Origin of the sequence: Aliidiomarina quisquiliarum, assembly GCF_023922585.1 — a bacterium.
Classification (GTDB): Bacteria; Pseudomonadota; Gammaproteobacteria; order Enterobacterales; family Alteromonadaceae; genus Aliidiomarina; species Aliidiomarina quisquiliarum.
In genome coordinates this window covers 55,948-113,618 of record NZ_JAMFTN010000024.1, presented here as the reverse complement: position 1 = coordinate 113,618, position 57,671 = coordinate 55,948, and the positions used below count along the sequence as shown (strand labels likewise).

Sequence of the window (57,671 nt, the reverse complement as noted above, 5' to 3'; positions counted from 1 at the left end):
TAGGCACATCGCCAACTTGCCAGGCGTTGGCGCTCACGGTTGCAATAACCCGAATGTCGCTACTAGCTTTTGCTGTATATTCCACATTCATAGCTTTGGGAATCCAGCGTAAGTGCGCGGGTATTGAGGCTTCAGCCACGGCGCCCATGGCCATTTCTAAGCCATTACATAAAGCAATAGCGTGCACGGTGCCAATATGGTTTTGCACTGCTTTACGTTTTTTAAACGTAAGTTCGCAACGACTCGCTTCAAGTAAGGTTATGCGCGGCTTAATGGTTCTAAAGTAAGGTGCCTTACGTGCAAAAAACAAAGAGAACAATTGCTCACCAAAAGGCAGTTTGAGCATTTTATGATAAATCTTCAATAGGTAGTTTTCTGTTTGCTGCACGGGCATAGGGTGTCTCTATGTGGTTAGAAGGGCTTTTTAACTATTCGGCTTAGGATACTGGTATAATTGTAAAAATCCTAGAGTTAAGCCTAGGTATACAGCAACAGGCGTTTAGCCTGCAATTTAACCTTAAGGAATGATGATGAGTGGATTGCCAGCTTGCCCTTCTTGCGGCTCTGAATATACTTATGAAGACGGCCTAATGTTGGTTTGTCCAGAGTGTGCCAACGAATGGAACCCTGCTGCCGATGCGGAAGCCGCTGCGGCAAATGAAAAGGTTGTTACAGACGCGCATGGTCAACCCTTGGCCGACGGCGATACAGTAACCGTGATCAAAGACCTGAAAGTGAAGGGCTCTTCACTTGTGGTAAAAGTAGGAACCAAAGCGAAAGACATTCGGCTAGTCGATGGCGACCATGACATTGACTGCAAAGTTGACGGTATTGGCCCCATGAAGCTTAAGTCTGAGTTTGTGAAAAAAGCTTAATGGCTACCAAGCCGGCTACTATTAACTTCCGTGCCGGCTGTTTTCGTTTTCTAACGACTTTAGAAATCCAGAACTTCTTATCAGCGTAGGTTGAGCTTCAAGCTTGCCAGCTAAATTACGAGCTCGCGCTGCTTTTGAATGTTTTTCTTGTCGTTCCAAAGTATTCGCAAGCTGGGCTAATAATAAGCCGGTTCGGCGGCTATCATTTAACCACACTCGAATATACAACGCGCGCCGTATGGCGTCTTCGGCTTCAGCAAAGTCATCTTGTAGCGTGTATGTGTGTGCTAACTCCGCTAGCGCCGCGGCAGTGCCAGGTCGGTATGCGGCTTGTTGATAAATAGATAAGGCTTGCTCTTGTTTGGCTTTGGCTTCAGCTAACTGAGTGGCTAGTAAATATGCAGCTTCAACCCTTAATGTTCGAGCTTGATACAAAGGGTGATTTAGCTTGAGCTGGCGTAGCGCTGCTAACCACTGCTGGCTTGTAGGCTCAGTTTCCAATTCTAGCTCTGCGCGTAAAACCAAAGCATTAAATGTTAGTGCTGTTTGGGTTGGCGGAATGTCGGCTATCAGTTCATTCGCATATTTAAGCGCGTGGGGTACATTACCTCGTTCATACTGAATGCGTGCAAGTAACAGCTTAGCGCGTAAATATTGGTTAGGTTGTGCAGTGGCATTTGCTAAATCTTTAGCCGTATGGGCTGTGGTATAAGCCAGATCTTGTTGGCCAATCAGGTCTGCTGTTTCAGCTAGGTTAAGCAGTGCAAGCAATAGTTTGGTTTGATTATCTATACTGCGGAAGTGGTTTGCGGCTTCTTTAAACAAAAACAAGGCTTCAGGATAACGGCCCTGCTGATGCGATTCGACCCCTTGCTCAAGTAACATAAAACTTTGTTCCGCAGCATAAGGTTGTGCTGGCGGGGCGCTGCGACAAGCAGTTAGCGTTAATAGCAGTAGGAAAACATATACACCTTGGCGCAGTAGGTTAGTCATGGGGCACTAACTCCACTTGTTGCTCAGCGGTGTTTTTACCACTAGACAAAATCCAACTCTGGCTCATTCGGTTTAGCAACCTATTTGCTTGTTCCGTGAGTATATTTACCCGCGTCATTAGTTCGGGTAGTTGTTGTACATCGGGCTCTAGTGACGTCAGAGTACTATTTACCTTACTAAGCATAATAACTGTTTCGTGAAACAGCTCAGATATATGCGGCGCAGCATTGCCTAGTTCTGTAACCGTGGGTTGTAAGCCAGTAATCACAGGGCCAAGATCTTGCATACGTAGCTCAGCAGTAGCAATTGCCGATTCTAAATTAGTTAAGGTTTGGTGCATATTAAGGGCGAATGCTTGATCATGAATGAGCATGCCTAAGGTGCCTTCGCCGTTATTTATGGCAGAGGTTAAATTGTGTAAGTCGTGGGTAATACCATTCACATTGGTAACAAGCTGAGATATTTCATTTGGGTTTATTGCCGCTACAATGGCTGAAAAGTCTGCAATAGACTGTTCAATATTTGCTAATACGGGTGTTAGCTGAGCCATTAAGTCATCTATTGAAAGTGGCTCGTCGACAATAAGTACGGTACCACTTTCAAGTTCGGGGTAATCGGGGTTGCCAGCGGTAAACTCTATACTGCTGCGGCCTAATAACGACAAGCGAATATTCGGCTTTGAGTCGGTCCGTAGCATGCTGGCATAAGAGCTAAAAACCTTAACCCGAATGCTCACCATGTGCTTGGGGGTAATTTCGATTCGATCAACGCGGCCCACTTGAATGCCTGAAATACGTACTGGGGTATCAAGGGCAATATCTTCCGCATTCTTTACGTGTAACTCCACATGAATATAGTCTTCAAACAGGTGAAGGTTACTGGCATTAATGGTAAATAAACTAAATAAAATAGCCAAAGCTGCAATTACAAATACGCCAACTAGCTTTTCCTGTGCAGAATAGCTCATGCGATGAATATAATGTGGCTTTTTAGTGTGTTTATCTGTCATGAGTTCCTTTACGACGATTCTGAGTATTGACGTAAATAGTGTCGAACTTCCTCTACCTCACTATGGCACATGGTTGGCCAAGAGGAAAATTCAAATATTTCTTGGTGGCCAATAAAATATATTTTTGTTGCGTACTTCCGCACAAAACTAATATTACTGGTGGTCATAATTATAGTGCCATTTTTCACCCACTGATAAAAAAAATCATTTAACTTGGAATAGTCATGGGGGTCGAGTGAATACCAAGGGTCATCGAGCAGCAGCACAGTTGGGTCGAGCATAATAGCGCGAGCAATGGCGAGCTGAACCTTATCAATAGGTTCCATAAAGGCTGGTAAGTCAAGGTTGTTCCCCGAATATTCAAGCTCGGTGAAAATAGCCAGGGCTTTTTTAATGGCTGCATGGCGTTCCAGAGTGCCGTGATAAAGCGCAGGAAAAATCACATTGTTTAGGCCGTTAAGTACCGACAATAAGGGTGCGTCACGTGAAATGTAAGCCAGCTTAGTTCGAATCGAGCTCCATGCCTTAGCCGGTATTTCTTCAACAGGCTGTTGAAATATTTCAAGGGTTCCGCTTTCAATAGGGTGAATGCCAGCCAAAGTACGAATGTATTGGTCTAATACTTTTCTGTCGATACCCATAAAACAAATGATTTCGCCTTTAGCTGTTTGTAACGACAAACCAGATTGAATGTTATTATTGCTTTGCACAGGAACAAGTTGCTTTGCAACTATAGCAGCAGGGCTGTGAGTATTAGGTGCTAAATTCATATTCATAATAATGACGGCTGCATAAATACAATAAACAAAGCGTTCAATACAAATACAATAGTGAGGCTATTTACAATAGCTTGCTGAGTTTGTTGTGGTAATTCGGTGCGCGACTGACTAACCCGTAGTGCGTGAAAGCATGCGGTAGAGCCAATAATTACGCCAAACAATAGGTTTTTAACTAAAAATAATAGTAAGTCGTATGGATGTAGCGAGAAAGCTACTTCAGGCAAGTAGCTTAAATACCCAGCATTTTGCGTATAAGCCAAAACCACAATACCACTTGCTAAGGCTACAACGGCAAAGAAAATTGCAAGCACTGCTTGGGCTAAGCCAGTACCTAAAACCCGTGGTGTAATCAGGAAATGGTTGAGGTTAATACCTAGCATCTCTAACCCTTCTAACTCGCGGTTTAATTTCATATTGCCAATATCAACGGTTATCGCAGAGCCACTACGGCCAATAAGAAGAATAGCCGTTAGTAAAGTACTAAGCTCAAAAATAACCACCCGTATCAGAATGTCGATAACTTCAGCGCGGTCGCCAATAAGCTGAATGGTCAATATTATTTGTGTGGTAATAGCCAAGCCGGAAGCCAAAGCCAATAAAAAAATAACGGGTAAGGCGTCGACTCCGGAAAATATAAGTTGGCCAAGCAAGGTGCGGTAAGAAGCTTGGTTTAATCGTATTTGACCCTGCTGCCTTGGGTTTAAAGCCCGCAAAGTGAAGAGTAGCAGCTCGAATAAATATTTCGGCGGCCGTAGTGTTTGTCGCCCAATCAGTCCTGGAGCGTTTAAAATACGTTGTAGCATAGGCGCAGTCAGCTAATATCCATTACATGAAATTGTTATAATTATGCTATGAATCTAGCAAGGCTAACCTGTAAATACAATTTGAATAAGCCGACCAGGGGGTGGTCGGCTTTATGCGCGAGTGAGGCTTTAAAGTTTAGGCAAGGCGGCTTTTCTAATACAGCATGCTATATAATTTACGGCGGTACTGTGCAACTAAGGGGTCGCCACTGGGTAAGTTATTTAACATATCCAGTGTTTGCTTGCGTGCATCGCCGTAATTTAAGTCTGCCTGTAAAATCTTAAACATTAGCTCTAAGGCTTCCTGATGGCGTTTCACCACATGATATTGCACAGCTAATTGTTGCATTAAAGCAAAGTCGTTGGGTGCTTTGGCTAAAGCTTCTTCTAATGCTCTCACTTCGGGGCTGTCGGCTGCGCTTTCAGCTAATTGAATGGTGGCTAATATTTGCTGGTAGTAAGGGCTACCCTGTTCAGCCATAGTTAGAGGTTGCAGTAATTCTTTCGCTTGTTCTGTATGGCCAATACGTGCTGCCGCGTCGGCTAGAACCATGCGTGCTTCATTGTTTTCTGGCGCAAGATCAAGTGCGGTTTTAGCGGCCGTATAGGCTGCCTCATAGTCTTCAGCTGTTAATGCGTGCTGGGCAGCTTGCAACGCTTCATCACCGGGCTGTGGCAAATGTTTACTTAACATGTCGCGAATAGCTTGTTCTGTTTGTGCACCGGCCATGCCGTCCACGGGTTGGCCGTCTTTAAACACCATCAGTGTAGGTACGCTACGAATTTGAAATTGGGCAGCTAGTTCTTGTTCGGTTTCACAGTCTACTTTGGCTAAAACTAATGTGTCTGGGTAATCGGCAGCAATGCGCTCTAAAATAGGTAATAGTTGTTTGCATGGCTCGCACCATTCGGCCCAGAAATCAATCAGAATGGTTTTTGTAGTAGATTGCTCGAGTAGTACCTCACGAACATTTGCAGCAGTTAGATCAACAATATTGGTGGCGTACACAGAAACCTCTCTTGGCTAATATTTTAACTATCAATACTGTAAGAATGGGGGCAAAGCGCTATTTTTCAAGCGCTAAGTTAGGTTTCAGGGTTAAATTAGCCCAGCAACTTTTTTAGTAACTTGGTTTTAAAGTTAGTAAAGGGTGGGTAACGAACGTCGAGGTCGAGCTTAAACGAACGGGTTACCACTGGCTTTAAATGGCTAAAGGTGTCAAAGCCCCACTTGCCGTGGTAGCGGCCCATACCACTTGGCCCTACGCCGCCAAAGGGCAAAGCAGGGTTAAGCATAAATACAATGGTGTCGTTAATGCATAAGGAACCACATTGAATAAATTGTTCGGCTTGTTGTTGCTCGGTTATATCTTGGCTAAATAAATAGCAGGCTAAAGGGTGAGGCCGACTGCGTACAAAAGCAAAAGCTGATGGCAAATCGGGCGCTACTACAATAGGTAAAATAGGGCCGAAAATTTCCTCGGTCATTAGTTTGCTGTCGGGCGGGCAGTGGCTAACAATAGTAGGTGCAAAGTAACGGGTTTCACGATCATAGTCACCACCGTAAATGGTCGCACCCGTCAACGACTCGGGCTCTATTAACTGTGCCAACCGCTCAACATGGCGGGTGGCAACTATGCGGCCATAGTCGTTACTATTTTCCGGGTCGTCGCCATAAAACTGCCGAATCGCTTCTTGCAATGCGGCAACTAAAGGCTCGTGAACCTGCTCTTCAACCAATATGTAGTCGGGAGCAATACAGGTTTGCCCAGCATTAATAAACTTCCCCCACACAATACGGCGAGCAGTAGCTTTCAGGTCCGTATAGCGGCTTACAATAACAGGGCTTTTACCACCAAGCTCTAGGCTAACAGGGGTTAAATGCTCAGCGGCTGCGCGCATTACTATTTTACCAACTTTGCCACCACCCGTATAAAAAATATGGTTAAAAGGCAGTGCAAGCAGTTCGCTGGCGACACTGGCGTCGCCTTCAATAAGTTGAATACAGTCGTTGTCTACATATTGGGGTAGTAATTTGGCTAAAACGGCTGCTGTTGCAGGTGACACTTCGGAAGGCTTCAGGTATACACAGTTTCCCGCCGCAATAGCCGCTATGGCTGGTCCTAGGGTAAGTTGTAGTGGGTAGTTCCAAGCCCCCATAACCAGCACTACACCTAACGGGCTTGGCGTTAATTTAGACCGGGCGGGCTGCATGGCTAGCGGGCTTCTTACTCGCCGCGGCTTCGCCCATTTGGTTAGGTTTTTAATGTTGTGATGAATATCGTTGAGCAGAAAACCAATTTCAGTTACCCAAGCTTCCGTTGCCGACTTACCTAAGTCGTCTGCTAAGGCGGCAGCAAATTTACCTTCGTGCTCACGTAACATAAGCGCGAGTTGCTCAAGCTGATGTCGTCGCCATTGTAGTGGCATAGTTTTATGGCTTAAAAAGCTAAGGAAAAGTCGCTCATGGGTTTGCTGAACTTGCGTTGCTGGGGTATTCATATTTTCCTCACCGCGATACGGAACATTGCCAAACCGATTATTTGTCTATGTAATCTATACGAGAATAGCCTTAAGGGCTAGAACCCCATGTGGCTTCAATAGTAATAATTGCCAGTTGCTTACTTGCCCTGCTAGTAGCAAAACTATACAGTGCTAATAACAGGTTAGACCAGATTTAGCATGACCTATGCTAGCAAGCTAATCGACCGTTCAAACGAAAAGAGACCAGCTATGACAACGCATTATAATAAAATGTTAGAGCCACTAGACTTAGGCTTTACCACACTAAAAAACAGGGTGCTGATGGGTTCTATGCATACGGGCCTAGAAGAAGCGAAAGGTGGCTTCGACAAACTAGCCGAGTTTTACGCTCAGCGCGCTCGGGGCGGTGTTGGCCTTATTGTAACCGGTGGCATAAGCCCTAATTTTCGCGGGCGGCTGGCGCCTTTTGCTAGTCAGCTAAGTAATCGCTTGCAAGTGGGGAAGCATAAAAAAGTAACGCGGGCGGTGCACGCTGCTGGCGGCAAAATATGCATGCAAATATTACATTCAGGGCGCTATGGTTATCACCCTTTTAGTTTAGCGCCTAGCGCCATTAAAGCACCGATCACACCTTTTAAACCCAGCGCTATGAGTGTTGGGCAAATTCAAAAAACCATTCAACATTATGCCCGAGCAGCCAAGTTAGCACAGCAAGCAGGGTACGACGGCGTTGAAATTATGGGTTCGGAAGGTTACCTCATTAACCAATTTATTTGCCGCCGCACCAACAAGCGCGACGACGACTGGGGCGGCAGTTTTGAAAACCGTAGCCGTTTACCTAAAGAAATAATGCAGGCGGTACGGGCAGCGGTTGGCAAAGAGTTTATTATTATTTATCGGCTGTCGATGCTTGATTTGGTAGAAGACGGTAATACTTTGGAAGAAGTTATAGAGCTGGGTAAGGCCGTTGAACAACTAGGTGCCAACATTATTAACACCGGTATTGGTTGGCATGAAGCGCGGGTGCCTACCATCGTAACTTCAGTTCCCCGTGGTGCTTTTCGTTGGATTACGGCACGTTTGAAGCAAGAGCTTAACGTACCCATTGTAGCCACTAACCGTATTAACACCCCCGAAGTTGCGGAAGAAATATTAGCTAAAGGCGAAGCCGATATGGTGTCTATGGCGCGGCCGTTTCTTGCTGATCCCGACTTTGTGGTAAAGGCAGCAGCCGGTCAAGCCGACCGTATTAACACCTGCATTGCTTGTAACCAAGCTTGCCTAGACCATGTGTTTGAGAACAAGCGAGCAACCTGTTTAGTAAACCCATTAGCAGCTTATGAAACAGAAATAGTAATGACCCCAACAACACAGGTGAAGAAAGTAGCTGTGGTTGGTGCGGGCCCAGCCGGCTTGTCGGCGGCTTGCTTTGCTGCTGAACGTGGCCATGAAGTGCATTTGTTCGACAAAGCTAGCGAAATTGGTGGGCAATTTAACTACGCCAAACAAGTGCCAGGTAAAGAAGAGTTTTATGAAACCATTCGTTATTACCAAAACCGCATTATTGACACCGGCGTACACTTGCATTTAAACACCAAGCAAAGTGTTGAATCGTTACAAGCCGGAAAATTCGATGAAGTAATTATTGCCACGGGTGTTGTACCACGAGCCCTAGACATTGAAGGTGCCGACTTACCCCATGTGTATGGCTACCTTGAGGTATTGCGCGATCATAAACCGGTAGGTAATAAAGTGGCGGTTATAGGCGCAGGTGGAATTGGTTTTGATATAGCTGAATATTTAACCACCAACGAGTCGCCAACTTTAAATGTTAACCAGTGGCACGAAATTTGGGGTATTGATCAAGAATACAAAGAGCGCGGAGCATTGGTTGCAAACCCAGTAGGGCATGCCATTGCCGATCCTAGCCCCCGCCAAGTGGTACTTATGCAACGCAAAGAAACCAAAGTGGGCGCCGGCTTAGGTAAAACATCGGGTTGGGTACACCGAAATACATTACGGGCTAAAGGGGTAACAATGCTTGCTGGTGTTACTTATGAACGTATTGTACCTGAAGGTATCGAGGTATCTATTAATGGTGAGCAACAGTTAATTAAAGCAGACACCATAGTGGTGTGTGCGGGGCAGTTGCCATTGCGCAGCTTAGAAGCCCCGTTAGCGGCTGCCGGTATTAGTGTACACCGCATTGGTGGCGCCGATGTGGCGGCCGAACTCGACGCTAAGCGGGCTATATTGCAAGGTGCAGTGTTAGCAGCAAGTTTATAAGCTTGCTGCTGGCGCTTGGTGGCAAACTAATGCTTCACTCGAATAAGAGCGTTAATATCAAACCCCCAGTTATAGGCTTTGGCGGTCACTTCATCGACAAGGCCTTGGCTGAGGGTTGGCGTACGGCTTAATAACCAAAAGTAGTCATGGCTGTCGCTAACAATTACGGCGTACTCGTAGTTAGAGCCTAATTCAGCAATGTAATACCCACCAGAAAAAGGCCAGAAAAACGATACCCTAAAACTTGCTGGCAGCTGCTCTACCGGCTTCGCTAAGCCAATGGCGGTACTCCAGCGTCCTGTTACTGTGTTAAAACCACGGTTAGTCACTTCTACGGTACCATCTTCATTTAATCGATATTCTGCCGTAACCTTACTTAAGTTTTTTTCAAAACTATGGGGTAAACGCAGTATTTCATACCAAGTGCCCATATACCTTTCAGCGTTAAGGCTTGCTACAGGGCTTACCACAGGAGTGGCTTTGCCAGTGCAACCACTAAGCAGCGATACAGTAATAATGGCTGAAAACACCATGGGTAGCTTGGTTAGTAACGCACGGATGAACATAAATAACTCCTTTTGCTTAATAAAACGCTGAAAACTAACAGCAAGTGTAGGCTTTTCTGCGTTACACTACGCACAATATACACATTTAGATGACTGGAAAACCCATGCGGCTTGATCGATATCTCTCTGAAGCAACTGGCATGAGCCGGAAAGAAGCAACTAAAACACTTCATCGGGAAGACGTTACCGTTGACGGTGTGGTACACAAAAAAGGTGCATTTCAAGTGCCTGAAGATGCGTTGGTCATTTGCAATAACGTTCCCCTAAAATTGCTTGGTCCTACCTATTTAATGATGCATAAGCCCTTAGGGAGTGTGTGTGCGAATGACGACCCCTTACATAGAACGGTGTTTACTTATTTAGACGTTCCTAACCCCGACAAATTACATACGGTAGGCCGGCTAGATTTAGACACGTCAGGCTTATTGCTAATTACTAACGATGGCCAGTGGTCGCACCGTATTACGGCGCCGAAGCAGCAGTGTCCGAAAGTGTATCATGCATGGCTTGCAGACCCGCTTACCGAAGCCGACGTAGCTGCCTTTGCTGCAGGTTTGCAATTACGGGGTGAAGCAAAGCTAACCGCCCCAGCAAAGCTGGAAATAATTAATGAGCGGGAAGCTTTAGTGCACCTGCATGAAGGGCGTTATCATCAAGTACGGCGCATGTTTGCGGCGGTTGGCAACAAGGTCGAACAGCTTCACCGCGAGCAAGTAGGCGGCTTAAAACTTGACCCAGCTCTTGCCCCAGGCGAAAGCCGAGCACTAACAACAGAAGAAATTGCCTTGTTTTAATGCTCTGGTGTACGGCTGTAACGGCTAAGAAAAAAGCTAGCCAATACCAAACATACGTTTGTACATGTGGCTAGCGTAGTCGTCGGTCATGCCTGCTATGTAATCACAAAGAGCCCTGTCGGCCCCTTGTTGTCCTTCTTGTGCAAAGGCACTTTCCCAACGTTGGCGCGAATTCTGCGGCAGTAGCCGAGTTGGCTCCGACTGAAAAGCGCTAAATAAATTCAGCAGCATATTCTGACTACGATAGCGTAACTGCTGTATTTCAGGTGTATGAATAACATTTTGAAACACTATCGACTTCAACGCACTAAGCAACTGTGCTTCACCTGCTGGTAAATTCACATTAAAGCGTATTAGTGGCTCGGTTGCGGCCGGTAAGCTTTCAACCACCTGCACGGCGGTAACAAATATATTGACCATGGCACCAATAGCATTTTTACGTAGGTGGTGCTCTGTAGAAAACAATTGCTGTTGTAGCTGTTGCATTAGGGTTTGTAAGTGCTCGGGCAGGCTTTGTAGCCGTTGGTCCATAAACGAGTGCCAATTGCTTTTGGTTAAAGTACCCGTAACTACGGCATCTTCTAAATCGTGTACCCCGTACGCAATATCGTCGGCAAGCTCCATCATAGACGCATCAAACGACTTGTGTAATGAGCGTTGAAAAGGTGACGTTGGTAGTATTTCAACGGCTTGAAATAGTTCGCGATCTAAGCATGAAAGCGGCGCTAATACCCAATCTAAAATATCTGCGTCGGCGTGGTAAAGCGCTTTAGCTGGCAGCCAAGGAGCCAGTGAGGTGGGGGTGCCGCTTTCCTTGGGCGCTGCTAACTTCGGCATTAGAACGGGATACTTCAGCAGGCCCAGTAAGGTGCGCCTAGTAAGGTCCATGCCGTGGCTGGCATGGTAACTTTCTAAACGGCCGACAATCCGAAAGGTTTGGCCATTACCTTCAAAGCCACCACTGCTAAGCATTTTATAATTCAATGCGGTTTCGCCCCCATGGCCAAAGGGTGGGTGGCCAATGTCGTGGGCCAAGCACAAGGCTTCCATTAGGTTGCCGTCGGGCAATAAAGACTTCGCCAGGGTGTCGCCACGATGCTGCAGTTGGTTAATAAGCGAGGCACCAATTTGAGAGGCTTCTAAACTATGGGTAAGGCGAGTGCGGTAAAAGTCATTTTCACCCACGTTCATAATTTGAGTTTTCGACTGTAAACGGCGGAAGGCTGCCGAGTGAAGAATGCGTGCCCTATCTCGCTGCCACGGGTTACGAGAATCACCAGGGCGACTAGGGGCTTCGTTAGAACGGCGTTGCTGCCAAATGGTTGGCATGGTGTGGCTCCTTACTTAAAGTGTGCGCTGCAGTAGGTATTGCTTTAAAGGGTTTGAACCATCAGGTAGCGATGTTCATTGTGGCCCAGTGCATGCTCAATATATTCTACACGTTTAAAGCTGAGGCTTTCATACAGCTTTAAGCCCGTGTTATTGTTCGGCGCTACGGTCAGTAAACACTTACTGTAACCGAGCTGCTGTAAATAGTTTCGGGCGTATTGGCATAAAGCGCGACCAACACCTTGGCCACGGCTTTCTGCACTTACTAACAACGACATCAGCCAACAACCACCTTGCTCTGAAGCCGGCGAATAAAGAGCATAGCCTAACACTGTGTTGGTTTCAGTGGTGGCAACTAAGCACAACTCGGGCCACTGTAACATAGCCTGAGCGAACAGCATGGCCGGGTAGGCATCGCTACCGTAAGTGGCGTACTCTAAAGCGGCAATGGCGGAAATGTCGGTTTGACGGGCAGTTCGAATAAGCATAGGAATAGCGGTGCCTGTAAAGAAACCCCTCGCACGGCGAGTAAGTTCACACTAAAATAGTGCTTGGATTTTGCCAGAAATCACTTAACCGCACCAGCAGAGCGGTGTGAACTAAGCAAACACAAAACATTTAACAACAAACATTAAGGGGAATATTACATGCTCATGCCTATAGTGGCGCTCGTTTTGGGCCTGATCTTTTTAGTATGGAGTGCAGACAAATTTGTCGATGGCGCGGCGAATACGTCTAAAGTACTTGGCGTTCCCCCACTGGTTATAGGCATGATTGTCATCGGCTTCGGCACCTCTGCGCCAGAAATGGTGGTGTCTGCTTTTGCTGCTTTGCAGGGTAACCCAGGGTTAGCCCTAGGGAACGCCTTTGGCTCTAATATTACTAATATAGCCTTGGTGCTCGGGCTAAGTGCATTATTACTGCCAATGACCGTAAGTTCAGGGGTTTTGCGGCGCGAACTTCCTATGTTGCTTGGTGTTACCTTATTAGCAGGCTTTCAAATACTCGACGGAGAAATAAGCCGTATAGACGCTATTATATTGCTAGTGGTGTTTGCAGGTGTACTCATGTGGACTGTGCGCCAAAATGGTGGCACCGACGACAAACTAGCTGCCGACACCAGTGAAGGGCACTTAAGTGAAGCGACATCTCTTAAACAGTCGATTGCATGGCTAGTGGTGGGTCTTGTTTTACTCATTTTAAGCTCTCGGCTGCTTGTTTGGGGGGCAGTGGAAATAGCCACCGGGCTAGGTGTCGATGACCTTATTATTGGCTTAACAATTGTTGCACTTGGTACGTCGCTGCCAGAATTAGCGGCTGCCCTTGTTGCGGTGCGCCGTAATGAACATGATCTAGCCTTAGGTAATTTAATTGGTTCAAACTTGTTTAACACGCTCGCGGTGGTTGGTTTGGCCGGTGTTATTACCCCAATTACAGTAGCTAGTGAAGTAATAACTCGTGACTGGCTACTGATGCTGGTGCTTACCTTATTGCTAGCAGCTTTTGCTTGGCGGCCTAAGTCTTGGCTACCGCATCGTCCCGCTCGTATTAACCGTTTAGAAGGTGGGGTGTTTGTGGCAATTTATGTGAGCTATATTAGCTGGCTTATTGTTGGTGTAGTGATTGCTTAAAACAGAGGGAAAATATGCGTAACAGTTTTGAATTAACTGCGAATAGGCTGGCTTGGGCTGGCCTTACTCCTTTTATAGCAACAGCGGTTTTGGGCTCGTTTAATCTTTGGTCAGGCTTGTTATTGCAGGCTTTTTTGGTTTATAGCGCCGTTATTTTGTCATTTCTCGGCGGAATACATTGGGGCTTAGCCATGGCAGGCCAATTCGACAGGCCAGAAGGGAAGTTAGTGTTGTGCATGGCGCCGGCGCTAGCCGCGTGGTTAGTGGTGGCTTTTGTACCCGAGCTAATTGCTTTGCCGGTGTTGGCTGCATGCTATTTGCTTTGGCTTAACTACGATTTAACTCAAGTAACAGCCCCATGGTATGAGCGTATGCGCCGGCCAATTACCTTTGTGGTTGCGGGTACGCATTTTATTTGGTTTGTAGTTATTATGACGGCGTTAAGAACGGCGTAACGCTATTTTGTTTGGTGAGTAAAAACACCGTCCCAGCTTTCGGGGGGCGGTGTAAGAATATACTCCTGACAGCGGGTTTGATAAAGCCGGGCCACGGTATCATTTGGCCATTGTTTTAAGTGCTTAATAAAGGCGGCCAAGGCATCATTAAATCGAAGCTGCTCGTATAACAGCAGAGCATTTTCAAAACTTGCTACTTTGTTTTTGTCGGCGGCTGTAGCCGTCGCTAAATTGTCAATTAGCTGATATATTTTTATAGGGGTGTCGCGGCCCTTAACTCTTACATAGTCAACTTTACGGGCCAAAAACAACCCACTTTGCTTGGTTAACTCATAGGTTACTTCGCTGAATAAAATATCTACCTTATAGGTTTTAGTTAGGCTTTCAAGGCGTGCACCTAAGTTAACGTTATCGCCAAGTACCGTATAAGCCATTCTAAATTCAGAGCCCATGTTGCCGACATTCATTAAGCCAGTATGTACACCAACGCCCATGGCAAGAGCTTGTTTACCTTCTTGAATAAACTCTTGGTTTATTTCTGTAAGCGCCTGCTGCATTGCTATTGCACCCTGTAGGGCATGCACTGGGTGCTGCTCGTCGTGCAGTGGCGCGCCCCAAAATGCCATTACGGCATCGCCCATGTATTTGTCGATGGTGCCGTGGTGAGCGTGAATTGCTTTAGTAACAGGGGTTAGTAAACGGTTCATCACTTCAGTTAATTCTGCGGGTGGAATTTTTTCACTGAAAGAAGTAAAGCCGCGTATATCGGAAAACAGCACAGTAAGCTCTTTCTCTTGGCCAACCATGCTACGCGCTTCAGGCGAGGCAACAATGTTGGCTACTAATTCGGGTGGAATATACATCCCAAATTGTGCAGCCACTTGACGCTTAGCGTTACTTTCGCGCCAGAAGTTCATGGTTAGGTGCCAGCCAGTCATAAGTACGATAAGCAACACCCCAGAAGCTAACGGTAGCACCAAGCCATTGTGCCAAGCATATAAATTACTCAACAGGTGCAGCGCTATTAAAGTACCACTAAGAATAATAAGTTGTATTGCACGGGTGCGCGGGTAATACAAGGTCATCAATATGCCCAGTATTAGCAAACCAAGCACCGTAATAGCTAAACTGTAACCCGGCTCAGAACGAAAGCTCATTTGTAACATGCCCGCCAGCACGTTAGCGTGTATTTCAACGCCGGGGTAAACACCGCCAACTGAAGTGGAACGTAAATCCATCAAGCCAGGTGCAGAGGTACCTAGCAACACTATTTTTCCGGCTAGCGCTTCTGGTTCGACAGTACCTAATAAAACATTGGCGGCGGGAATGTATTGAAAGTGTCCACGCCGACCTGCCCAGGGCACAAGTACAGCACCATTAGGATCGGTAGGGAAATAAAAGCCACCGACGTCGGCACCTTCAAGGTGTAATTGGCCGCCACCAGAAAACACATTTAATTCTATGGGGGGTTGGCCAAGCAAAGAATAAAGCATGGCTAGTGGTAAGCTACCATATAGTTCATTTTGCCATTGTTGTATTATAGGTACGCGGCGAAAAACGCCATCGGCGTCAACCATGGGGTTATCGAAAAAGCCTCCAGACAATACAGAAGACTGTACTGCAGGGCTATTGCTGGTATATCGAGAAGGTGCTCGAATAGGAAGTTGCTGCCACTGTTCTATGTCATTGCTAATGTTAAGGGGCGGAGGCAGTACCCCAGTAGAGGCAGTTGTTAAGCTGGCATGATGCTTTGCTTGGTCAAAGTAAAAAGCAGAAACAACAGGGTAACTCATAAGCACTTGGCTGAGTAAACTGTCGCCGCTAGCAATAACCGCGGCTTCAGGCAGCTGGGGGTATTGCTGTCGCAATTGCTGCCATTGGAAGTCGAGCAAATTAGCTTCGCCTTCGGCAAAAATTACGTCTAACCCCAATTGCTGAATACCATAGTCTTCAAATAACGAAAAAATAAGTTGCGCTACTTGTGCCCGAGGCCAGGGCCATTGGCCAATTTGTTGCAAGCTGTACTCGTCAATATCAACAATGACAATACTAGGGTCTTGCTGTTCAGACAGTGTTGCAACCACGCGCTCGTCGTAGGTTAGCCACTCTAGGCGCTGCAGTACTTGAGAAGGCCAAAGCCCAGCTTGTTCGCCAGTAAGTAGAAATATAATAGTTAAGCTAACAATAGCTTGAAGTGTTTTCGATGCTGAAAAAAACCGTTTAAGCTGGTTGCTCATTTATTTTAATACAAGCCATTGTTGGTAAGCGGGGGTGGTAGCAAACACATGGCGTAATTCTTCTTCATAACTTGGCTTTAAGTGCGTTACCCATATTTTTTTAGGGGGAGCTTTAATTGCGGCAATGGTTTCAGCCATGGTTATAGGGGTTAAGTGGCCAGACTGAACGGCTACTTTGGCCAGTCGGTCGGGGAAAGCACACTCAATCATTAAAGTGTCGATAGGATCAAGCTGATTTAGCTGGTGAATTAGCTTTTCACTTAAGCGAGTGTCTGCGGCAAAAACGAAATGATGGTTATGGCTTTTTACGCTATAACCCACCGTTGGAACCGTATGGTCAACAGCAAAAGGCATAAAGGTATAGCCTTCAAGTTCAAAAGGTTGCCTTGGCTGTAGCGGCTTAAACGCCATAATGGGCTGTTCAGGGCTAGGTAGTTGAGTAAAGTCAGGCCAAATCTTCCAGTTGAAAACACACTCTTGCAATACTTTAATAGTTTCCGGTAAGGCATGAACCGTAACAGGCTCGGTGGTGTAGTCAAACAAATTAGCCAAAAAGGTAGGTAGTGAACAAATGTGGTCAATATGAGCATGAGACAGCACCACATGCTTAATGTTACGCATGTGGTTTAGGCTTAGTGCCCCTAGGCCTGAACCAGCGTCTAGTAAAATATGATTACCTATTTGTATGCAGGTGCTACCCGATGAGCCGCCAATGCCTCCGCTACAGCCTAAAACCTTTATTTTCATAATAGCTAGCCTCGTTTTGTAACCTGCGGATTAAACCCAGGTAATAACGCTACGTTAAACTCGTCAATTTGTTCTGGGTTTAGATGCTTTTTAGCGTAGCTCATGTAAACCTTCTTTTCGACAAACAGATTAAATAAGTCTGGATCTAAATGGTGGTTTTCTACCATACGCCCCATAATTTGAAGCGTTTGTGACAGCGGCATGGCTTCTTTATAGCTGCGCTCAGGTGCTGTAAGTGCTTCAAAAACATCGGCAATACCCATTATTCGTGCGGGTACAGACATTTGGTCGCGGGTAAGCCCCTTGGGGTAACCGTTACCGTCCATGCGTTCGTGATGGCCACCAGCATATTCGGGTACTTGCCGTAAGTGCTTTGGGAAAGGTAGTTGGTCCAACATATTAATAGTATGCACCATGTGGTCGTTCATAATTTGACGCTCTGCTTCGGTTAAGGTACCACGACGAATCGACAGGTTTTCTAACTCGTCGGCATTAAGCAAAGGCTGCAAGTTACCCTCTAGGGTTGTGTAATGCAGCTGACTTAAACTTTGTACTCGGTCTATTTTCTCGTCTGGCATGAACTCGCCACCGGTGTTGGTGGCGCGCAAAAATTCAAGGGCGTCGAGGAAAAACTGCTCTTGTTCGGCAAGGGCTTCAGCCCTGCTTGCGTTAATTGTTTGGCCAGACTTTAAAGCAGCAACTTCAGCTTCAAGTTTAGCAATACGTTGTTCGCGCACTAGCACTTCAAGGCGAGCTTCAATTGTTATAATGCGGTCACAAATAGTTTCAAGCTTTTTCGACTTTTCAATAACATGGGGTGGCGTAACAATTTTGCCACAGTCGTGCATCCAAGCTGCAATTTCAAGGGCGTACATTTCAGCTTTCGACATTTTAAAGTCTTCCAGCCCAGGGTAGCCGGAATGACTTGCGGCCCTAGCTAACATAAGCGTGGCGTCTGGCACCCGCCGGCAATGAGCACCGGTTTGCGGCGACTTAGCGTCAATCGCTGAAGCTATAACATGGGTAAAGCTTTCAAATAGGGTATGCAAGTCGTCAATCAGTTGGCGGTTGGTTAAGGCTATGGCGGCTTGTGAAGCAAGCGAGGAAAGCAGTTGCATATCATCGTCGGTAAAAACAGCAGTACGGCCGTTTTTATCTTTTTTATTTAACAACTGTATAGCAGCAATAACTTCATTTTCATGATTTTTTAAGGGTATAACCAGCATCGATTGCGAACGATAGCCGGTTTTAGTATCAAATTGGCGCGTACCCTGAAAATCAAAGCCATCTTCCGTATATGCGTCGGTAATGTTTATTGTTTTTTCATGTAACACCGCATAAGCTGCCACCATACGTTCATTTGGAGTGCCATCGGCAAGGTAAAGCGGTAAGTCGGGAAACTTATTATTAACGGTTTCGCCAGTACCACCAAAATGAATATTAAGGGTGTCGTTTTGCACTAAAGCAAAGCGTAAAAACCTTTTATGCTGCTCTGGGGCATCTACGAGCATGTACAAAGTACCCGCGTCGGCACAGGTTAATTCACGCGCACCTAACAAAATAGTTTCCAATAATACATCGGCATTTTGTTCAGCCGAAAGGGCCACACCTATGTCGTTTAGGCGCTGCACGCGGTGAACCATTTCGCTATGAGACACAGCCGATGTTGGCATGAGTAACTCCTTAATAGTAGCTTTCCTGAGAGGTTAGCACGGTATTAAAAAGCTTACTCACTTCTATTGCATATTGCTAGAAGCTGTTTTTAGGTTTCGCAAAACCCAGCTGGGAACAGCACTAAGTGGTCAATGTTAAGCCGTAAGCCTATTTCACTACCCATGCTGTATTGGTGGTGAGAAGGCGACATACAATAAATTTGGGTGCCGTCGACTAAAGCAACCGTATATAAGTAATGAGCGCCACGGAACCCTTTGCCAACAATAACCGCACGACGCTCACTGGCCTCGTCAATAATTATATCATCGGGGCGCACTAACACATCTACCAGTTCACCTGCGGAATTATCAGGCACTTCGTCGCCATGGAGTAAACCTAATGGTGTAAATACCTTTTGGTCTGCTGTAATAGTGCCGCGTAGTAGCACGCCATGGCCAATAAAATTAGCCACTAAATGATGTGTAGGCTCGTGGTATAGCTCATAGGGAGTGTCCCATTGCAACATGCGACCGTGGTACATAACCCCGGCTTTGTCTGCCATGGCAAAGGCTTCTTGTTGGTCATGGGTAACTAATAACGCGGTAATGCCTTCGCTTTTTAGCAGGCCTCTTACTTCGGTGGCGAGTGATTCACGCAAGTCGGCGTCGAGGCTAGAGAAGGGTTCGTCGAGTAACAACACTCGTGGCCGAGGTGCCAAGGCGCGAGCTAAAGCAATGCGCTGTTGCTGACCGCCAGACAACTGGTGCGGATAACGATTACCATAGCCAGCTAAACCAACATGCTGGAGTAGTTGGTTCACTCGCTGAATTTGCTCGCTGCTAGAATCATTACGAATACCAAAGCTAATGTTATCGGCAACGGTAAGGTGCGGAAACAAAGCAAAGTCTTGAAAAACCATGCCCACGTCACGTTTTTCTGGTGGAATAAGCTGTGCAGGAGAGCTAACTAACCGGCTATTAATTTCAATGCTGCCGCGGCGTACAGGCTCAAAACCAGCAATAGAGCGTAGTAACGTGGTTTTGCCACAACCACTTGGGCCCAGTAAGCAGCCAATTTCGCCTTCTGCTAGGGTAAAGCTAACGTCGTCTACAATTGAGCTTTTACCGAATCCAACATCGACCTGATCAAGCTTTAACAGGTTCATAGATCTCCTCAGCTTTTGGTGTTACCACTGCTTGGTTATTACGATTATGGCGTGCTTGCATGGCCCGGCTTAAAAATATGACCGGAATAAGCCCAGCTAAAACAATCATAAGAGCAGCGGGCCCGGCTTCTGCTAAGCGTTCATCGCCCGCTAATTCGTATGCACGCACGGCTAAAGTATTAAAATTAAAGGGTCGTAAAATTAATGTGGCGGGCAATTCTTTTAGCACATCTACAAAAACCAAAATAGTAGCGGTAAGCAAGCTGGTTTTCAGTAACGGAAAGTGTATGCGCGACAGAATTTGTTGGCTGTTCAAACCTAAAATTTCACCTGATTCGTCCATGGCTCGGCTAATTTGCGACAGGCCACTGTCAATAGTTTGAATAGACACCGACAAAAAGCGCACTAGATAAGCAAATAATAGGGCGAAAATGGTACCCGAAAGTAATAAGCCTGGATTTATATCGAAAAAACGCTCAGAAAAATAAATAAGTTTATTGTCTAGCCAGGCAAAGGGAACTATTACTCCAACGGCAATAACGACCCCAGGAATTGCATAACCAAGCGACGCAAAGTTAATACTGGCACGAGTTAACGGTGTAGGTATTCGGCGCTTACCATAGCAAAGCCACAAGGCAACTAGCACGGTAATAATGGAAGCACCAATAGCCAAAATAAGGCTATTACGAATAAGGGCAATAAATTCGGGCTGTAACCACACATGCAAGCGTTCAAACGACCAAGTTAGTAATTGTAGGGCGGGTAAAATAAAGCCCAACAATACGGGAATAAAGCAGGCCACAAAAGCAAGCGCGGCCCTAAAGCCGGTCAGTTTAAATGGGCGTACAGAATGCTTACTACGGCCGGCCGAATGATATTGCGACTGGCGCCTAGAAATACGCTCGATAACCATTAGCACCACTACAGCACTTAGCAATATGCTGGCTAACTGCAAGGCGCCAATTTGGTCGTTCATGCCATACCAGGTACGGAAAATACCAGTAGTAAAAGTAGTGATGCCAAAGTATTGCACGGTACCGTAGTCGGCCAAAGTTTCCATTAATGCTAGGGTTACGCCTGTTGCTATAGCAGGGCGGGCCATGGGCAGCGCCACACGCCAAAAGCTTTGGGTAGGCGATAAGCCAAGAGTGCGTGCAGCTTCTATTGCCGCCCGCGATTGTTCAATAAAAGCGGCCCGAGTAATTAGATAAACATAGGGGAAAAGCACAAAGCTTAGCACCAGAATTGCCCCTGTTAAGGAGCGAATATCTGGGAAAAAATAGTCACCAAACTGCCAGCCAGTGAGTTCACGTAACAAACCTTGTACCGGCCCCTCGAAACTTAGCATACCGCTATAGGTGTATGCAGTAATGTAAGCGGGCATAGCAAGGGGAAGTAATAAAGACCAGCGCAGCCAAGATACGCCTTTAAAGTCGCATACGGTGGTTAACCAAGCCGCACTAACGCCCATCATGGTAACCAGTAAGCCCACCCCAATCATTAACACCAAGGTATGCCAAATGTACTCACCAATAACGAAGTGCCATAAATGGGCTAGAGTTTCTCGTTGTTCGGCACCTAGTAGACCGAGAAAGAATGCCGCGGCAACCACAATCAGTGGCAAGCAAATAACAGTGGCCACAAAAGGCAGGCTATAACTGCGAAGCAGGCTTATAGCCTGCCCCGATATACTAAGTTGATGACGACGAGTGGCAGTGGTCATGCTACTTTTAACGCCACCCTGCACGGTTCATTAAGCGAACGGCATCGGCGTTATGTTCGCCTAATTCACTAATAGGTAATGGGTCTGCTTTAAATGGCCCCCAGTTCGCTAAAATTGGGCTAAGTTCAGTGTCTGCTCGTACGGGGAATTCTTGATTCGCTTGGGCATACCATTCTTGCGACGCTTCACTAGCTAAAAACTCCATGAGCATAATGGCTGCGTCGGCATTTTTAGCATGGCGTAATAAGCCTATACCACTCACATTTACATGAGTGCCTTCAGCATTTTGGGCCGCCCAAAATAAAGACACTTTCTTTATTGTGTCAATACTAGTTTGGTCGTCGCTTGCGGTCATACCGCCGTAGTAGTAACTATTTGCTATAGCAATGTCACACTGGCCTGAAGCCACCGCATGTAACTGGTCACGATCTCCACCTACAGGCTTACGGCCAAAGTTAGCCACTAAACCGCGGGCCCATTGTTCAGTAATTTCTTCACCATAATGCGCAATCATGGCAGCAACCAGCGACTGGTTATAAAGATTATCAGAGCTACGTACACAAATACGGCCGCGCCATTTTTCGTCGGCTAAGGCTAAATAGTCACTTAGTTCACTTGGATCAACGCGTTCGTTGGCATAAAAAATGGTTCGGGCGCGCATACTTAAACCAAACCATTCGTTATCGCGATCGCGCAAGTTGCTGGGCAACGCTTGGTTTAAAATGTCTGATTGAACAGGTTGAAATAGGCCAGCTATTTTAGCCCGGTGTAAAGCACCCGCATCGACGGTTAAAAATAAGTCTGCTTCCGTATTGCGACCTTCATTTTGTAAGCGGGTAAGTAAGCCGTCGCCACTGCCTGTTAGTAAGTTCACTTGAATACCAGTTTCAGCGGTGAATTCGTCAAGTAGGGGCTTAATTAAGCCTTCATTACGCGAACTATAAATATTAACGCTCTCAACTTCATTGCGCGGAGTAAGAAGCATAATAACGCCAGCAAGAAAAGCAACGACAAGAATAATTTTGAGAATAGGTTTCATGGAAGACGACTCCTTTAGTTGGCTTAATTCTAAAATAAGCCAGTCTAAATGACAATCATTATCATTTAACTTTTTTAAGGGATGTTTGATTTAGATCACATTACTCCGCTTAATAGTCAGCGGAGTAATGTGTCTAGAGGCTGTCGTAGGCCTAACGGGCGTGGCTAAAGTTGCTTAGCCCAATTGAACTTTACGTAAGCGCAAAGCATTGGTAATTACAAAAACGCTAGAAAGCGCCATGGCACCCGCGGCCAGCATTGGCGAAAGTAAAACCCCAAAAGTAGGGTACAACACCCCGGCAGCAACCGGTATAAGGCATGCGTTGTAGGCAAAAGCCCAAAATAAGTTTTGCTTTATATTGCGAATAGTTGCGTGGCTGATGGTTCTAGCGTGTACCACACCTTGTAGGTCGGCGCGCATGAGCACCACGTCGGCCGACTCAATAGCTACGTCGGTACCCGAACCAATAGCAATGCCTATGTCGGCTTCGGCAAGTGCTGGCGCGTCGTTAATACCGTCGCCCACAAAGGCCACTGTGCCATAGGTTTTACGTAGGCTTTGCACCGCTGCTACTTTACCTTCAGGCATAACCTCGGCTACCACATGATCAATGTTGAGTTGGTTGGCAATAGCGTCTGCGGTGCGCTGATTGTCGCCAGTGATCATGGCTACGGTAAGGCCTTGTGCATGCATGGCGGCAATTGCAGCTTTGGTGGTGTCGCGTAAGGCGTCGGCAACAGCCACAATGGCCGCTAGCTTACCCGCTACAGCTACGTACAAAGGCGACTTGCCCTCGTTTCCTAAGGTGGTTGCTTGTTCGGAAAAGGGTGTAATGTCTATGTTTTGCTGGGTGAACAAACGGTCGGCACCAATTAAAATAAGTTCGCCATCAACTTCTGCCTGTACACCTAAACCTGTTAACGACTTAAACTTTTCTACCGTGGGTAGGGCAAGATTTTTAGCTTGCGCAGCTTTTACTAAGGCGTCGGCAATAGGGTGTTCCGACTGTTGCTCAACAGCAGCAATAATTGCCAACAAAGAATCGTAGTCAAAGCCGCTAGCGGTATGTAAGTCGGTTAGTTCTGGTTCACCACGGGTTAAGGTGCCGGTTTTGTCCAAAGCTATAACTTTGGCGTTGCGCAGAGTTTGTAAAGACTCACCCTTGCGGAATAACACCCCTCCTTCAGCGGCTCGGCCGGTACCCACCATAATAGACACGGGGGTGGCTAAACCCATAGCGCAAGGGCAGGCAATAATAAGTACGGCAACAGTATTTACTAATGCAAAAGTTAGCGCGGGTGATTCACCAAAAACCAGCCAAACTAAAAAAGTAAGTACCGCAAGACCAATAACAACAGGAACAAACACGGCGGTTACTTTGTCTACCATTGCCTGCACAGGCAACCGAGCGCCCTGTGCTTGTTCTACCAAACGAATAATTTGGGCTAAAACTGTGTCGCCACCAACCTTAGTAACTTGATAAATTAAAGCGCCATTTTTATTTACCGTACCACCAACCACTTCGTCGCCTGCTTGCTTTGTAACAGCGTCGGGTTCGCCGGTAAGCATCGACTCGTCTACATAACTTTGACCTGCAATTACTTTTCCGTCTACAGCAATGCGTTCACCAGGGCGTACTTCCACTTCCATGCCTACTTCAAGCTCGTCGATAGATATTTCTTGTAACACACCATTTATACGAACGCGAGCAACATTGCCCTGCAAGCTAAGTAAGTGCTTAATGGCGTCACCGGTACGGCCTTTGGCGCGGGCTTCAAGCACTCGGCCAAGTAAAATTAACGTAACAATAACGGCAGCCGCTTCAAAATAAACGTGACGAGTGCCTTCCGGTAGCAAAGTGGGTGCATAGGTTGCAACCGTTGAAAAAGCCCAAGCGGCCAAAGTACCCATAGCCACAAGGCTATTCATGTCGGGCGAACCGCGGAATAAAGCGGGAATACCTACTTTATAGAAACGCCAACCAGGTACCGCTAGTACCAAGGTTGTCAGTACAAACTGCAAGTTCCAATTTAATGTTTGACCTAAAGTTTGCTCCACCCAAGTATTTACAGCAGGAATAAAATGGCTGCCCATTTCAAGTATAAATACCGGCAGCGTAAGCACTAGCGCGAACCAGAATGAAAGCTGCAAGCTATGCAGTGCGCTTGCTTTGTCAGCTTCGGCATCGGTACGGTTTTCACTTTTCAAATTGGCTTCATAGCCTACCTTTTTGCTGGCCGCCATAAGTTGTTTAGCATTTACCATGCCAGCTAAAGACTCAACACTAGCGGTTTCAGCGGCAAGATTAACGCGGGCACTAATAACCCCTGGTTCAGCCATTAAGGCTTGTTCAACTTTACTTACACATGAAGCACAATGCATACCGATTAAGTTAAATTCGAAATGTTCGGTACTGGCTGGGTATCCGGCTAGCTTAAGCTCATTCACAATCTGGCTAAGCTCTAATATGTCGGTACCGACTACACGGGCTTGAGCGTTGGCAAGGTTTACCGACGCCTCGGTAACGCCTGTGGCTTTTTCTATTGCCTGGGTAGCTCGGCGCACACAGCCAGCGCAGGTTAAACCTGTAACAGGAAATTCAAACGTACGTGAACGTACTGGCATAAGTAACTCCTAAGAACAAATTATTTGCTAGCTAATACTAACAGTATACAGTGTGCAGCTAAGGCGAAGCGAATATAGCAAGCAGTTCCATATATCAAGCTAACTTAAGGCGCTTTTTTGCCACATTACAGACATTAGTGTTATGGTGGTCTATCTTTGAAACGTTGACCAAACAAGCACCATACCTTTACCTCGGTTGGTGCGGCAACGTACCAGTACTCATGTGCTATTGCTAACTGAACATTGAGTTGCACTTTTATTAACAGGCTGCAGCCAATAAAAAATGTTTACAATTGTTGCATATTATGAGTGTTTTTTAGTTTCTATTTATAAACACAAGTAATGATAAAAGCCTTACCCGCTTCTATAAATAGACACTGTCAATTTTACCGCATGCTTTTAGCGTTCAGCTAAAGTCTTAAGCTGTGAACTTTCAGTTAACGCTATCAAGGAACATAAGCGGTAGTTTAGGAGTGAGCATGTTTCAATTTTCAACCACAAGTGCGCTATTAATCCTGCTCGGATTTTATGGCATAACTTTTCTATTTACCTTACAAATAGGCCAACGCCAAGAAAACGCTGACAGCTACATGGTTTCAAGTGGCTCGGTTGGTTACAGCATGTCAGCAGCTAGTATGACAGCTACTTGGATTTGGGCAGCGTCGTTTTATGCGGCGGCAAGCTCAGGTTATAAATATGGCTTGTCGGGTGCAATTCACTATGGACTGTGGGGCGCCTTAATGATTTTGTTTATTTATCCCTTTGGGCGGCGTTTCCGCAAGCTAGCTCCAGATGCCCATACATTGGCAGAAATTATGCACGCCCGCCACGGCAGTGCCAGCCAAATGATGTTGGCTGGCTCGAACGTGGTCGGAAGTATTATTAGTTTAATGGTGAATTTTACCGCTGCAGGGGCCTTGGTCAGTATTTTGTCGCCACTAACCTTTGTGCAAGGAGTTATGATTGCAGGCGTAGGGGTGTTGTCTTATACCTTCTGGTCGGGCTTTCGCTCATCGGTATTTACCGACTTCGGCCAGCTTATTGCCATGGTGGTTGCGGCGGTAATTATTATTCCGGTTATTTTCTTTAAGTTAGGTGGGCCAGAGCTATTTGAAGTGGGCATGGTAAACCTAACGCCTGAACAGGCAAGTTTTTATTCACCTACGGCAATTTTAGAACAGGGGGCGCCATTCTTTGTGGCGGTACTGGCCTATGCTATTGGTAACCAAACTATTGCTCAGCGTTTGTTTGCGGTACGAGAAGATCTTATTAAACCTAGTTTTATAACGGCTACAATAGGCTACGGTTCTATTGTTATTGGCTTAGGTATGCTGGGGTTGTTGGCACTGCTAGCTGGCGTAGAACCCATCGACGGCGACCTAAACAACTTAATTCCGCAAATGGCTGCTACCTATTTGTCACCAGTAATGGTGGGGCTTTTATTTGTCATGATCATTGGCTCACTATCGTCCACGGCCGACTCTGATTTATCGGCTTTGTCGTCGATTATTATGGCCGACGTTTATGGTAAACAAATTAGTAAAAACCGACCGAACCCAACCACTATGGTATGGGTAGGGCGTTTAACCATGGTTACGGCCACATTATTGGGGGTTGTTTTTGCAAGCTTGAAACTAGACATATTGTCGATGTTAATTTTTGTTGGGGCCCTATGGGGCGCTATTGTGTTCCCGGTTATTGCTAGTTTGTATTGGAATAGGGTAACCAACCAGGCCTTTACAGTGTCAGTTATTGTAGCTTTCGTAATGTTTATTATCGCTCGCTTTCAGTTGTTTGAAATAGTTGGCTTTACTGCCTTAGCATTTGAAGTACTAGCAACAATTGGTGCTGCAGTGGTTATTGGCTTGATGAGCTTTGGTTTCTTTGGTCAGCGCGCCGGTTTGGTTATAGGCGGTATTTTTGGTATTGCTCTGTCATTCTATAGCATTGGCTTCTTACGCGACTATATAGTACTGCTTAGTTCGCTTACAGCTTATGGCGCAAGTGCATTGATATGTACAGTACTTACCTTATTGAGCAAACAACCACCCTTTGAATTTAAAACAATCGATGAAAAGGTTGTCGAGTTTCATTCAGAACAACCACAGTCAATGGAGAATTTATAATGTCATCCTTCTGGCTTACAGTGTACGTATTAATTTGGCCGGTTATTGCTACCGGTGTATTTCTAACTTTGTGTGTTAGTTTAGTAATTGACATCAAAGCAGCTAAGAAAAGTGGCAAGTCGCTTGTATAGCAACAAGCAAAAAACTTAAAGAGAAAAGGGGCGCTAATGTGCCCTTTTTTTATTCGCCATATTAAATTTTTAGGTGTTTAGAAGGTGAACGAACAACAAAATTATCCCATACGTGACTATAGGCTGCGTGTTGATTGGGAAAAGGGGTTAAAGACTTGGCCTCATTAAGGCAGCACCAACGGTATTGGCTGTGCTCTTTGTTTAGCATGACTTCGCTAGGCTCTGGCAGATAAGCCACAAAGACAGGCACCAAGATAATGCTGTTAGTAGGAATGTCGTAAAACTGTTCAATATAATCGGCGGAATAAAGAGCGCTGGGAATACAACCGGTTTCTTCTGTTAACTCTCGGTTAAAGGCTTGCCAAGCAGTTTCATTAGCTTCGATGCGGCCACTTACATGGCTCCAAAATTGGTCTTTATGACGCTTTAATAGCAGCATTTTAGTGTTGCCATTAAGCTTGGCTAACACCACCCCGGCTACCACCGCAGTGTTTAATTGAATATTGTTCATAGCGGCATTATTACTCCATAGTTTTAATATGATAGCTATATATTTTGCAGTATTACCTTGTTTATATAGTTAACCAAGTAGTGAGCGATAGCCATGAGTTTTAAGTGCTTATTGCAACCTTTTGATAATAAAGTGTAAACAGTGTATAATTTACGCGTTTTTGTGCCACAGAGGAGAATGTTTTGTTAAACAAAAAAATAGCCATATTAGGCGGAGGGCCTAGTGGGTTAGCACAGCTAAGAGCCTTTGAAGCAGCTCGTTTAGCTGGAAATAAAAACCTTCCAGAAATTATTTGTTATGAAAAGCAAAACGACATCGGCGGCATGTGGAATTACACATGGCGTACAGGGCTCGACAAGAATGGTGAGCCAGTACACGGCAGTATGTATCGTTATTTATGGTCTAATGGCCCCAAAGAGTGTTTAGAGTTTGCTGACTATACGTTTGACGAACATTTTGGCCGCGCTATTCCTTCTTATCCCCCCCGTGCGGTTTTAAAAGACTACATTCTTGGTCGTATCGACGAAGAAGCCATTAAAAAGTACATTCGCTTTGAATGCCCAGTGCGTTGGGTTGAGTACGACGACGCCACTGAAAAATTCACCGTTACGGTAATGAATCATAAAACTGGTGAGCAAGAAACCGACATATTTGACTATGTGGTGGTTGCCACGGGGCATTTTTCTACCCCTAACATGCCTTACTTTAAAGGCGTTGAAGACTTCCCAGGCCGAGTTTTACACGCCCATGATTTCCGCGACGCACTAGAGTTTGAAAATAAAGACGTACTAATGATCGGCTCTAGTTATTCCGCTGAAGATATTGCTTCGCAGTGTTATAAATATGGCGCAAAGTCGATTACCATAAGCTACCGCAGTGAACCGATTGGTTATGACTGGCCAGATAACATGGAAGAGCGGCCATTAGTTACCCATTTCGAAGGTAATGTCGCTTATTTTAAAGACGGTACCAGCAAAGCCTTCGACGCAATAATGATGTGTACTGGTTATTTATTCCACTTTCCGTTTTTACCAGACGAGCTGCGCCTCGATACGCATAATTGCATGTACCCTGAGCATTTATATAAAGGGATTTTCTTCCACGACAACCCAAAAATGATTTACTTAGGTATGCATGATCAGTATTACACCTTTAATAAACTTGACGTACAAGCGTGGTATGCTCGTGATGTTATTTTAGGTGATAAAGCTATACCTAACGCTGAAGAGCGCTTGGCCGATATGAAAATTTGGCAAGACCGCCATCAGGCTCTCGACGGCTCAGATGACCAAAATATCGACTTTCAGGCCGACTACATACTCGACTTGTTAGCAACCATTGATTATCCAGACTTCCCAGTAAAAGCACAGGGTGAGCTGTTTAAACAGTGGTTACGTGACAAAGAAGAAGACATTATGGGCTTTAGAGAAAAAACCTATGCGTCGACGATGACTAATACCATGGCAACGGAGTTACCAGCGCCTTGGCTAGAAATTAAAGACGACTCACTAGAAAGCTTTATGTCGTTAGACTTTGTTGAAGCAACTGTTGATTAAGAAAAGATAAAGAGCAATGATGACAAAGCCCAGCTTAGCGCTGGGCTTTTTTGTGGTAAAATTTTATTAGGATTGGCCGTTACATACTCATGTAAGTGGTTATTAGGTTACAAAGTCTGCAGCCCATGTTTTGGCTACATTTCTTTATTTATGCAGAACGTTCCATATTCGAACGCTGCTTGGAGGCTCTATGGCGTTTCTCGCAACAATTAAATCTCGCATGATTAGCTCTATTATTTTAACTGTATTGCTGATTATGTTGGCGCTTGGGTTTACCTTAAATGGTGTACGCTCAATTAGTAATAGTTTTGAGCAGTATTTGCAGGTCAACCAAGTGCGCATGGGGGCACTGAACACAATGTACGGCGAGGGCCTTTTAGCTGGGGTTGCAGCACGAAATAAAATATTTAATCCTAATTTGCAAATGACCGCTGGGGTTGTTGCAAAGGCAAATGAGTTATTTAATGACGCCTTTGTCACCATCCGTGAAACGGGTGTTGGCATTAATAACAGCACAGAAATTAACACCATAGAGAAGCAATGGGGCACGGTTGTGCAAGCGCGGCACCGGGTGTTGGAACTATCGGAACAAGGTAAAGGCGAAGAAGCTGCAAAACTATTAGCCGATATAGAAAACCCGGCCTGGCGAGACATACGCTTAGCGATTGACAGTATGCTACAACGCGAGCGAGAACTTGCTGAAGTGGCAAAAGAAAAGGCTCAAAATGTAACCACTAATACCTATGCAATGGGTCTTATTATTGGTGTTTTGGCTATTCTGGCTGCTGTTTTCATTAACTTCTATATTACTCGATCTATTCTAGTTCGCATTCAAACCACTCGTGAGCATTTACACGATCTTGCTGTTGACGATGCTGACTTAACTTGGCGCTTAGACGTAAGCAACCATGATGAAGTCACGGATATGTCGGTGGCTATCAATATGTTTATCGAAAGAGTGCAGAGCATCATTATTGAGGTGCGAGACTCTACCTTACAGCTCGCGGCGGCAGCCGAACAAGTGGCTAATATTACCTCGCAGTCAGAACACGCCATTCAAACGCAACGCGATGAAACTGAGCAGGTAGCTACAGCCATGAATGAGATGACAGCAACGGTACAAAATGTGGCGCAAAATGCGCTGTTAGCATCTTCTGCGGCACGTGAAGCCGACGAGGAAGCACGTCGAGGTAACCGTATTGTGGTAGACACCAAGCAAGCAATTTCAAACTTGGCAGAACGCGTGCAAGTGGCTGTTACATCGATGGACCAAGTGAACGATAGTAGTGACCGGATTAGCGGTATTCTTGAGGTTATTGATGGTATTGCGGAACAAACCAACTTACTGGCCTTAAATGCGGCGATTGAAGCGGCTAGAGCAGGGGAACAAGGGCGTGGCTTTTCGGTGGTAGCGGATGAAGTTCGAAACTTAGCGCATCGAACCCAGCAAGCCACCCAACAAGTTTCGACTATGATTACTGAGTTGCATACGGCCACCCAATCGGTAACAGGGGTTATGACTCAAAGTCGTGACCAAGCACAAACCACGGTGGCTTTAGCAGAAGAAGCGCAGCAAGTATTAGAGCTTATTACCAAAGCGGTCACTGAAATTAATGACATGAACACAAGTATTGCGAATGCGGCAGAAGAGCAGTCCGTGGTCGCCGATGAAATAAACCGCAACGTTACAGGTATTAGTGACGCCAGTGAGCAGGTAAGTGCAGGGGCAGAGCAAACGACTATCGCAACAGCCGAACTGGCTAAGCTTGGTGAGCAACTACGTCAGCAAGTGGCTTATTTTAAGCTAGAATAATAGTTACGAGTCATAAGGATGATGAGCAAAGTGATATTGCGATTGTTCGTTTTGGCGATACACACAAACATTGGAATGCTGCCTTCGACGACGCACGTGGTAAAAACTCTCAAATATGTAGGGGATAAACATTTAGAAAGTTAACTCTTCAATAAGGGGTAATCTAATGGCTGGTGTGAATACGCTTGCTCGCGACGTGCGGCAATGTACCATTTGTAAAGACTTTTTGCCGCTAGGCCCACGGCCTATCATTCAGCTCCATGAGCAGTCGCGTATTCTTATAGCCGGCCAAGCCCCAGGGTTAAAAGTACATGAAACAGGAATTCCTTTTAACGACGCCAGTGGTGATCGGTTACGGGAATGGTTAGGGGTTTCAAAAGAGACCTTTTATGATGAGAAAAAAATTGCCATCTTACCCATGGGGTTTTGCTACCCAGGTAAAGGCAAATCTGGCGACTTACCTCCACGGCCAGAATGTGCTCCTAAATGGCGCGCTGCTTTATTAGAGTCGCTGGAAAACATTCAACTTACTCTTGTTATCGGCAAATATGCTATGGCGTACCACCTACCCAATGAAAGCAAAAAAGTAACGGAAGTAGTGGCGAACTGGCGAGCCCATTGGCCTTTAATCATGCCATTACCGCACCCTAGCCCGCGTAATAATATTTGGCTAAAGAAAAACCCTTGGTTTGTCGCCGAAGCCCTGCCTAAATTACGAGAGCGAGTTGCCAGCTTATTAGCAGAAAGCACTGAATAAGGTATGGCGAGGGTGCTACACTTCTGGCCAATATACATGTGGAAAGAGATAACCTGGTCGTGATTCGTATTTTATCTGTTTTTTTTATCCTTTTAGTGAGCGGCTGCAGTTTGGGATTAGCAACGAATACAGGTGAACATTCAGTTGCGTTAGCGCCTGCCACAGAAGGTCGTTTAGCTGATGCAGCAACCGCCATGAAGGCTGAACATCCAGGTTTAACGGGGGTTGTGCCGCTTATGCATGGGGCCGATGCTTTTGCCGCGCGTATGCTGCTGGCCGATGTGGCCACCACCTCGATTGACAGCCAATATTATATTTGGCGCTCAGACTTAACCGGGCACTTGTTACTTGAACGCCTACAGCGGGCAGCAAACCGTGGCGTAAAAGTGCGTTTATTGCTCGACGATCATGGTACCGGTGGCCTCGACCCAGAAATTGCCTCGTTACAAAGCCATCCGAATGTGCAAGTGCGGTTATGGAACCCTTTTGTTATACGCCGTTTTAAACCCCTAGCGTTTACCTACGACTTCTTTCGCTTAAACCGCCGTATGCATAATAAAAGCTTTACCGTAGACGGCCATGCCAGCATTTTAGGTGGGCGTAACGTAGGCGACGAATATTTTGGAACGGGTAAAACAGCCTTGTTTGTCGACTTAGACGTGTTAGTTGCAGGTGAAGTAGTGCCAGAGGTAACGGCTGATTTTGATTTATATTGGAACAGCCCGTCGGCATATCCAGCAGAACAAATAATTCGCCAGCGAGAGCAAAAAACCAACCCGATAATAAGTGGTTTAGAAAAATACCAAAATACTGAACAAATGCGTGAATACCGTGAGTTGTTGGCTAATTCAGAGCTGATCAGTGAATTAATCGCAGGTACGCTTCAACTAGAATGGACCGATGCGACCTTGGTGAGCGACAGTCCCGCAAAAGGGCAGGGAGCTGTTGCTCGGAAAGATCTGCTAACAGGCCACTTACTAGAAGCCGTAGGAGAAATACAACACACCTTCGATGGTATTTCAGCTTACTTTGTTCCCGGTGCCGAAGGTGTTGAAGCCTTCACAACCATAGAACAGCGTGGCATTCAAGTTCGTATGTTAACCAATGCGCTTGAAGCAACCGACGTGCTACCTGTGCACGCTGGTTATGCGAAACGGAGAAAAAAATTACTGCAAGGTGGGGTAGAATTATATGAACTGCGCAGGCAAGTGTCGCCTGATCTGGTGAGCAGCAAGCTTGGGCCATTTGGCTCGTCAGGGGCCAGCTTACATGCCAAAGCCTTCGCTATCGACGGCGAGAAAATATTTGTTGGCTCTTTTAACTTTGACCCACGCTCAGCACGTTTGAATACGGAAATGGGCTTGCTTATCGACAGCCCCGCATTGGCACAAGGCGTACACGACACCTTCGATGCCGGCCTAAGTGGTACCGCATGGAAAGTAGAGCTGCGCGATGGCAAGTTAGTATGGCTAGAGCCTGAAGCCCCAAGCAACCCACCCATAACTACAGAGCCAGGCAGTTCCTTTTGGCGCAATATCGGTTTAACGGTGATTGGCTGGCTGCCGGTGGAGTGGTTGTTGTAGTTTTTTAGTATTTGGTGCCCAGGCTCGGACAAACTCGCTTTAGCGGTGGCCCGTAGGGTGAGCCACATGGATGTGGCGAATAATCTGGAGCCGAAGGACAGAAACAAAAAACCCGCCAGAAGGCGGGTTTCTCATAAATATGGTGCCCAGACCCGGAATCGAACCAGGGACACGAGGATTTTCAATCCTCTGCTCTACCGACTGAGCTATCTGGGCGTTGCTGATGTTTACCTAACAACGCGGCGTATTAAACGGTTTTTTACGCCTGCTGTCAAGCCTCTGCAACAACTATTCTCGAATTTGACCATTTCCAGTTACGACAAACTTCTCGGTGGTCAAAGATTCTAAGCCCATTGGGCCATAAGCATGCAGTTTCGAGGTGGAAATGCCTATTTCGGCACCTAAGCCTAATTGACCGCCATCAGAAAAACGTGACGACGTATTCCACATGGTAACGGCAGAATCGATATCGAGAATAAACCGACGGGCGGTGGTTTCATTTTCGGTACAAATCACGTCGGTATGGCCGCTAGAGAACTGATGTAAGTGCTCAACCGCGTGGTTGTAGTCGTTTACTACCCGTACGGCTAGTTCGAGCGCTAAATATTCTTGGCCGAAGTCTTCGTCGGCAATGCTTTCAGCACCGTTAAAGAAGTTAAGAGATTTAGCACAGGCGTGTATTTTAACCTGTTTCTCGGCCATAGCAGTAGCAACCATAGGTAAGAAGCTATCAGCGACGCTTGCGTGCACTAACAAGCCTTCTAGGGCGTTGCACACACCTGTACGCTGGGTTTTGCCGTTTAGCAGCAGGGTGAGCGCCTTATCGAGGTCTGCGTCTTGGTCGACATACAAGTGGCAAACCCCTTTGTAGTGCTGAATGACAGGAATTTTACTGTTGTCACTCACGTAATGAATTAAGCCTTCACCACCACGCGGTATAACTAAATCGATGTAATCTTTTTGCAGTAGTAGTTCACCCATTAAATCACGGTCTGGGGTGGGTACCACAGTAAGCACGTCTTTGTTAATGCCTGCAGCTTCTAGTGCTTTATGCATGGCTTGGGCAATTACTTTACTGGTGCCAATGGCTTCTTTACCACAACGTAAAATTGCCGCGTTACCCGACTTAAAGCATAAGGCGCCGGCGTCGGCGGTTACATTCGGGCGCGCTTCGTAAATCATGCAAATAACGCCAAGTGGTATGCGCGTTTTATCAATACGCATGCCGTTCGGGCGCTCTTCTAGTAGGTAGCTTTGGCCTACCGGATCAGGTAAAGCAATAATTTCTTCTATGGCAGTAGCCATATCTTCAATACGATCTGTGTTTAAAGCTAAACGGTCCATCATGGCGTCGTCGAGGCCTTGCTCTTTTCCAGCCGCTAAGTCTATTTCGTTGGCGGCAAGAATAGTGGCCGTATTACTACGAATGGCATCGGCCATTTTTTGTAGCGCCGCATTTTTTTCTGCGGTAGAAAGTGTGGCAATAGCACGTGCAGCTTTGGCTGCACGTTTGGCAATGTCGGTAGCTAGTTCTTGGTTATTCATATTTTTCCCCATAGCATTAAATCGTCGCGATGAATGACTTCGCTGATTGGGCTGTAGCCATACATTTCAGCGATTTTACTGTCGGTCTGACCTTTTAAATGCAGCAGTTCATGAGAACTGTAACGGCAGATACCTTTAGCGACTGTTTCGGTGTTTCCTGCATTGCGTATCAGCACGGCGTCGCCACGGTCAAAGTTGCCTTGCACATCAACAATGCCGGATGTAAGCAACGATTCGTGGTCATGGCGCAAAGCTTCTACTGTGCGCGAATCGACTAGTACTTCACCTTGAGCAACCAGCGTGTGGCGTAACCAGTGCTTTTTGTTGCTGAGCGGATTTTCTCGGGCTCGGAATAGGGTGCCAGGATTTTCATTGCGCAACAGAATTTCGAACATGGTGCCTTTACGGCCATTTAAAATATAGGTGTCGATACCGTGGGTGGTCGCTTTTTCCGCCGCTTCCACTTTAGTACGCATACCGCCGGTGCCTACAGCACTTGCTGAGCCACCCGCTAAGGCGTAAATACTTTTATCGATCACGTCTACTTCAGGAATAAGAGTGGCGTCACTATGTTTATTTGGGTCTTTGTCGTACAAGCCGTCGATATCGGAGCAAATAAATAGCACATCGGCGTCAACCACAGTGGCAACCATAGCGGCCAAGTTATCGTTATCGCCTACTTTTAGGTCGTCGGTGGCAAGCGCGTCGTTTTCATTAGCAATAGGCATAATACCTTGCTCAATGAGCGTGTTTACGCTATTACGAATACTTATATAGCGCTCACGATCGCGTAAATCGTCGTGGGTCATTAGCACTTGCGCGCATGGAAAGTCGAAAAAGCGCGACCAGCTTTCCATAACGTGGGTTTGCCCTACGGCAGCCATGGCCTTTTTGAGGACTACTGGAATGGGTTTATTTTCGTCAAACTTAAAATGATGGCGTCCGGCTGCTACCGAACCTGATGAGACCAGAACAATTTCTTGTCCTCGTTCGCGGCACTCATTAATAAAGCGTGCAATTGCGAGTAAATACTTCGAACTACAGCCTTTACCATCTGGCGCTATCAAAGCACTGCCAACTTTAATGACAGCCCTTCGCCAGGTGGGTATCTTCATGAAAAACTCCCTATTGGTTACAAAAGAACCCGCTATGTTAGCACAGCGGGCTACGCGTAACTATGAAGCTTCAGTAAAGTAGTAAGGCATGAATTCGATTAAATGCATGGTTATGCAGTTGCACTAAACAAAGTGTAACAACCGAACCATTACTTTTCAGGTGGTGTATAACCTTCGATTTCCACATGCTTGCCTTCAAACAAAAAACCCACCATTTCTTTTTCAAGAAAGGCCCGAGCGTCTGGGTCCATCATGTTTAAATGTTTTTCATTAATTAGCATGGTTTGTTTTTGCTGCCATGCAGACCAGGCTTCTTGGCTGATATTGTCGAAAATACGTTTACCTAAATCACCAGGGTAAAGTTGAAAAGCTAAACCTGGGGCATCTTTTTTTAAAAATTCACAATATACAGTGCGACTCATTTTAATAACCTCTTCATGAATGTTATGCAATGGAAATTGCATATTTTACGAATGTCACTTTGAAATTAATGTCTTTGTTGAATATATATGCATTTAAATGCGGGTCTTTTATCTGTGAATGTAGAGTATAAGTGTTAGTTATACCCTGTGTCAGGCCATAATTTCGGCAATATTTTCTTTATGGGTGCTGGCAAACCAAATTCACTAAGCTGGTGTTGGCTAACCCAACGCTGCTGGCCAGTTACTTTTGGTTCGTGCTGGCTAACTTCTGCCACAGCAGGTTGCAGCTGCCATATATGACCATGCATTTTAAAATGGCTAAAGATGTGTTTGAACTCACCTGCTAATATAGCATGTGGTGGAGGCTCGCTCACTTCCGGAAAACACCATAGGGCTGCCCAAATGCCACTTTCAATACGCTTTTCAAGTTGTATGGCGTTATTTTCATAGCGCCAAATAAAGTGTGCATCCCGCTCGGGAACTTTCTTTTTAACTTTGGGCGTAGGTAGCTCGGCCTGTCGGTCGGTGGCAAAAGCGACACAGTAATTACTAAAAGGGCACTCGCCGCATTTTGGTTGCTTTGGGGTACATAAGGTAGCCCCAATGTCGAGCAGCCCTTGGGCAAAACTGCGATTGTTTTCTGTAGGAGTAAGCTCAGCTGCTTTTTGCCACAGCTGCTTGGTTACTTGGCTAGAGTTGGGTTGCCCTTCAATACCAAATAAGCGGCAGAAGAAGCGCTTCACGTTACCATCAACAATAGGCCCGTATTCATTAAAGGCAAAGGAACGAATTGCACCCGCAGTATAAGGGCCAACGCCAGGAATAGTCTCAAGTGCTTTTAAGTCGTTAGGGAATTCGTAATTATATTCTTCGCCTAAATACTTAGCTGCTTTATGCAGATTTCGCGCCCGCGAGTAATAACCTAAGCCTTGCCAATGGGCCATCACTTCATCTTCACTGGCTTGTGCAAGCGACTGCAGGGTAGGGAAGCTAGCTAGCCAACGTTTAAAATATGGAATAACAGTAACCACTTGAGTTTGTTGCAGCATAATTTCGCTAACTAAAACGCGATAAGGGCTAGCCGGCTGTTGCCATGGCAAATCGTGTCGGCCATGCTGTTTTTGCCAGCTTAATACGGTGGCTACGAAATCTTTTCTTTGCATGTTGCTTGTGTTTTGTCTCAAGGCTTGGATAATTGGCAGCCCACAGTGTAACAGGTTCGAAAGTCATGTCCGAGCAAGAACAGTCAGGTTCAGTATACATGCGCCGTATACGTAGTTTTGTAAAACGCGAAGGTCGGTTAACCAAAGGGCAGGCTTCTGCACTTGAACGGTTAATGCCGGTTTGGGGTATCACGGCACCCGCCAAAGGCCAACATATCGAAATGGCAGAGTTATTTGAGTGTGAAGCGCCGGTCACTCTTGAAATTGGTTTTGGTATGGGCCATTCGTTAGTGGCTATGGCGAAAGCCGCACCGGAGCGAAACTTTATTGGTGTTGAAGTACACCGGCCTGGGGTTGGTGCTTGCTTAATGGAAGCCGAGCAGCAAGGTGTTGCTAACCTGCGGGTGATAGAGTTTGATGCAGTTGAAGTGTTAGAGCAGTGGCTTAGTGACGCGTGTTTAGATCGCGTGCAAATATTCTTTCCTGATCCTTGGCACAAAACCAAGCACCATAAACGCCGCTTAATTCAGCCAGACTTTGTACAGTTATTGCGCCGAAAAATGCAACCGGGTGGAGTGTTACATTTAGCCACCGACTGGGAAAACTATGCCGAGCACATGCTAGAAGTAATGCTAGCCGCATCAGGTTATGAAAACCTTTCTGCAGATAATACTTATATACCACGGCCCGACGAGCGCCCACTGACTAAATTTGAACAGCGTGGGCACCGGTTAGGCCATGGCGTATGGGACTTACAGTTTAAAGTAGTAAGTTAATTGCTTCTCACTCGTCCATTAGGTCGGTCAGTACTTGGTTTAAGTATAACCGGCCTTTTGGCGTGGTGCGCCAGTTTTGCTGATCACTTTCTATCAGCCCTGCCGTAATCGCAGGGGCGAGTTTGGCTTCCGCCTGTTCAATAGCTAGGCCAGTACGGGCGCTAAATTCACTTTTAGGAATGTCTTCAAGAAGCCGCAAACGGTTCATAAAATACTCGAACATGCGTTCATCTGCTTTTACTTCCCAGGCTTTATTTAAAAATAGACGTGTCAGATCCATGTAACCTCGCGGGTGTTTTACTTTTTCTGTACGGATAATTTTACCCGCTTGAGTAATTTTCCCATGGGCACCGCAGCCTATTCCGAGGTAGTCGCCGAAGCGCCAATAGTTAAGATTGTGATTGCCACGGTGGCCAGGTTTGCCATAAGCGCTCACTTCATACTGCTCGTAGCCGGCTGCTGTTAATTTAGCGTGCCCTTGTTCATATATGTCCCAAAGGCTGTCGTCGTCGGGCAAAATAGGTGGCTTGCTGGCAAACAGAGTATTGGGCTCTATGGTGAGCTGGTACCAAGATATATGTGGGGCACCTAGCGCGATAACGCCGTCTAAGTCGAGTAAAGCTTCGGCACTGGTTTGATTCGGCAAGCCATGCATCAGATCAAGGTTAAAACTGGTTAGCGGCAAGCTAGCAGCATGGGCGGCGGCTTCTTGTGCTTGGCCAGGGCTGTGAATACGACCTAGCGACTGTAAATGTTGTGAATGTAAGCTTTGAATACCAATCGATAGCCGGTTAACACCTGCAGTAACAAAACCACTAAAGCGTTCCATTTCAAAGGTGCCAGGGTTTGCTTCCAAGGTTACTTCGATATTTTTATCAAACGGAATCAACTGCTCTATACCTTTAAGGAGGCGAGCAATGCCTGTAGCGGAAAATAAACTTGGGGTGCCGCCACCGATAAAGATTGAGCATAACGAGCGGCCCTGAACGTAATGCAGATCAGCGCGTAAATCATCGAGTAAGCAGTTTATATAAACTTCTTCAGGAATAACGTTGGGCTGAGCATGGGAATTAAAATCGCAGTAGGGGCATTTCTGCACACACCATGGAATGTGTACATACAGGCTTAAGGGCGGCAATTCCAAGTTGTGTGATTTAGCTTGAGCACTCGTTGTGGTTACCATTATTGCGCCTTTAACTGTTCAAGTAACAGCCGTAATGCTTGGCCTCGGTGGCTAAGCTCGAATTTATCAGCGGCGGTTAACTCGGCAGCGGTGCAGTTACGCTCAGGTACCAAGAATACTGGGTCGTAGCCAAAGCCACCAGCACCAAAGGCGGCAGGGGCAATTTCACCGTGCCAAATGCCATGGGCTATAAGTGGGGTTGGGTCGTTGGCATGTTTCATGTAAACCAACACGCAATGGAAGGCAGCCCCGCGTTGCTCCTTAGGCACCTTGCTCATGGCGGCAAGTAATTTGACCACATTGTCGTTATCTGACGCTTGTGCACCAGCATAACGAGCCGAGTATATGCCAGGCGCACCTTGTAGTGCGTTTACAGCTAAGCCGGAGTCGTCGGCTAAAGCGGGTAGTCCCGTTGCCGCACAGGCATGGCGGGCTTTAATAATTGCGTTTTCAACAAAGGTTAAGCCGGTTTCATCTGCATCGGAAACATTAAAATGGCTTTGTGGAACCACATTAACACCCAAAGGAGCCAGTACATTTTGTAATTCTGCAACCTTCCCTTTGTTTCCAGTGGCAAGAACAAGTTGGTTGAGGGCAGGGTTACTATGACTCATGAAAACTCCAAAAGTGATTGCTTAATAAAGGTTTTTTTAAAACAAAAAAGAAACTCTTGCCATTATAGCGCAGAGCTAAGCTTGTGGTATGATAGATTTGTCATTTATTTGTCAGCTTTGCGTGGGAATCATTTAGCCTGTATCTAGCCTTTAAAGGAGCCAACTAGCATTCATGGATGCCGTAAATTTCACAATTCTTATTGCCGGGGTCCTACTCTTCGCGAGTATTATCGCCACTCAACTTTCTGTGCGCTCCGGGGCACCCATTTTATTAGTGTTTCTTTTACTTGGCATGCTTGCCGGTGAAGACGGCTTATTAGGCATTCAATTTAACAACCCAGACATTGCCCTATTAATTGGCTCCGTAGCTTTAATTGTTATTCTATTTGACGGTGGTTTACGTACCCAGCCTGAACGCTTTCGGGTGGCATTAGGGCCGGCGGCTGTATTGGCCTCGGTAGGGGTAATTATTACCTGTATTATAACGGGCTTAACCGCGGCATACTTATTTAACCTGAGTTGGATAGAAGGCTTGTTGCTTGGTGCAATTTTGGGGTCTACCGACGCTGCCGCAGTGTTTTCTATTTTCCAATCGCAAGGCTTACGTATTAAAGATCGTGTGTCGGCTACCCTCGAAATAGAATCAGGTAGTAACGACCCTATGGCGGTTATGTTAACCATTACCTTGGTAAGCGTATTGGCATCGTCTGATCAGGGTATGTCGTGGATGGTGCTAGTAAGCTTTATTCAACAAGCAGTTGTAGGTGCGGTACTTGGCTACCTAGGTGGTCGAGTGTTCGTTAAAGTGAGCCGAATGGTGCAGTTACACGCGGCGTTTTTCCCGCTGTTGGCTGTTGGTGCTAGTATTTTAGTATATGGCTTAACCGCCCAATTTGGCGGAAGTGGTTTCTTGGCTGTTTATTTAATGGGCTATATTGTTGGTAATGCGCCTAAGTTGCCACAAGTTATCAATATTTTACGGGTGCACGACGGGTTAGCTTGGCTTAGCCAAATAGTAATGTTCCTTATGCTTGGCTTACTTATGACCCCAAGTAAGCTGCTCGACATTGCTGCCCCTGCGCTGATGTTAGCGGCGGTACTTATTTTAGTTGCACGGCCAGTGGCGGTACTCATTAGTTTAGCGCCATTCCACTTCCCCTGGCGCGATAGAATATTTATTTCTTGGGTGGGCTTGCGCGGTGCGGTGCCTATTGTACTTGCGCTGTTCCCGTGGATTGCCGGCTTAGAAAACCAAGCCCTATATTTTGAAATAGCCTTCTTTATTGTATTGGTGTCGCTGATAGTACAAGGCTGGACTATTTTGCCCTTTGCGCGCAAATTAGGTTTAGAAGTGCCGCCAGAAGCCGAGCCAGACTCGCGCATGCCGCTAGAACGAATTACCACTAAAAACGCTATTCTTGAAGTGGCCACCTTCGAAATTGATGACGACACCCCCGCCTGCGACCATTATTGGAGCGATATAAATATTCATGAGCCCGTTGAGTTCATGGGCTTAGTTCGTAATGGTGAATGGTTGCGTACGGTGGCGAACCCGAAGCTGCAAGTGGGCGACACGGTGATGGTATTAACGCGCAGCGAAGACATACCGCGAATTAGCGACGTTTTAGCTTCAAATGGTACTGGCAAGCGCTTAACCAAGAAAAACTTTTTTGGCGACTTTGTGCTTAATGCCGACAGTACTCTTGCAGACTTGGGGGGGTTCTATGTATTACCTGAAGAGCAGGCGAAGCCTGATGAAACCATTGCCGAATTGTTTTCTAATCAATTCCGCCGCCGAGTAGTGGTGGGCGACCATATTATAATAGGGCCGCTTATGTTTACAGCGCGTGACGTGGCCGACGACGGCACCATTAAGAAAGTAGGGGTGAAAGCAGCGGTTGCCTAACTTACCGAGCTGGCGTTGCTAGAAAGCGGCTATGTGCCGCTTTCTTTTTTAAGATTGCTAGTTACGATAAAAAGTATGTGTAAAGCGTAACTCTTCAGATATATCGCCGTGGCGTAAATTAATAAAAAATCGATAACGGTCTTCATTTTCGTGGCTTACGCTAGTGAGGTAATAAAGCGAGTCGCCTTCAGAAATACGGCGAAAACTAAGTTCGCGACGCTGACCAAGGCTGTTCAAGGCATAACCAGACACAGCAACCCGTTGTGACTGCTGTGTGGCTGCGTCGAGTACGGAAATACTAACAATACCTTGGGCGCGGCTACGCACAAGGTTATATGCTTTAGCCACTTCGGGCTGTAAAAAAGTGCTGGCAAAAGCACTGTAATGCACGTGCCAATTTGCCAACCGTTCAAACTGCCCACCTTGCACCTGGCTGCTGTTATCTTGTAACCCAGACGATTGTTGTGCTACAGCCTGTTGGCCAATAATGTAAGGTGCGAAGGCTAAAAAGCATAAGGTAAGAATAATGCTACGCATGGGTTAATCCTTGTAGCGTTGCTAAAGCAAGCGCATTAAAAACTGAATGAGAATAATTAAAACCAACACGGAAAGGTCTAACCCTCCCAGCGGCGGGAGCATGCGACGGATCGGGGCTAACATAGGTTCTGTTAACTCATGCAATACATACTCAAGCGGATTATTGCCTTGGCTAAACCAACTTAAAATAGCGCGAATAATTAGTATCCAAAACATCAGCTGCAACACTTCCATAACAAGGTTGTGTATGCTCAAAATCAGTAATGGTAAAATTTGCACTTCAATTTTAGCGATGCTGGCCAAAATGAAAAATTTCAGCGCTGTTAGCAGCACCGCTAAAGTAACTGCAGCAAAATCTATTCGGCGGCTACTTGGAATAATGGCTCTTAAGGGCAAAACTACTGGGTCGGTTAGTTTGCGAACAGCCAAAGCCACCGGAGACATATAGTTGGCATTAACCAGCTGCAACCAAACACGAATAATAATCGCCATGATAAATAGCGAAAACACTGTGGAAATAAGAAAAGTAAAGCCATCGTTCATAATGAATTAGTCCTAAAAAAGTTTTGCCATTTCTTGGTTGCGCGCAACAGCAGCACGTACCACTTGGTCTGAAATTCCATCAAGGTCACGCTCTTGGTATACCTCGATACCTTTGGCGGTAGAACCACCCTTACTTGTTACTTGCTTACGTAAATCAACCAGGCTTAGTTCGCTTTCACTGGCCATTTTAGCAGCACCAAGCGCCGTTTGCTGCACCATGGCACGCGCTGTTTTGGCGTCAAAGCCGAGTGCTTCGGCGGCTTGCTGCAAACCATTCATAAACTCAAAAAAATATGCGGGTCCGCTGCCAGCAACGGCACCGAGTACGTCAATGCTAGACTCTTCTTCAAGCCAAATGGTTAGGCCGACATAGTTAAATACTTGCGTTATATAGTTGCGGTCAGCTTCTGTAACACTGCTGTCGGCACATAAGCCCGAAACACCTTCACCTACCAACGACGGAGTGTTCGGCATAATACGAATTACCCGCGTTTGTTCGCCTAAATATTGATGATAGTTTGCAATTGGTACGCCAGCGGCAATAGTGGTAACAAGCTTGCTACTTATAGTGGATGTATGTTGTTTCAAATCGGCACAAACTTCTTTCATAAGCTGAGGCTTTACCGACATTACAATAACGTCGCAAGCAGCGACTAACTCATGGTTGTTTTGGGTCACTTGCACACTAAAGTCTTGCGCTAACTGGTCAAGTTTGGGCCTGCTTCTATTACTAGCCCATATTTTATTGGCAGGGTAGCCGCCTCGTACCATGCCACCAATAATGCTGCGGGGCATATTGCCTGCGCCTATAAAGCCAATAGTGCGAATGTCTACTTGCTTGCTCATATATGTACTACCTTTAATGCTAATTTTGTATGTTATGTGCGAGTGCCAAATATATCGGTGCCTACCCGCACCATGGTGGAACCATATTGAATGGCAGCTTCTAAATCATTACTCATACCTAATGACAGTGTATCAATCCTTGCGTGCTGTTGCTGTAAATCTTCGAAAACTTGTTGGCAATGGCGAAAGCTTACTGCTTGTTTGTCAGGCGCTGGGTTAGCCATAGGAATAACCATTAAACCCCGTAATTCTAGCTGCGGTAGTTGATTCACAGCGCTAACAAACTCAGGTAATTCGGCTAATGATATACCAGCTTTCGAGGGTTCGTTGTCTATATTAAGCTGAATAAGCACCTGTAATGGCGGTAAGTGTTTGGGTCTTTGGTTGTTTAGTCGCGTTGCAATACGAAGTCGGTCGAGGCTTTGTACCCATGTGAAGTGTTCAGCAACGGGGCGCGTTTTATTCGACTGCAGCTCGCCAATAAAATGCCATTTAATATCTTTTAAATGAGTTAACGACTGAATTTTATCAACGCCTTCTTGCACATAGTTTTCACCAAAATGCCGTTGGCCTGCAGCATAAGCTGCTGCAATGTCATTAATGGGCTTGGTTTTACTGACAGCAACAAGCTGAACGCTAGTTGCTGAGCGGTTCGCTTTTTCGCTTGCGTGCTTAATTCGAGCTCGAACTTTTATTAATTGGTCTGCTATGGTTGCGTGTAACATAGATATCCGCTGTAGTGGTGTTTAAACGGTGGTGTATTAAATAACTAACTTAATTGAGAAAGATAATGAAACTTCAACAATTACTGGAATTATGTGTTCAAAAAGGGGCTTCAGATCTTCACATATCTTCTGGAACTCCGCCAGCGCTTCGCATAGACGGTGATATTCAGAAGATTAGCACAGAGAAGTTATTGCAGCGAGACGTGTTCGACATGGTACATAGCGTTATGAATGAAAAGCGTCAGGCTGATTTCAAAGAGCGCCTTGAATCAGACTTCTCGATTAGTGTTGAGGGGTTGGCCCGTTTTCGGGTGAATGTGTTTATGCAACGGCACGGGCCTTCAGCAGTATTTCGTACAATTCCAAGTAAAGTGCTTTCGTTGGAAGACTTAAATGCGCCAGAAATATTGCGGAAAATAGCAGACTACCCACGCGGGTTAGTTTTAGTGACAGGGCCTACCGGCTCGGGTAAGTCTACAACCTTAGCGGCTATGGTTGATCATATTAATAATACCTATCCGCACCATATTTTAACCATTGAAGACCCAATAGAATTTGTTCATGAAAGTAAACAAAGCTTAATTAACCAGCGTGAAGTGCATCGCGACACCCACAGTTTTAATGCGGCGCTACGGGCGGCGTTACGAGAAGACCCCGATGTTATTTTAGTAGGGGAAATGCGCGACTTAGAAACCATCCGTTTAGCTTTAACCGCGGCAGAAACAGGGCACTTGGTGTTTGCTACCTTGCATACCACCTCGGCACCTAAATCGATTGACCGTATTGTCGATGTGTTTCCAGGCGAAGAAAAGTCGATGGTTCGTTCTATGTTGTCAGAGTCTTTACGGGCGGTAGTGTCACAAATACTCTTGAAAAAAGAAGGTGGTGGCCGTGTTGCCGCCCATGAAATAATGCTTTCTACACCAGCGATTAAGAACTTGATTCGTGAAGACAAAATTGCCCAAATGTATTCTAGTATTCAAACGGGCGCAGCACTTGGTATGCAAACCATGGACCAAGCATTAAATAAACTGCTTGATTCAGGAACGGTTACAGCACAGGTGGTTCGTTCTAAACTAGAGCAAGTTGGGTGAGTCGGAAGAGAAAATCGTTTACACTACGCCCTTATTAACGCGCGCCCTCAATGAACGGGGCGTAGTTGTAGCAGTTGTTTCATGAGGTGTAGTAAATAATGCGAGTTCTGGGTATTGAAACGTCGTGCGACGAAACCGGTGTAGCCGTTTATGACACGGAGGCAGGGCTATTGTCGCATACGCTTTATAGCCAAGTGAAACTTCATGCTGACTATGGTGGGGTGGTGCCTGAACTGGCGTCACGTGATCATGTGCGAAAAATATTACCACTTATTCAACAAGCTCTAGACGAGGCCAATACTAAGCCTGAGCAACTCGACGGCATTGCATACACGGCAGGACCAGGGCTTATTGGTGCTTTGCTAGTAGGTGCCAGTGTAGGCCGTAGTTTAGCTTTTGGTTGGAATATACCTGCAATTGGCGTGCACCACATGGAAGGCCATTTATTAGCGCCAATGCTGGAAGAAAACAGTCCTGAACTGCCTTTTTTAGCCCTGCTCGTTTCTGGCGGCCACACCCAACTGGTGCAAGTTGACGCGGTAGGTAAATATATTTTATTGGGCGAGTCGGTGGACGACGCAGCTGGCGAAGCTTTTGATAAAACGGCGAAGTTACTTGGTTTAGACTATCCTGGTGGGCCACGTTTAGCCGCGCTAGCTGGCCAGGGTAAAGCGAAACGTTTTACTTTTCCTCGTCCTATGACTGCAAAACCAGGCTTAGACTTTTCATTTAGCGGGTTAAAAACAGCCGCTGCCACAACTATTGCCGAACAACAAGCGCTTGCTATTGCAGCAGGCCTCGATGTTATTGAACAACAAACACAAGCAGATATTGCCCGCGCCTTTCAAGACGCAGTGGTCGACACCTTAGTAATTAAGTGTCAACGCGCCTTGAAGCAGACAGGCTTAAAACGTTTAGTTGTGGCCGGTGGGGTAAGTGCTAATATTCGCTTGCGCGAGGCCTTAGCAGCCACCATGAAGCAGCAAGGTGGTGAGGTGTTTTACCCCCGTCCTGAGTTTTGTACCGATAACGGCGCCATGATTGCTTTTGCGGGTGCTTACCGCCTTGCAGCCGGAGAGCGCGCCAAAGAGAATATTTCGGTAAGACCACGCTGGCCGATGACCGAGCTGGCCGAGCCTGGGGTGGGTCTGTTGCCGTACTAACGAAAGCCGGTTTCTTTACCTTGCCATAGGCGAACAATGTTAGTGCGATGGCGCCACACAATAAGACCCGCCAACATGCACGCAGGTATAGTGTACTGAGGTTTTACTAGATACGCATATAAGGGCGCTAGGCTAACGGTAATAATTGCCGCTAACGAGCTAACTCGGGTAACCCAGAATACGAAAACCCAAGTCATAATAAGCATTAAAGCCATTGGAAATGCGACGGGGAACATGGCGCCTAAAGCAGTGGCTACGCCTTTGCCACCTCGAAATTTGAAAAATAATGGGTAAATGTGGCCAAGGCAAGCAGCAATAGCGATAAAGCCAAGGGTAATTGGGCTGAAACCAAGAAAATAGGCGAGCCAAACGGGAATCATGCCTTTTAGCACGTCGAACAATAAGGTTAAGGCTGCCGGTAAAACTCCGCCTAAACGGAATACGTTCGTTGCCCCAGGATTTCCAGAGCCACGTAGGCGCGGGTCGTCGAGGCCAAATAAGCGGCAGATAAGTACGGCACTGCTAATAGAGCCGAACAAATAAGCGCAAAGGAACATTAAAAGGGCTAGAGCCGAAGTCATGGTTTCTATTCTTTAGAAAGTTTCAATTAGCATAAAGGCAAATTCAGCGAAATGCCATCTGAACAGTGGGCGAGAGGTTAAATTGGATACGGTTTCTATTGTAGGTTTAAAAATTGACGCTACTATCGGTATTTTTGATTGGGAGCAAGACATTCTCCAACCGCTAGTGCTTGAATTAAATATGCGCTGGGACAATAGCAAGGCGGCCCAGTCGGGCTCAATTGACGACGCACTAAACTATGCTGCGGTAAGTACGGTGGTTACTGAATTAGTACAGTCGCGTTCTTGGGGTTTAATAGAAGAAGTGGCTGAACAGGTGGCGGCATTAATACAAACAACCTTTAAAGTACCAGGTATTAGTGTGAAGGTAGAAAAGCCTACGGCTGTACCAAGTGCGATTAGTGTTGGTGTAACTATTGTACGTGGGGCTTATTAAACCGTGAAAGAATTAACGGTACACCAAGTTTGGCTTGGTATTGGCTCGAATATCGAGCGTGATTTTCATATTCGAGCTACGGTAGACGCGCTTACTGAGCATTTTACTGAAGTGCGGTTGTCTTATATTTATGAAAGTGAAGCGGCGGGGTTTGCTGGGCCTCCTTTTTATAACTTGGTAGCCTGGATAGAAACTACCATGCCGTTAAACGAGTTACAGCAGTGGTGTAAAGCAGTTGAACAACGTTTAGGCCGAGTGGTAAGTGCCGAGCGCTTTAGTTCTAAAACCATAGACATTGATATTTTACTATTTGACAACCTAGTGGCGGAAGCCACGGCTACTACCCCTAAGCTACCGCGTGGGGAGCTACTAACCAGCGCATTCGTGCTAGCACCTATGGCCGAGTTAGTGCCTTATATGCTGCATCCGCAAAGTGGAAAAAGTTATCGGCAACACTGGTTTGAATTTAAAGCCAATAACGATGACACAGGAATTATCGACATTGTTCCTTACTCTTGGTCGAAGGCTATATAAACGGTTGCTGCCAACGGGCTAAAAGCACTTCGCTTCGTGCTTGCTGTAAAGCTTGGCCAATGGCAGGGCCCTTTAGCCCTTGCTTAATATAGGCCTGTACACTCATTTCTCGTAGTTCATTCACCGGGGCGAACACCTTGTTGACACGCTCTAATGTGAATAGAGGGTTTGTTAGCGAAAGCGTGCTAGTTAGTGCTTGGCACAGGGCCTCTAGTTGCAAAAAGCGTTCGGGGCGACGCCACGCATCGGTACTTTGGTAAAAGGCGAGTACCGCTTTGGTTGTTAGTTGTGGCTGGGCAAAGGTGGTTAGCGTATGTAACAGTAAGCGCGCCATGTCGGCGTAGGCATTCGGAATACGAAGTTGTTCCGAGGTGCAATTAAGCGCTTGTTCATTGCTAGCCAGCATAGTTGCCAAGTCGGCCACCCAAGCAGCGTAACGTAGCATAGAATTATTGCTGGTTGCAGCAAGCTGCTCTAACGCTGGAAAGTTAACCTCTGTCGGTAAGTTGCACTGAAGCAATTGCCCAAGTGCACCACAGCGATGTAATACCAGAAAATACTCACTAGGCGTTTGGGTTTGTAATGCCTTTTCTGTTTCTTGCCATACCCGCTCAGCAACTAAAGCTTTTATTTCACCGGCGGCGACTAGCTGGCGCATTAAGGCGTAGGTTTCCTCGGCTATAAAGAACCCTAAATAGTGAAAGCGAGCGGCAAAGCGGGCGGCCCGTAACACGCGCAGTGGGTCTTCGGCGAAAGCTGGGCTAACATGGCGTAGCACTTTTAATTCTAAGTCGCGTATACCACCCCAAGGGTCGATCAGCTCGCCGCTACTGCTTTGCGCAATAGCATTTATGGTAAGGTCGCGGCGCTCTAGGTCTTGTTCTAGGGTTACGTCGGGCTGTGCATAGCAGGCAAACCCTGTGTAACCTTGGCCAGTTTTACGTTCGGTTCGTGCTAGGGCATATTCTTCTTGGGTTTCTGGGTGCAAGAAAACTGGAAAGTCTTTGCCTACAGGAATAAATCCCTGCGCTAATAATTCTTCAGCGGTGGCCCCAACTACCACATAGTCGCGTTCATGAAAGTCGACTTTGAGTAAGGCGTCGCGTACGGCACCGCCAACCAGATAAATTTCCATACTACCGATATAGCCTTGAGCTGCTAGAGTGATAAAAGATGATTGCTGCTAATAGGCTGAAATGCAATACATTGCATGGTTCTTAGCATACTGATAGGGTTCAAAAACAGGTTTTTCAGCTTATTAAATTGGAAGCGCTAGCTATTATGTACCAAGAGTTTTTTGGTTTTACCGAACAACCATTTTCTATCGCGCCCGACCCGCGCTTTTTGTTTCTTGGCCCTCGGCATCAGGAGGCGCTTGCTCATTTACGCCACGGGCTAACCGGTAGTGGTGGGTTTTTACTGTTAACCGGCGAGGTGGGCACAGGTAAAACCACTTTGTCGCGGGCCATTATTAGTGAACTGGAAAACGAGCTTGAGGTGGTGTTTATTTTGAACCCACGTTTAAGTGAGCGGGAGCTATTGGCTGCTATTGCCGAAGGCTTTGGCATAACCCAAGTTAATGAACACAGTTCGCTGAAAGCGCTTACCGATGTGTTGAGCAAACACTTAATGGCAGCGGTAGAGCGCGACAAACACCCGGTGGTGTTAATTGACGAAGCTCAGCATTTATACCCTGCGGTTTTAGAACAATTGCGGTTATTAACCAATTTAGAAAGTGATTCAAAAAAACTGTTGTCGGTGGTTCTTATTGGCCAACCAGAATTGCGAGAATTATTACAACGGCAAGAGTTACGCCAGGTAGCCCAGCGTATTGTGGCGCGCTATCAGCTTTTACCTTTTACCCGAGCAGAAACGGAGCAATATTTAAACCACCGGCTTGAACTGGCCAATGGTAACGCCGGAATTTTTGATAAGGCCGCACGCGGTATTATTTGGCAAAGCACCCAAGGTACTCCGCGGTTAATTAACTTATTATGTGATCGCGCCTTACAAATAGCGGCCCGCCAAGGTCAGCAGGTGGTAACGCGTAGTATTATAATGGCGGCAACATCGGCTTTACCCTATGCAACTGAGCCAAGTAAGCGAACCCCCACCGCCAGTGTGGGTAGGTGGTTGGTTATTATTGGTATAATTGCTTTAACCAGCAGCGTTGTTTGGCAGGGGTATTTAGCCTATATAAAGCCCGCTGCTATACCAACCGATGAACTGATAGTCAGCCCCCCGACAGAGCAAGGCAAGCAACTGGCAGGGCAACCGCTGAATATGTCGTTGGCGGCATTAGCAGCAAGCTGGCAATTGGGGAATCTTGGTTTAGGGCAACAGCCTTGCGAACGTTTAGGGCGGTATAATCTTTTGTGCGTAAAGGCCAAGGTGTCTTTAGCAGATATAGCGGGGCTTAGTATTCCTGTTATTGCCGAGTTACATAATGGCACCACCATTGTTATTCGTAGCAAAGACCAAAATAGTTGGCTGATAGAAGACACGGCTGGCTTGTTGCAGTTAACCACCGCAGAATTAACTGCTGCAATGAACGGCAATGTGTTGTTGTTTGTTAACCCACCACCATTTCTAAACCAAGCCACCTTAGCTAGTTGGCATCAGTGGGTTAATACTCGATTAGCGGCCTTAGTGCCTTATTCTTTACAGCATGCTCCGTTAGAACAGCAGCGGGAGTGGCTAGTAGACGTCACTGCTGGGTTAAGTAAAGACGACGCTTGGTTATTTGCCACCTTAGCTACTGCCACTGAGTACCAGGGCCCGAGTTTTAATGACTACCAAACCAGCAATTACCCTACTATGCGGGCGGTTCAAGTGCCTTCGCCAGTAACAGAGTCAATTAGCTACACAGCGCCAACGGCAACACTAACTCAGCTAGAGCCACCAGAATTTAGGCTTGTTTGGCCTGAACAACGCTCTGAGCCATTATTAAACATCCCAGAGCCCACAGTTAGCAGCGCTATTACCACTTCTGAGCCTATAGCCAATGAGAATGAGCCCGAGCCTTCATACGCGCTACAAACAATATTTGAAGAGGCTGTCAGAGCAACACCACCAGTAGAAACCAAGCGCAACTGGAGCTTTGATATTGAGTCGCCAACAGCACAAAACCAAACTGAAAGCCAAGTTATAGGAGGTACTCAAGGGGTGGTGGCGTTGGCAGCGTTAAGTGCAGAGCAACGGGAAAAAATACCTTCACACAGTTACGATCAGCATGTTTACCAGTCGAGCCCTGCAGAGCGTTGGATAGGCTTAAGCAACAGTCGTTTGCACGAAGGTGACTACTTAGGCGCGCTGAAAGTGCTTTCGATACAGCCTAACTATAGTATTTTAAGTGTTGGAGATTTGCTTTTTAAAGTAGAAGCATTGGAAGACCTGTAAGCATTTAGCGCACAGAAAATGACTTGCGAAGAGGTCGTACCTTTGCGATGATGAAGCCATTATCAAACACCTGTTTAAAAACAGTTTGCGCCCTTAAATGTGTTTATGTAGCACAAGAAAGCAAGTGTAAACGAAAGTAGGAGAATATAATGGCTGATTATAAAGTTGCTTTACAAGACATGAACTTCTTACTTGAAGATGTTTTTGCCGTAGCGAAAGACTGGGAAACCATGCCCGAATTACGCGATATGGTTGATCCTGAAACGGCAAAAGCTATTTTGGAAGAAGCCGCAAAACTTACGGAAACATTAATTGCGCCGAATTCACGCGCCGCCGACGAAGAAGGCATACATTTTAGCGACGGTGTTGTAACCACTCCTAAGGGTTATAAAGAGCAATTTGCCGAGTTAGCTGCTGGTGGTTGGGTTGGTTTAACCGCACCAACCGAGTTTGGCGGTATGGGCTTACCTAAAGTGTTGTCGGCCCAATATGAAGAAATGATGTGTGCTGCCGACGTGTCATTTTCACTTTATTCAGGGCTAACGGTTGGCGCCATTATTACCTTAGCTTCTCATGCTAACGACGAACTTAAGCAGCGCTTATTACCCAAAATGATAGCCGGTGAATGGACGGGGAGCATGTGCTTAACAGAGCCCCATGCAGGAACCGACTTGGGCATTATTCGTAGCAAAGCGGTACCCCATGACGACGGTTGCTATAGCGTAACGGGCACCAAAATATTTATTACCGGTGGTGAGCACGATTTAACTGAAAATATTGTGCATTTAGTTTTGGCTAAATTACCAGATGCACCAGCGGGCACACGTGGTATTTCTTTGTTTGCAGTACCCAAGTTTTTAATAAATGAAGACGGTAGTTTAGGCGAACGTAATACGGTTGTTGCCGGTTCAGTGGAACATAAAATGGGCATTCATGCCTCGGCCACCTGTGTTATGAATTTTGATAGTGCTAAGGGCTGGTTAGTTGGCGAGCCTCATCGTGGTTTAGCCGCTATGTTTACCATGATGAATTACGAGCGCCTAGGTGTTGGTATTCAAGGTTTAGGCTCTGCTGCCCGCTCTTATGGTACGGCGCTGGAATACGCACTTGATCGTCGCCAAGGCCGTGGTGCTAAAGCAACCCAAGACAAAAGCAATGAAGCCGACCCGTTATTAGTACATGGCGATATTCGCCGCATGCTTTTAACTATGAAGTCACTTATTGAAGGCGGGCGTGCCTTTTCAACCTACGTAGGTAAGCAGCTCGACTTGTCAAAGTATGCAGCAACTGAAGCTGAGCGCGAGCAAGCACAGGCCTTAGTAGAGCTTTTAACACCAGTAGCAAAAGCATTTTTAACCGACACCGGATTTGAAGCCACGGTACTAGGCCAGCAAATATTAGGTGGTCACGGCTATGTACGTGAATGGGGCCAAGAGCAATTAGTGCGTGACTGCCGTATAGCGCAAATTTATGAAGGTACTAATGGTATTCAAGCTTTAGACCTATTAGGCCGTAAAGTTGCCGGTAGCGGTGGTGAGCTGTTAAAACCATTATTAGCAGAAATAGCTGGGTTTTTAGAAGGCGACGCCGGCCAATGGGAAGCACAGTATGGCGAACTGGCCATTTTACTACAAGAAGTAGAGCGAATTACAGGCGAAATTTTAGGGCAAGTAAGAAGCGACGAAAACATTATTAATAGTGTTGCAGTGGACTACTTAAACTTGGTTGGCTATGTAAGTTATGCGTGGCTGTGGCTAAAAATGGCACGTACTGCAGAAACTTCCGATTACCCCACCAGCTTTATTGAAAGCAAACAAAAAACGGCAGAGTTTTACTTTGCTCGTATTTTACCCCGCGTATACGGACTAATGCCAACAATAGAGGCAGGCTCAAAAGAGCTCTTTGCATTTACTGCTGAGCAATTTTAAAAAGTTAGTAAATAGGAAAAAGGAACCTAAGGTTCCTTTTTCCTTGTTTAAGCGAAATAAAAGCGGCAATATGCTCTAAGTGTTGGTTAAACAACTCGTTTTTAAAGAGAAATATAAGGATACGATGGGTGGAAGCGCTAAGAGTGCAGCAACCGTCTTGGTTATATCAGAGTGCATTAGCTGCGGTGTTATGGATTTCGTTATGGGCCTTGTCAATGCTGATGGTTTTGGCGCCATACGAAAGTGTGTGGTTTCCTGCTGCGGGTATTACTTTTGTGGCTATGGTGCTGTCCGGTTATCGGGCCGTTCCTGGTATTGCAATTGCTATAGTGCTTACAAGCTTCTGGCGCGACACGCTTTTTGGCGTGAATGCACCCGCTGAGCTTTTCTTCAAAGCTACAACGTTAACAATGCTATCCCATGTTGCGACCTATTGGCTATATGCAAAATTATTTCGTGCTTGCATAAACCGTTTTGTGCTACGCAAAAACAGCGCAGCGTTGACTTTGGTTATCTTATTTATAGTTTTTGCATTCGCCAGTTCATTTACGAATGCATGGTTCAGTATTGAAGCGCTTGTCCAAACGGGCATGATTGACGCAGCACAGCAACACCAGTTTTTCTGGTCTTGGGGTTTTGGTGACGCCGCAGGTTTACTTGTAATGGCGCCTATTTGCCTAGGTATTCTTGGCATTGCTTATCCGCGAGTACGGAAATACTTGGGAAAGATGTCCTTTCAAAATCATACCGCTGATAAAGGACCCGTGTTAGCTAAAGGGGGCGTAACCCTTGTTGTATTAACGGTGGTGCTAACAATAAGCTTTTTTAATCATAGTGCTGAAGCGGCGGGGCTAATTTTTATTACCTTAGTGCCATTGTTGTGGGTTGTTTTAACCGAGTCGCCAAGCGTTGCAGCAGCAACCTTAGCGGGTTTAACCTTTTTAACCGCGTTGTGTATCGACGGCTTTGGTTTTCTTTTGCATGAGCTTATTTTTCAAAGTGCGCTGATTATAATGGCGGTGTCAACGTGGCTTATTATTGCCATTCGCACCGACGCAGAAAAGGACAGCATCCTTAAATAAGCGTTTAAGCTACACTAAAACACGCTTAAATAAGGCCATGGACTCCGCATGAGCTGTTTGTGGAAACATGTCTAACATGCTTACTTTCTCGAGCCTGTAGCCCTGTTTTACTATTTCTGCGGCATCGCGAGCAAAGGTTGTGGCGTTACAAGAAATATACAAAATGCTGCTGGGCTGAATAAAAGATAAGTCGGCCACCACATCTGCAGCGCCTGCTCGTGGCGGATCAAGAAAAAGCACGTCTATTTGCTCTTTGCCAAAGGCATAGTCGGTAAAAAGTCGGCTTAAATCTGCACGGACAAACTTAAGGTTATTGCAGTTTGCTAATGTGGCATTGCTATTCCCTCGCATTACTTGCTGCTCGGCTACTTCAACGGCAACTACTTTGGCACAACGTTTGGCCAAAGGAATACTAAAGTTACCAAAGCCGGCAAAAAGCTCTAATACTGTTTCATTCCCTGTTAATTCAAGCCAACTTAAGGCTTGTGCCAGCATTTTATGGTTAACAAAAGGATTTACTTGAATAAATTCGCCCGGACCATAGCTTAGTTGTTCGTTATCTACAAAATAACCCAGTTCAAGAGGTTGCTTGGTTACCGCAGCAATAACTTTAAAACCGTTATTGTATTGGGCCAGAACGTCGCACTGCTGCTGGGCTGAAAAGTTGGCCCAAGCTTGCTGCTCTTGTGGGTTAAGGGCTTCTACCATTCGTATGAGCACAGTAGCGGTAGCTACCGTAGCTTGCTCGTTGAGGAGCAATTCCACATGCCCTATGGCACGGTTGCCATGCATATTCGCTAATTGTTGCTGGATAGCTGGAACTAAGCGATTTAGGGTTGGGTGGAGCGTTTTACAGTCTTGAATTTTAATAATTTCGTCGCTGCCACGCGCACGAAAGCCCATATAAGGCTTATTATGGCTAGGTGCTGGAACGCTTAGTCTGGCCCTGCGGCGATAGCCAAACTGCTGTTGTGGGGCTGCTAAGTAGGGCTCAAACGGTATATTGCTGTCACCGATAGCGTGCTCTAGGTGCTCTTTTAGCATGGCTTCTTTATAGTTCAGTTGACCAGTATAGTTAAGGTGTTGCAGCTGGCAGCCACCACATTCGGCAATATGTTGGCATGGCGGGGTTATTCGTTCGGTACTGGCGCTAAGTATTTCAACGGCGGTCGCTTCGTCGTAGCGGTTGTGTTGCTTATCAATTCGAAGCCGAACCTGTTCACCAGGTAAGGCGTTACTTACGAAAACGGTTTTGCCAGCACTAGGGCCCGAATTACGCAGCGCAATACCGCGACCGTCGTGGCTAAACCTTACTATTTCCCAACCTTGCTGTTCATTTGTAGCCGTTGGGGTTTTAGCGACAGTTTTCTTTTTTTGCGGGCGAAAGCCCTTGCGACGATCAAACAGAGATGTAATAGCAGTACCTATAAGTTATCTAGCCATTGTATGGGCTAATAATACCACACAAAAATACTGAGCAATAAAAAAGCCGTACGCGGGTTGTTGGCGTACGGCTTTCAGCTATATAAGCTGGGCTAAGTTAAGCTTTAGTCACCCAAAGACAATAAAGTTGCATTACCGCCTACGGCAGTAATGTTGTCGGTAAGTACTTTTTCCGTAATAAATGAATAAAGGTAGTGTGGTCCACCAGCTTTCGGGCCAGTGCCAGACAAGCCTTGACCACCAAATGGTTGCACACCAACCACCGCACCAACTTGGTTACGGTTAATGTAAACGTTACCCACATTAATACGGCTAGCAACATCGTTAAAGAAGCTTTCATTACGACTGTGAATACCAAAGGTTAAACCATAGCCGGTATTATTAATGTCGTCGATCACTTGGTCTAAGTCGTCGCGCTTAAAGCGAATAATATGCAATATTGGACCAAAGTTTTCACGTACTAACTGGCTAATACTGTCGATTTGAATAGCCGTTGGCGTAACAAAGGTGCCACCCGCGGTATACGTTGGCATAGGGGTTTCAGAGATAATTTTGCCTACATGCTGAATGTCAGCTAAGTGTTGTTCTAGCGTGGTTTTAGCTACGCCATCAATAACTGGGCCCACATCGGTTTTTACATCAATAGGGTCGCCAACTAGTAGCTCTTGCATGGCACCTTTAATTAGGTCAATGACACGGTCGGCAACGTCGTCTTGAACGTACAGCACGCGTAACGCAGAGCAACGCTGGCCAGCACTTTTAAAAGCACTACCAACAATATCGTTTACGGCTTGCTCAGGTAATGCGGTTGAATCAACCATCATGGCGTTTTGGCCACCGGTTTCAGCTACTAAAGGTACGATAGCACCTGTACGCGCCGCCAAAGCACGGTTAATAGACTGTGCCGTAGTGGTTGAACCGGTAAAGCACACACCTCCGATAGCGTCTTGGCTTACTAAACTGGCG

Annotated in this window: 53 protein-coding genes and 1 tRNA gene (2 of these 54 only partly in view); 21 read left to right on the top strand and 33 right to left on the bottom strand. The window is 46.2% G+C overall.

Annotation, left to right across the window (positions count from 1 at the left end):
- Positions 1–394, bottom strand: partial view of a hotdog fold domain-containing protein gene (locus M1L23_RS10780; protein WP_252627374.1) — the 5' portion only. The gene continues 92 nt to the left of window position 1, outside the view; only the first 394 of its 486 coding nucleotides appear in the window; its start codon is at positions 392–394; its stop codon lies off the left edge, out of view.
- 136 nt (positions 395–530) lie between these two features.
- Between M1L23_RS10780 and M1L23_RS10775 the strand changes: the two genes are divergently transcribed.
- Complete coding sequence (locus M1L23_RS10775) at positions 531–875, top strand: zinc ribbon domain-containing protein YjdM (protein ID WP_252627373.1); 345 nt, start codon at positions 531–533, stop codon at positions 873–875.
- A 21-nt stretch (positions 876–896) separates the two neighbouring features.
- Here M1L23_RS10775 and M1L23_RS10770 read toward each other — a convergent pair whose 3' ends face one another.
- The 6 genes from M1L23_RS10770 to M1L23_RS10745 all read right to left on the bottom strand — a co-directional run bounded on the left by M1L23_RS10770 (position 897) and on the right by M1L23_RS10745 (position 6,961).
- Positions 897–1,868 carry a tetratricopeptide repeat protein gene (locus tag M1L23_RS10770; RefSeq protein WP_252627372.1) on the bottom strand — a complete coding sequence of 324 codons (972 nt, stop codon included), beginning with the start codon at positions 1,866–1,868 and terminating at the stop codon, positions 897–899.
- Positions 1,861–2,877 (bottom strand): MlaD family protein, encoded by a 1,017-nt coding sequence (locus M1L23_RS10765; RefSeq protein WP_252627371.1) that lies wholly within the window; start codon positions 2,875–2,877, stop codon positions 1,861–1,863. Before M1L23_RS10765 ends, M1L23_RS10770 begins: the two co-directional genes overlap by 8 nt.
- 8 nt (positions 2,878–2,885) lie before the next feature.
- The gene (locus M1L23_RS10760; RefSeq protein WP_252627370.1) at positions 2,886–3,653 is read right to left on the bottom strand and encodes an ATP-binding cassette domain-containing protein; all 768 of its coding nucleotides are present in this window, start codon (positions 3,651–3,653) and stop codon (positions 2,886–2,888) included.
- Entirely contained in the window at positions 3,650–4,459 is an 810-nt protein-coding gene (locus M1L23_RS10755; protein ID WP_252627369.1) for an MlaE family ABC transporter permease, read from the bottom strand. The genes M1L23_RS10760 and M1L23_RS10755 overlap by 4 nt, the downstream gene beginning before the upstream one ends.
- Positions 4,460–4,613: 154 nt before the next feature.
- A complete protein-coding gene (trxA, locus tag M1L23_RS15010) occupies positions 4,614–5,468 on the bottom strand; it encodes a thioredoxin (protein WP_252627368.1) in 855 nt (284 codons plus the stop codon).
- Positions 5,469–5,563: 95 nt separating this feature from the next.
- Positions 5,564–6,961 (bottom strand): aldehyde dehydrogenase family protein, encoded by a 1,398-nt coding sequence (locus M1L23_RS10745; protein WP_252627367.1) that lies wholly within the window; start codon positions 6,959–6,961, stop codon positions 5,564–5,566.
- Positions 6,962–7,192: 231 nt separating this feature from the next.
- On the opposite strand from M1L23_RS10745, the gene M1L23_RS10740 reads away from it, so the two are divergent.
- Complete coding sequence (locus tag M1L23_RS10740; protein WP_252627366.1) at positions 7,193–9,229, top strand: NADPH-dependent 2,4-dienoyl-CoA reductase; 2,037 nt, start codon at positions 7,193–7,195, stop codon at positions 9,227–9,229.
- A gap of 26 nt (positions 9,230–9,255) precedes the next feature.
- Here the strand turns inward: M1L23_RS10740 and M1L23_RS10735 are convergent, their stop codons facing one another.
- Complete coding sequence (locus M1L23_RS10735; protein WP_252627365.1) at positions 9,256–9,795, bottom strand: lipocalin family protein; 540 nt, start codon at positions 9,793–9,795, stop codon at positions 9,256–9,258.
- Positions 9,796–9,899: 104 nt separating this feature from the next.
- On the opposite strand from M1L23_RS10735, the gene M1L23_RS10730 reads away from it, so the two are divergent.
- Entirely contained in the window at positions 9,900–10,589 is a 690-nt protein-coding gene (locus M1L23_RS10730; protein ID WP_252627364.1) for a pseudouridine synthase, read from the top strand.
- A gap of 36 nt (positions 10,590–10,625) precedes the next feature.
- Here the strand turns inward: M1L23_RS10730 and M1L23_RS10725 are convergent, their stop codons facing one another.
- Positions 10,626–11,918: an anti-phage deoxyguanosine triphosphatase gene (locus M1L23_RS10725; RefSeq protein ID WP_252627363.1), complete on the bottom strand. Its 1,293-nt coding sequence runs from the start codon at positions 11,916–11,918 to the stop codon at positions 10,626–10,628.
- Positions 11,919–11,962: 44 nt separating this feature from the next.
- Positions 11,963–12,406 (bottom strand): GNAT family N-acetyltransferase, encoded by a 444-nt coding sequence (locus M1L23_RS10720; protein WP_252627362.1) that lies wholly within the window; start codon positions 12,404–12,406, stop codon positions 11,963–11,965.
- A 159-nt stretch (positions 12,407–12,565) separates the two neighbouring features.
- Here M1L23_RS10720 and M1L23_RS10715 point away from each other — a divergent pair, with 159 nt between their 5' ends.
- Together M1L23_RS10715 and M1L23_RS10710 are read left to right on the top strand one after the other, a co-directional pair.
- Positions 12,566–13,549: a calcium/sodium antiporter gene (locus M1L23_RS10715; RefSeq protein WP_252627361.1), complete on the top strand. Its 984-nt coding sequence runs from the start codon at positions 12,566–12,568 to the stop codon at positions 13,547–13,549.
- Positions 13,550–13,563: 14 nt separating this feature from the next.
- A complete protein-coding gene (locus tag M1L23_RS10710; protein WP_252627360.1) occupies positions 13,564–14,004 on the top strand; it encodes a DUF3429 domain-containing protein in 441 nt (146 codons plus the stop codon).
- Between the two features lie 2 nt (positions 14,005–14,006).
- Here M1L23_RS10710 and M1L23_RS10705 read toward each other — a convergent pair whose 3' ends face one another.
- From M1L23_RS10705 to M1L23_RS10675, 7 genes are all read right to left on the bottom strand, one after another.
- Positions 14,007–16,241, bottom strand: a complete 2,235-nt coding sequence (locus M1L23_RS10705; RefSeq protein WP_252627359.1) for a CHASE2 domain-containing protein — start codon at positions 16,239–16,241, stop codon at positions 14,007–14,009.
- Positions 16,242–16,988, bottom strand: coding sequence for a 3',5'-cyclic-nucleotide phosphodiesterase (locus M1L23_RS10700; RefSeq protein ID WP_252627358.1), 747 nt, complete (start codon positions 16,986–16,988; stop codon positions 16,242–16,244).
- A gap of 5 nt (positions 16,989–16,993) precedes the next feature.
- Positions 16,994–18,661, bottom strand: coding sequence for an HD family phosphohydrolase (locus M1L23_RS10695; protein ID WP_252627357.1), 1,668 nt, complete (start codon positions 18,659–18,661; stop codon positions 16,994–16,996).
- An 89-nt stretch (positions 18,662–18,750) separates the two neighbouring features.
- Positions 18,751–19,800 (bottom strand): ABC transporter ATP-binding protein, encoded by a 1,050-nt coding sequence (locus M1L23_RS10690; protein ID WP_252627404.1) that lies wholly within the window; start codon positions 19,798–19,800, stop codon positions 18,751–18,753.
- Complete coding sequence (locus tag M1L23_RS10685; protein WP_252627356.1) at positions 19,787–21,529, bottom strand: ABC transporter permease; 1,743 nt, start codon at positions 21,527–21,529, stop codon at positions 19,787–19,789. The genes M1L23_RS10690 and M1L23_RS10685 overlap by 14 nt, the downstream gene beginning before the upstream one ends.
- A gap of 7 nt (positions 21,530–21,536) precedes the next feature.
- Positions 21,537–22,568, bottom strand: coding sequence for a Fe(3+) ABC transporter substrate-binding protein (locus M1L23_RS10680; RefSeq protein ID WP_252627355.1), 1,032 nt, complete (start codon positions 22,566–22,568; stop codon positions 21,537–21,539).
- Positions 22,569–22,742: 174 nt separating this feature from the next.
- The gene (locus tag M1L23_RS10675; protein ID WP_252627354.1) at positions 22,743–25,193 is read right to left on the bottom strand and encodes a heavy metal translocating P-type ATPase; all 2,451 of its coding nucleotides are present in this window, start codon (positions 25,191–25,193) and stop codon (positions 22,743–22,745) included.
- A 479-nt stretch (positions 25,194–25,672) separates the two neighbouring features.
- On the opposite strand from M1L23_RS10675, the gene M1L23_RS10670 reads away from it, so the two are divergent.
- Together M1L23_RS10670 and M1L23_RS14880 are read left to right on the top strand one after the other, a co-directional pair.
- On the top strand, positions 25,673–27,319 hold the full coding sequence (locus M1L23_RS10670; protein WP_252627353.1) for a sodium:solute symporter family transporter: 1,647 nt from the start codon (positions 25,673–25,675) through the stop codon (positions 27,317–27,319).
- Positions 27,319–27,450 carry a putative transporter small subunit gene (locus M1L23_RS14880; RefSeq protein WP_256473754.1) on the top strand — a complete coding sequence of 44 codons (132 nt, stop codon included), beginning with the start codon at positions 27,319–27,321 and terminating at the stop codon, positions 27,448–27,450. The genes M1L23_RS10670 and M1L23_RS14880 overlap by 1 nt, the downstream gene beginning before the upstream one ends.
- A 61-nt stretch (positions 27,451–27,511) precedes the next feature.
- Here M1L23_RS14880 and M1L23_RS10665 read toward each other — a convergent pair whose 3' ends face one another.
- Entirely contained in the window at positions 27,512–27,961 is a 450-nt protein-coding gene (locus tag M1L23_RS10665; protein ID WP_252627352.1) for an NUDIX hydrolase, read from the bottom strand.
- 182 nt (positions 27,962–28,143) lie between these two features.
- Here M1L23_RS10665 and M1L23_RS10660 point away from each other — a divergent pair, with 182 nt between their 5' ends.
- The 5 genes from M1L23_RS10660 (at position 28,144) to M1L23_RS10645 (ending at position 33,670) form a co-directional block, all read left to right on the top strand.
- Complete coding sequence (locus M1L23_RS10660) at positions 28,144–29,517, top strand: NAD(P)-binding domain-containing protein (protein ID WP_252627351.1); 1,374 nt, start codon at positions 28,144–28,146, stop codon at positions 29,515–29,517.
- Between the two features lie 190 nt (positions 29,518–29,707).
- Positions 29,708–31,330: a methyl-accepting chemotaxis protein gene (locus M1L23_RS10655; RefSeq protein WP_252627350.1), complete on the top strand. Its 1,623-nt coding sequence runs from the start codon at positions 29,708–29,710 to the stop codon at positions 31,328–31,330.
- The gene (locus M1L23_RS15095; RefSeq protein WP_420840639.1) at positions 31,327–31,458 is read left to right on the top strand and encodes a YtoQ family protein; all 132 of its coding nucleotides are present in this window, start codon (positions 31,327–31,329) and stop codon (positions 31,456–31,458) included. The genes M1L23_RS10655 and M1L23_RS15095 overlap by 4 nt, the downstream gene beginning before the upstream one ends.
- Positions 31,459–31,496: 38 nt before the next feature.
- A complete protein-coding gene (locus tag M1L23_RS10650; RefSeq protein ID WP_252627349.1) occupies positions 31,497–32,087 on the top strand; it encodes a uracil-DNA glycosylase family protein in 591 nt (196 codons plus the stop codon).
- Between the two features lie 110 nt (positions 32,088–32,197).
- Entirely contained in the window at positions 32,198–33,670 is a 1,473-nt protein-coding gene (locus M1L23_RS10645) for a phospholipase D family protein (RefSeq protein ID WP_252627348.1), read from the top strand.
- Positions 33,671–33,810: 140 nt separating this feature from the next.
- On the opposite strand, the gene M1L23_RS10640 is transcribed toward M1L23_RS10645, so the two are convergent.
- From M1L23_RS10640 to mutY, 5 genes are all read right to left on the bottom strand, one after another.
- Positions 33,811–33,886 (bottom strand) — tRNA-Phe (locus M1L23_RS10640).
- Between the two features lie 72 nt (positions 33,887–33,958).
- Positions 33,959–35,215, bottom strand: coding sequence for a glutamate-5-semialdehyde dehydrogenase (locus M1L23_RS10635; RefSeq protein ID WP_252627347.1), 1,257 nt, complete (start codon positions 35,213–35,215; stop codon positions 33,959–33,961).
- A complete protein-coding gene (gene proB / locus M1L23_RS10630) occupies positions 35,212–36,330 on the bottom strand; it encodes a glutamate 5-kinase (RefSeq protein WP_252627346.1) in 1,119 nt (372 codons plus the stop codon). The genes M1L23_RS10635 and proB overlap by 4 nt, the downstream gene beginning before the upstream one ends.
- A gap of 149 nt (positions 36,331–36,479) precedes the next feature.
- Positions 36,480–36,752, bottom strand: a complete 273-nt coding sequence (locus M1L23_RS10625) for an oxidative damage protection protein (RefSeq protein WP_252627345.1) — start codon at positions 36,750–36,752, stop codon at positions 36,480–36,482.
- Between the two features lie 134 nt (positions 36,753–36,886).
- Entirely contained in the window at positions 36,887–37,915 is a 1,029-nt protein-coding gene (mutY, locus tag M1L23_RS10620) for an A/G-specific adenine glycosylase (RefSeq protein ID WP_252627344.1), read from the bottom strand.
- Between the two features lie 65 nt (positions 37,916–37,980).
- Between mutY and trmB the strand changes: the two genes are divergently transcribed.
- The gene (gene trmB / locus M1L23_RS10615; RefSeq protein WP_252627343.1) at positions 37,981–38,691 is read left to right on the top strand and encodes a tRNA (guanosine(46)-N7)-methyltransferase TrmB; all 711 of its coding nucleotides are present in this window, start codon (positions 37,981–37,983) and stop codon (positions 38,689–38,691) included.
- Positions 38,692–38,698: 7 nt separating this feature from the next.
- Here trmB and hemW read toward each other — a convergent pair whose 3' ends face one another.
- Both hemW and rdgB read right to left on the bottom strand, forming a co-directional pair.
- Positions 38,699–39,874 carry a radical SAM family heme chaperone HemW gene (gene hemW / locus M1L23_RS10610; RefSeq protein ID WP_252627342.1) on the bottom strand — a complete coding sequence of 392 codons (1,176 nt, stop codon included), beginning with the start codon at positions 39,872–39,874 and terminating at the stop codon, positions 38,699–38,701.
- The gene (gene rdgB / locus M1L23_RS10605) at positions 39,874–40,488 is read right to left on the bottom strand and encodes an RdgB/HAM1 family non-canonical purine NTP pyrophosphatase (RefSeq protein WP_252627341.1); all 615 of its coding nucleotides are present in this window, start codon (positions 40,486–40,488) and stop codon (positions 39,874–39,876) included. The genes hemW and rdgB overlap by 1 nt, the downstream gene beginning before the upstream one ends.
- Before the next feature lie 172 nt (positions 40,489–40,660).
- On the opposite strand from rdgB, the gene M1L23_RS10600 reads away from it, so the two are divergent.
- Positions 40,661–42,394: a potassium/proton antiporter gene (locus M1L23_RS10600; RefSeq protein ID WP_252627340.1), complete on the top strand. Its 1,734-nt coding sequence runs from the start codon at positions 40,661–40,663 to the stop codon at positions 42,392–42,394.
- Positions 42,395–42,451: 57 nt separating this feature from the next.
- Here the strand turns inward: M1L23_RS10600 and M1L23_RS10595 are convergent, their stop codons facing one another.
- Genes M1L23_RS10595 through M1L23_RS10580 form a run of 4 tightly spaced genes read right to left on the bottom strand, consistent with a single transcriptional unit; the run spans position 42,452 to position 45,045 of the window.
- Positions 42,452–42,931, bottom strand: a complete 480-nt coding sequence (locus tag M1L23_RS10595) for a DUF4426 domain-containing protein (protein WP_252627339.1) — start codon at positions 42,929–42,931, stop codon at positions 42,452–42,454.
- Positions 42,932–42,952: 21 nt separating this feature from the next.
- Positions 42,953–43,474 carry a YggT family protein gene (locus M1L23_RS10590; RefSeq protein ID WP_252627338.1) on the bottom strand — a complete coding sequence of 174 codons (522 nt, stop codon included), beginning with the start codon at positions 43,472–43,474 and terminating at the stop codon, positions 42,953–42,955.
- Positions 43,475–43,486: 12 nt separating this feature from the next.
- The gene (proC, locus tag M1L23_RS10585; RefSeq protein WP_252627337.1) at positions 43,487–44,320 is read right to left on the bottom strand and encodes a pyrroline-5-carboxylate reductase; all 834 of its coding nucleotides are present in this window, start codon (positions 44,318–44,320) and stop codon (positions 43,487–43,489) included.
- A 32-nt stretch (positions 44,321–44,352) separates the two neighbouring features.
- Complete coding sequence (locus tag M1L23_RS10580) at positions 44,353–45,045, bottom strand: YggS family pyridoxal phosphate-dependent enzyme (protein ID WP_252627336.1); 693 nt, start codon at positions 45,043–45,045, stop codon at positions 44,353–44,355.
- Positions 45,046–45,110: 65 nt separating this feature from the next.
- Here M1L23_RS10580 and M1L23_RS10575 point away from each other — a divergent pair, with 65 nt between their 5' ends.
- Positions 45,111–46,139, top strand: a complete 1,029-nt coding sequence (locus M1L23_RS10575) for a type IV pilus twitching motility protein PilT (RefSeq protein WP_252627335.1) — start codon at positions 45,111–45,113, stop codon at positions 46,137–46,139.
- A gap of 98 nt (positions 46,140–46,237) precedes the next feature.
- Entirely contained in the window at positions 46,238–47,302 is a 1,065-nt protein-coding gene (tsaD, locus tag M1L23_RS10570; protein ID WP_252627334.1) for a tRNA (adenosine(37)-N6)-threonylcarbamoyltransferase complex transferase subunit TsaD, read from the top strand.
- Here tsaD and plsY read toward each other — a convergent pair.
- Complete coding sequence (gene plsY, locus M1L23_RS10565) at positions 47,299–47,883, bottom strand: glycerol-3-phosphate 1-O-acyltransferase PlsY (RefSeq protein ID WP_252627333.1); 585 nt, start codon at positions 47,881–47,883, stop codon at positions 47,299–47,301. The two genes, tsaD and plsY, sit on opposite strands and share 4 nt — an antisense overlap.
- Positions 47,884–47,965: 82 nt before the next feature.
- On the opposite strand from plsY, the gene folB reads away from it, so the two are divergent.
- Together folB and folK are read left to right on the top strand one after the other, a co-directional pair.
- Positions 47,966–48,319, top strand: a complete 354-nt coding sequence (gene folB / locus M1L23_RS10560) for a dihydroneopterin aldolase (protein WP_252627332.1) — start codon at positions 47,966–47,968, stop codon at positions 48,317–48,319.
- A gap of 3 nt (positions 48,320–48,322) precedes the next feature.
- Positions 48,323–48,853, top strand: coding sequence for a 2-amino-4-hydroxy-6-hydroxymethyldihydropteridine diphosphokinase (gene folK / locus M1L23_RS10555; protein ID WP_252627331.1), 531 nt, complete (start codon positions 48,323–48,325; stop codon positions 48,851–48,853).
- Here folK and M1L23_RS10550 read toward each other — a convergent pair.
- Positions 48,846–49,988 (bottom strand): tRNA nucleotidyltransferase/poly(A) polymerase-related protein, encoded by a 1,143-nt coding sequence (locus M1L23_RS10550; protein WP_252627330.1) that lies wholly within the window; start codon positions 49,986–49,988, stop codon positions 48,846–48,848. The genes folK and M1L23_RS10550 overlap by 8 nt on opposite strands.
- 146 nt (positions 49,989–50,134) lie before the next feature.
- Between M1L23_RS10550 and M1L23_RS10545 the strand changes: the two genes are divergently transcribed.
- The 3 genes from M1L23_RS10545 (at position 50,135) to M1L23_RS10535 (ending at position 55,262) form a co-directional block, all read left to right on the top strand.
- Positions 50,135–52,252, top strand: coding sequence for an AAA family ATPase (locus tag M1L23_RS10545; protein ID WP_252627329.1), 2,118 nt, complete (start codon positions 50,135–50,137; stop codon positions 52,250–52,252).
- A gap of 149 nt (positions 52,253–52,401) precedes the next feature.
- Positions 52,402–54,180, top strand: coding sequence for an acyl-CoA dehydrogenase C-terminal domain-containing protein (locus tag M1L23_RS10540; protein ID WP_252627328.1), 1,779 nt, complete (start codon positions 52,402–52,404; stop codon positions 54,178–54,180).
- A gap of 128 nt (positions 54,181–54,308) precedes the next feature.
- Positions 54,309–55,262: an MASE1 domain-containing protein gene (locus M1L23_RS10535; protein ID WP_252627327.1), complete on the top strand. Its 954-nt coding sequence runs from the start codon at positions 54,309–54,311 to the stop codon at positions 55,260–55,262.
- A 9-nt stretch (positions 55,263–55,271) separates the two neighbouring features.
- Here M1L23_RS10535 and rlmD read toward each other — a convergent pair whose 3' ends face one another.
- Complete coding sequence (gene rlmD / locus M1L23_RS10530; protein ID WP_338021845.1) at positions 55,272–56,579, bottom strand: 23S rRNA (uracil(1939)-C(5))-methyltransferase RlmD; 1,308 nt, start codon at positions 56,577–56,579, stop codon at positions 55,272–55,274.
- A gap of 230 nt (positions 56,580–56,809) precedes the next feature.
- On the bottom strand, positions 56,810–57,671 hold the 3' end of the coding sequence (gene putA, locus M1L23_RS10525) for a bifunctional proline dehydrogenase/L-glutamate gamma-semialdehyde dehydrogenase PutA (protein ID WP_252627326.1). 2,303 nt of this gene lie beyond the right edge of the window; only the last 862 of its 3,165 coding nucleotides appear in the window; the start codon falls outside the window, past its right edge — the gene reads right to left on this strand; the stop codon is at positions 56,810–56,812.

Coding starts and splice junctions, on each gene's coding strand:
- M1L23_RS10775 (WP_252627373.1), top strand. CDS start 531: ATGAGTGGATTGCCAGCTTGCCCTTCTTGCGGCTCTGAATATACTTAT.
- M1L23_RS10770 (WP_252627372.1), bottom strand. CDS start 1,868: ATGACTAACCTACTGCGCCAAGGTGTATATGTTTTCCTACTGCTATTA.
- M1L23_RS10765 (WP_252627371.1), bottom strand. CDS start 2,877: ATGACAGATAAACACACTAAAAAGCCACATTATATTCATCGCATGAGC.
- M1L23_RS10760 (WP_252627370.1), bottom strand. CDS start 3,653: ATGAATATGAATTTAGCACCTAATACTCACAGCCCTGCTGCTATAGTT.
- M1L23_RS10755 (WP_252627369.1), bottom strand. CDS start 4,459: ATGCTACAACGTATTTTAAACGCTCCAGGACTGATTGGGCGACAAACA.
- M1L23_RS10745 (WP_252627367.1), bottom strand. CDS start 6,961: ATGAATACCCCAGCAACGCAAGTTCAGCAAACCCATGAGCGACTTTTC.
- M1L23_RS10740 (WP_252627366.1), top strand. CDS start 7,193: ATGACAACGCATTATAATAAAATGTTAGAGCCACTAGACTTAGGCTTT.
- M1L23_RS10735 (WP_252627365.1), bottom strand. CDS start 9,795: ATGTTCATCCGTGCGTTACTAACCAAGCTACCCATGGTGTTTTCAGCC.
- M1L23_RS10730 (WP_252627364.1), top strand. CDS start 9,900: ATGCGGCTTGATCGATATCTCTCTGAAGCAACTGGCATGAGCCGGAAA.
- M1L23_RS10725 (WP_252627363.1), bottom strand. CDS start 11,918: ATGCCAACCATTTGGCAGCAACGCCGTTCTAACGAAGCCCCTAGTCGC.
- M1L23_RS10720 (WP_252627362.1), bottom strand. CDS start 12,406: ATGCTTATTCGAACTGCCCGTCAAACCGACATTTCCGCCATTGCCGCT.
- M1L23_RS10715 (WP_252627361.1), top strand. CDS start 12,566: ATGCTCATGCCTATAGTGGCGCTCGTTTTGGGCCTGATCTTTTTAGTA.
- M1L23_RS10710 (WP_252627360.1), top strand. CDS start 13,564: ATGCGTAACAGTTTTGAATTAACTGCGAATAGGCTGGCTTGGGCTGGC.
- M1L23_RS10705 (WP_252627359.1), bottom strand. CDS start 16,241: ATGAGCAACCAGCTTAAACGGTTTTTTTCAGCATCGAAAACACTTCAA.
- M1L23_RS10700 (WP_252627358.1), bottom strand. CDS start 16,988: ATGAAAATAAAGGTTTTAGGCTGTAGCGGAGGCATTGGCGGCTCATCG.
- M1L23_RS10695 (WP_252627357.1), bottom strand. CDS start 18,661: ATGCCAACATCGGCTGTGTCTCATAGCGAAATGGTTCACCGCGTGCAG.
- M1L23_RS10685 (WP_252627356.1), bottom strand. CDS start 21,529: ATGACCACTGCCACTCGTCGTCATCAACTTAGTATATCGGGGCAGGCT.
- M1L23_RS10680 (WP_252627355.1), bottom strand. CDS start 22,568: ATGAAACCTATTCTCAAAATTATTCTTGTCGTTGCTTTTCTTGCTGGC.
- M1L23_RS10675 (WP_252627354.1), bottom strand. CDS start 25,193: ATGCCAGTACGTTCACGTACGTTTGAATTTCCTGTTACAGGTTTAACC.
- M1L23_RS10670 (WP_252627353.1), top strand. CDS start 25,673: ATGTTTCAATTTTCAACCACAAGTGCGCTATTAATCCTGCTCGGATTT.
- M1L23_RS14880 (WP_256473754.1), top strand. CDS start 27,319: ATGTCATCCTTCTGGCTTACAGTGTACGTATTAATTTGGCCGGTTATT.
- M1L23_RS10665 (WP_252627352.1), bottom strand. CDS start 27,961: ATGAACAATATTCAATTAAACACTGCGGTGGTAGCCGGGGTGGTGTTA.
- M1L23_RS10655 (WP_252627350.1), top strand. CDS start 29,708: ATGGCGTTTCTCGCAACAATTAAATCTCGCATGATTAGCTCTATTATT.
- M1L23_RS10650 (WP_252627349.1), top strand. CDS start 31,497: ATGGCTGGTGTGAATACGCTTGCTCGCGACGTGCGGCAATGTACCATT.
- M1L23_RS10635 (WP_252627347.1), bottom strand. CDS start 35,215: ATGAATAACCAAGAACTAGCTACCGACATTGCCAAACGTGCAGCCAAA.
- proB (WP_252627346.1), bottom strand. CDS start 36,330: ATGAAGATACCCACCTGGCGAAGGGCTGTCATTAAAGTTGGCAGTGCT.
- M1L23_RS10625 (WP_252627345.1), bottom strand. CDS start 36,752: ATGAGTCGCACTGTATATTGTGAATTTTTAAAAAAAGATGCCCCAGGT.
- mutY (WP_252627344.1), bottom strand. CDS start 37,915: ATGCAAAGAAAAGATTTCGTAGCCACCGTATTAAGCTGGCAAAAACAG.
- trmB (WP_252627343.1), top strand. CDS start 37,981: ATGTCCGAGCAAGAACAGTCAGGTTCAGTATACATGCGCCGTATACGT.
- hemW (WP_252627342.1), bottom strand. CDS start 39,874: ATGGTAACCACAACGAGTGCTCAAGCTAAATCACACAACTTGGAATTG.
- rdgB (WP_252627341.1), bottom strand. CDS start 40,488: ATGAGTCATAGTAACCCTGCCCTCAACCAACTTGTTCTTGCCACTGGA.
- M1L23_RS10600 (WP_252627340.1), top strand. CDS start 40,661: ATGGATGCCGTAAATTTCACAATTCTTATTGCCGGGGTCCTACTCTTC.
- M1L23_RS10595 (WP_252627339.1), bottom strand. CDS start 42,931: ATGCGTAGCATTATTCTTACCTTATGCTTTTTAGCCTTCGCACCTTAC.
- M1L23_RS10590 (WP_252627338.1), bottom strand. CDS start 43,474: ATGAACGATGGCTTTACTTTTCTTATTTCCACAGTGTTTTCGCTATTT.
- proC (WP_252627337.1), bottom strand. CDS start 44,320: ATGAGCAAGCAAGTAGACATTCGCACTATTGGCTTTATAGGCGCAGGC.
- M1L23_RS10580 (WP_252627336.1), bottom strand. CDS start 45,045: ATGTTACACGCAACCATAGCAGACCAATTAATAAAAGTTCGAGCTCGA.
- M1L23_RS10575 (WP_252627335.1), top strand. CDS start 45,111: ATGAAACTTCAACAATTACTGGAATTATGTGTTCAAAAAGGGGCTTCA.
- tsaD (WP_252627334.1), top strand. CDS start 46,238: ATGCGAGTTCTGGGTATTGAAACGTCGTGCGACGAAACCGGTGTAGCC.
- plsY (WP_252627333.1), bottom strand. CDS start 47,883: ATGACTTCGGCTCTAGCCCTTTTAATGTTCCTTTGCGCTTATTTGTTC.
- M1L23_RS10550 (WP_252627330.1), bottom strand. CDS start 49,988: ATGGAAATTTATCTGGTTGGCGGTGCCGTACGCGACGCCTTACTCAAA.
- M1L23_RS10545 (WP_252627329.1), top strand. CDS start 50,135: ATGTACCAAGAGTTTTTTGGTTTTACCGAACAACCATTTTCTATCGCG.
- M1L23_RS10540 (WP_252627328.1), top strand. CDS start 52,402: ATGGCTGATTATAAAGTTGCTTTACAAGACATGAACTTCTTACTTGAA.